We start from the raw sequence: 51,045 nt of genomic DNA, 5'->3' as shown, positions 1-51,045 counted from the left end.
AGGCCCGCAGCCGTCCCCACCAGAGAGTAGCCCACCACTTTGGGCAGGCCGGTGTGGCGTTGGGTGAGGTAGCCCGCCATGGCCGCCACGGCCAGCAAAAGCGACCATTGCACCGTGGGCAGCCCGGCCGAGGGGCGCAACCATTGCGCCCAGAAGCTCAGGATTTCATTCATTTTTTGGGGACCTCTGCGTCAGACGGGACTTGCCCGGTGTGTGGAGAGTCTGGTCCGCATGGCCTCCAGAGAGAGGGTGCGGGCCCGACGGAGCCTGAATTTACATGCAGACACAAGGGCGCCCTGTAGGACAGGGGCGGCGCTTGTTTCTGCCGACCGCGACCGCTTACGCGGCCTTGCGGCGTTCAGGCATGAAGAAGCTCAAGGGCGCTGTGCGCAAGCGCGCACGGATGGCTGCGTAGATGTGCGAGCGGTCAACACCACTCACGTTTTGCGCCCGCAACGCCAAGCTGAACGCCAGATAAAAACTGACCGTGACATTCAGCGCGCCCAACAACGGCAGTGAAGCCACTGCCCACCAAAAAGCAGGCAGGTGCAACACGCCCAGGCCCAGTGCAGCGCTTGCAGCGCCCACTTGGCCCGTGGACAGTGTGACATGGCGCACATCCAGGGCCAACCCGAAAAACCCTGCAAACGCGGGGACCAGCCCCAGCATGAAACCCAAGGAGATATTGGCAGCAAGGCCCGAGAGATTGGCGCGCAGGAAGCCCGCCCAGCGCGCCGCCCGGTCTGCGCCCAACACGCGGGTGATGCGTGGGTTGTAATGCATGGCCGAATCCAGCCGGTTCAGCACAAACCAGTTTTCCGTCCAGCCCGCAATGATGCTCGACGCAAACAGCAGCACCCCCGTGAAGGCCGCGAAGAACAGCGAAGGCCCCAAAAGGTGCAGGGACTCGAACACATGCTCGGCCTGTTGTTCGCTGAGTGCGTGACTGCCCTTGGCCAGGGCAATCAGTGCGGCCAGGCCCAGCACCGCGGGGAACACCACCAGCACATTGCCCAACACGGCAGCCACTTGCGACCGCACCAGGTGCGTGATTTCATCCACAAACGACGCAATGGCGTTGCTGGCACCCAGCTCCTTGAGCTTGGCCGCCATGGCAGGCGCCGTCATGGCAGGCTGTTTGGTCGCCACCGTCAGGTGCAGCAGCTGGATCAGCACAAAGGTGACGGCATAGTTCACGCCCGCCCAGAACCCGCCCCAAAACGCGGACAGCGCCAGCGCATAGAGCCCAAACTTGGCGAGGGTGGTAAAGGCCATCACGGCCCCGCCCCCCGCCGCCTTTTGGAACATGGACCGGTATTCGGCGCCCGTGCGGGTGATGTAGTGCTCGCCAGTCTCCGCACTGCGTTCGGCAACCTTGGCAGCCAGCAGCGAGGAGTTGGACGCGAGCAGCGACCGCAGGCTGCGCCGGTCTTGCCCCACCATCACCAGATGGGCCATCAGGCGTGCGGCCGTTACTGCGGGCTTGGGCGACAGCAGGCAATCGAGCAGCTCGCGCACCCGCAGAATGCGTTCCCGCAATTGCCGCAGGCGAAACACCAAGCCTACCGAGATACCGTTGGACTCGAAATGGGTATACACGGTGGCCGCTGCCGCGCGGCAGGCCTCCAGCCGCTCGCGCAGGCGCTGGGCGGCGTCGTTGAGCCGGTCTGGCGTGCGCAGCGCGTGCACCACTTCCACGCGCAAGCCTTCCACATCGCGGATAAGGGCATGAAACGGCTGGGCGTCGCGCGCGGATTCGCTCATGCGCAGCCGAAGCTCGGGTGCAAAACCGGTAGAGAGAACCTGCCCTGCGCAGTAGGTGATGGCGTCGAGCAGCGCCTTGTGCCAGCGCGATGCGCCGAGGCCGTTCTCCGCCTCGTTGGGCGGTGGCGCCAGCAGGGCCACCAGCCGGTTGAGCTGGGTTTCATCCAGCGCTGTCAGCCACTGCGCATCGAACTCGCTGGGCAGGGCCAGCATGAAAAGTTCGGAAGCATCAATGGTTTCGGGGCTGCCGGGCAGCAACTTGGTGCGCAGGCGCTCGGCAAACTCGCTCACCAAAGCGGTGCGCGGCGCAAACCCGAAATCTGCCAGCAAGGTGGTGATATCCACGTGGTCCACCAACAGGGCCCACCACGCCTTCAGCCGAAGCTGGATGTCAGGACGGGCCTCGACCGCGTCCAGAAAAAGCTGAACCCGACCCACTGCGGCAGGCACAGAGTCGCGCTGGCCGCGCACCCAGTCCAGCAAGTGGATCAGCCACAGATGCCGGTGCGCCAACTCTGCCTGCGGGTCCAGCGCAGTCAGCAGGCTGGGCAGGTTGGTTGTCGTGCGTTTTTTCATCGCCGGGCCGCCCCAAGATGAAAAGTGACTCCATTGGGGAGGCGTAAGCAGCTATTCCTCAATGCAGCACCCGACCGCTCAATGGTTCGCGAGAAGGCCCATGGCTGACGGCTTCGAGCACAAACAGTGGCACGGACGTGCTGAAAATTTCGCCATCTTCCGCCACACAATGGAACGAGCCATGCATGGTGCCGCTGGAGGTGCGTAAGCGGCAGCCGCTGGTGTACTGAAAGGATTCACCGGGTTTGAGCAGGGGCTGCTGGCCCACCACCCCCAGGCCTTTGACCTCCTCGGTATGACCCCGAGAGTCGCTGATGATCCAGTGCCGGGAGATCAGCTGTGCGGGTGTGTCTCCGGCATTGGAAATGGTGATGGTGTAGGCGAAGCTGAACACCCCGGTGTCCGGCGCAGACTGCTCGGGCAGGTATTCGGGCAGCACTTCCACGTCAAACTGATACTTTGGCATGGGGCGAATGGTAACCGTGGAGATTCGCCAAAAGTGCGTGTTTTGGCGCTAAAACCCCAGACCTCTTGCGCTTTGCGACAATTGGAGGATGAGCAGCACATTCCAAATCGCCCCCTCCATCCTCTCCGCCGATTTTGCCCGCCTGGGCGAAGAAGTGCGCAATGTCGTTGCCGCTGGCGCAGACTGGATTCATTTTGACGTGATGGACAACCATTACGTACCCAACCTCACCTTCGGCCCAATGGTCTGCCAGGCCCTCAAGCCACATGCCAAAACAGCGGCAGGCGCGGCAGTGCCGATTGATGTGCACCTGATGATCGAACCGGTGGACGCGCTGGCCGCCGCTTTTGCCGAAGCAGGAGCCGACTACATCAGCTTTCACCCCGATGCTTCGGGCCACGTGCACCGCAGCGTTCAGGCGATTCGGTCCAAAGGCGTCAAGGCCGGTCTGGTGTTCAATCCCGCTGCACCGCTTGATGTGCTGGACTGGGTGATCGACGATCTGGACCTGATCCTCATCATGAGCGTGAACCCTGGGTTTGGTGGCCAGAGCTTCATCGATTCCGCTCTGCGCAAGATCGAGGCCGTGCGCAAACGCATCGAAGCCAGTGGCAAGGACATCCGGCTGGAGGTGGACGGCGGCATCAAAACCGACAACATCCGCCGCGTTGCGGATGCCGGTGCCGATACCTTTGTGGCGGGCAGCGCCATTTTTGGCAAGCCTGACTACAAAAGCGTCATTGACGCTATGCGCGTACAACTCGGCTGAGAAAGATCAAGCTCTCGGGACTGCGCTCCCGAAGAGCCTTCCCTCCATATTTAAGGACGTTGGGTTGGTGCTGGTGCGGGCACGATCGTGGTGGTGGTCGATTCGCGCAAAACGCCACCGCCCGACACCGAACCGCTGACGGGGGTTTCTACGCGGCGCATGCATTCCGTTTGTTCAGCCGCGGTCGCGAAGGCCGCGCAGCGCTGTGTGGCATTGCCGCTGGCGGCTGTGCCCGGGTTGCTTAAGTCGCCCTTGCGCGAGGCATCCAGCGCGTTGTTGGCCTCACGCAGGCAGGTTGCCACGCTGTCCTGGGTGTTGTTGGTCATGCATTTTTCGCGTTCCTGCTCATAGCGCGCACGCGCGTCAGGCGGCGTGGTCTGCGCAGTGGCGGCGGCGGAAGCCACCAGCAGGGCGGCGGTGAGGGCGGGGGCGAGAAAAGAAGGGCGTGTCATCGTAAAAGTTCCTTGCGGCAATCGCTTGTGGGATGACCGGAGCGTAGACCCGCACGCGGCATTGCGCTGTGGGACAGGGCCGACCGTGCCCGTGCGCGGGGAGGCTGTCAGCCCAGGCGCTGGAAGGTCAGCGCGAACGCGACGCCATCGGCGGTATTGCGTGCATTGATGGTGCCGCCCATCTTGGCCATATAGGTCTTGGCCACAAACAGGCCCTGGCCGCGGTGTTGGCTGTCGCCTTGGGGCGCAGGCAGATTGGGGTCCGAGACCCCCAGCTCAAAAATGCGACCCAGCAGATCCTCGGCAATGGTGGAACCCTGGTTGCGCAGCGTGGCGCTGGCGGTGGATTCAGACGCCGCTAACGTCAACACAATGGGCGACCCCGTGGGGCGGTATCGGTCGGCGTTGCGCAAGATGTGGGTGACCACATCTTCGAGCGCAAATTCGTCCGCGCGCACGATGACCGGGCCCGCGCCGCCTTCATAAACCACGTTGTCGATGCCCGCAAAGTGGGCGTTGCCCGCCACGTGCCGCAAGAAGGCGTCCAGGTCCAGACGCCCTTGTGCTACATCGGCCGCCTGCAGCGCTTCCGCTGGGGAGGCCGTGCCATACAGCACATGCACGGCTTGCTGCATGCGCTGCACATAGCGATGCCCGGGGTCGTCCGCGCCACCATGCAACACCATGAGCGATTGCAGGGGCGACATGATCTCGTGCCCCACCGCGTGCCACATGTCGCGCTCCTGCTGGGCGCGCAATTGCTCGCGCTGCAGATCGTCCTTCACACGTTGCAGCAGGTCGGCCAGGCCCCCGGCCAAAATGCCCAGTTCGTCCGACCCCCGCAAATCAGACACCTCCAAGTCGCCCAGCCGCGGGCCGATGTGGCCCTCCTGCACGTTGTACGACACCGCAGCCGCTCGTCGGGTCAGCGCCGTGACGCGGCGTATCAGCCCGATCTCCACCACCAGCCAAGCCAGGGCAATAGCGGCCAGCATGGCGCCCAGGTACCACGACATGCGGGTCGCCACTGCGGCCAGCCCCTCTTCCACGCCGCGCAGGTTTCCAGTGAAGGTGATGGCGTAGTTGCCCGTGGACGTGTCCAGAATGTCGAGGCCCGCAGGCACTTCCTTGGCCTGGGCATCGGCTGCAGCGCCTGGCGTGTCCAATGGCAACCAACTGATCAGGCGAATCAGCCAGGGTGCGGACGGCCCCGCCTGCACGTCTGCGCCCTTGAGGGTGATGGCTTCACTGTCGCTGGCCCCCAGCTTGCGGATCTGCACACGCTCGCCCGGCAGCAGCGTGCGCGCCACGTCTGCCAAAGACGCTGCGGGCTGCGCGCCGGGGGTGTTGCTGTCAAACAAGGGGGACGTGGCGCCGGGCGCCAGCATCTCCACCCGCAAGCGCATGGCGCCCAGGTCTTCGGGGGGCCACACCAGGGGCTGTTTTTGAAACAGTGCTTCGCGGAACAACTCCACTGGCAGCCGTATGGAATAGAACGTGCGGCGCTGGCAGTCGGGGGGTGACCCGGCCAGATCGCGGCACTGGCCGTTTTGCCACAACCAGCCCCGAAAATCGCGCACAGGCCGCGCGCGAGCATCCAGGGTGTCGGTACCGTTGTCCACAAACCCAGTCAATCGGCCCCGGGTGCTGACGGTGCCCTGCGGTGCCAAGGCTTCAAAGGGGGCCACCCAACGGCTGGTGCTGCCGCGCATGTCGAGCGAAATGCGGGCTCGGTGCACGCTGTCCAGTGCCAGCACGCCACGCTCGCGGGCGATCAGCTCGCCCGCGTAGAAGCTGCCCACCAGGTAGATGAACCCCCCGGCATAGGGGTTGTTGCCAATCGCTGCGCAAACCGATGCACCATTGGGATACTGCACCGAGCACCCAGCCATCTCTACCGCTTGTTGCGCCTTGTTCTGGTCGTCAAAGTCAATGGCGGAGTAGGGCAGCAGCAAGGGTGCCAGCGGTGTGGCGCCTTGGCTGCGATAGGCCGCATTGAGCAGCGCGAGCTGGCCGGACGGGTGCCGCAGCCGTGCCATGACCTCGGACTGGCTGCGCTCAAAGCCACGCTGATAGCTTTGCCAGGCACGTTCTTTTTCTTCCTTGAGCAGCACCACGCTGAGTGCCAGCGTGGCGAGTGCCAGCAGCACAAACACGCTGCGCACCAGAATGCGCAGCCGAAACGCGGGCAGCCCCAGGCGAGGCATGTCCAGTGCCGGACGGAGCAAGCGCTTCATGGGCGTTTGTTTCCGACAGCGCCGCCCACCCAGCGAAAACCGCGCATCGGCACGTTTTCGATGCCCTCAAACTGCGGATCCACCTCCCGCAGCGCTTCGCGGATGGTGCTGACGTGCTTGCGCACGTTGTCGCGGTTGCGGCCGCTTTTGACCACCTCGAACAGTTCCTCGTACGACACCACTTCACCGCTGCGCTGGTGCAATGTGGCCAAAATGCGCTGGGCTGTAAGTGGCAAATTGATGCGCTCGCCGCGCCAGGTGGGGGTGCGCTGCCACAGCGGGTCGAGCACCAGCGCGTCGCCCGCTGGGGCCAGGGCGGGTGTGGCGGGCGCCTGGGCTTGTGTGGTGCGCAAGATGTCCAGAAACGTCTCGATGAAGTCAGCCTCTTCAAACGTCGTTTTCTGCAGGTAGTCCCAGGCGTCCAGCGCTTTCATGATGCTGCGGTAAATCGCCGCTGGCATGGCTGAAACGACCAGCACCGGCGTACCCTGGCGCAGCTTGTTGATGGCGTTGATGAGCGCCACCCCCGCATGGCGTTCGCGGCCCAGTTCAATGTCGAGCACCACGGCGTCGTAGTGCTCGCGCGCCAGGGCGGCCTCGGCCTCGTCGCGGGTGAACCATTGGTCAATCACGATGCCGCTGCGCGCACTGCGTATCCATCCGGCCAGCTGGTTGCTGGTGGGCAGGTCGTCTTCGATCACGGCAATGCGGGTCATGGGGCTCTTCCAAGGATGTGGTGCGGATTATCCCGGGCACCCGTTGCAGACGGTGTGAGTTTTTCTTCCGGGGCCGGAGTGTTTGCCGGGGTGGTGTGAGGGCTTTGGACTGCGTGCTGCGTTGTTGCTTCCGGGGGGAATCCGAACAATCGGTCCTCAATGAGACACCCGTCTGAGGTAGCTCAGATACCGACAACAAGACCACCGACACCCGAAGAGAGAGAACACCATGAAAGCCACCTGGAACCGCATCGTGCAGACCCTGAAGGGCCGCCCATCAACCCCTCTGTCTGCCGAGGGCAACCCCGAGTCTGCTCAAGCCGCTGCCGCGCTGCCCAGCGAGGCTTATCGAGAAGCAGATGGACCAAGCGACACCCGCGGCCAGCCCCTTGACTGGGCCTATCTGCTGCCCACGGCCCGCACGGTGCGCATTCTGGCGATGGGCGCTGTGTTGGTGGCGGCCGGATCCATGGTTTACCGCAATCCTCCGGTGCAGCATCTGGCACAAGGCGATTTGGGCGTGCGCCTGAATCAGTTCACGGGCGCAGTGAGCCTGTGGCGCGATGGCAGTGTGTGGGTCGTGCCTGGCCTGCACACCGTGCGTGTCTTTTCACTGCGCGACCAGAGCTACCGCCCCGAAGCCATGCGCCAAGCCACCGGCAGCGCCCCGTTGCAGTCGGTAGAAGGCTTGTCGCTGGGGCTCGATTTGAGCGTGCGGTATGCCCTCGACCCTGCATCGCCTGCCGTGCGCGCAGGCAACCTGCCTGACAACGTGGACGCCGACATCGTGGAGCCCGCGGTGCAAGGGCTGGTCTACAAGGTATTTGCCCGCTACACGGTGCGTGAAATCTTCTCGTCCAAACGCGCCGAGATTGCCCAGATCATTGAGACCGAGCTGCGCGCACGCCTGGCGGCCGATGGTGTGACGCTGCGCAGCCTCCAGATTGGCAAGGTGGACCTGCCCGCCGAGTACCGCCGGGGCATGGACGGCCTGTTGGCCGAAGAGCTGGCATCCGAAAAGATGCGCTACACGCTAGAGCTGAAAGACAAGCGTGTGAAAGAAACCGAACTGGACGCCAATGCCGACAAGGTACGCCGCGAAGTGGCCGCCGAAGCCGCTGCCCGCGAGCAGGTGATTGCAGCCCGCGCGCAAGAAGAAGCCATGAAGCATGTGCTGCCCTTCAAACAGCGGCAGATCGAGCAGCGCCAACTGGAGGCTGAGGCTGAGAAGGTGTCGCGCATCAAGGCCGCCGAAGGCAGCGCCCAAGCCCGCCGCATCGAGGCCAGCGGCGAGGCCGACGCCCGCCAGAAGCTGGCCGAAGCCGAGGCCTACCGCATGGACCGCATTGGCAAGGTGAACGCCGAGCAAATGGCCCGCGAAGGTGCACTGGTCACGAAACACCCGTTGCTGATCCAGAAAACGCTGGCCGACAAGCTCTCCGACAAGATCCAGGTCATCATCGCGCCGCCGCCCACGAACGGTGACTTCATTGGTGCGGCGTTGCTGGGCGGCAGCCGCCATGCCCAGGCCGGTGAGGCGCAGGCTTCAGCAGGTGCAGACGACGCTTCCATCACCAACGCCGCGGAGCAATGAGCATGAAGCGCACCACCTGCCTCACCCTTGTTGCTGCGATTGCCAGTGCTGCGGTCACGGTGGCTTCTGCCGCCGTACCGCCCGACCCAGTCAACGTCCTGAACCGCTCCCTGGGGAGCGCCGTCGTGGTGCAAGACCAGGCCAGCCTGCGCTCCGCCCCGCGCGACTCCGCCCAACAGCAATCGAGCCTGTGGCAAGGCGAGGTGCTGGAGGTGCGGGGGGAACGTCTGGACTACCTTCAGGTGTGGGACCACAAACGTGAGCGCGGCGGTTTCATCCGTGCCACAGATGTGCGCCGTGTGGCACTGACCGAGACCGAGGCCCCCGCATTGCTGTCGGTGCTGCGCTTTGTGCGTGACACGCCAGGTGCCGAGGCACTGGGCATTGGCCTCACGGCGGCGTACCTGCAGGCGGCGCCCGCCAAAGCCCTGGCAGGCGATGAAGGCGCTCAGGCTTTTGACGTGCTGGGCACTGCGGCCGACCGGTTGGCGCGGCGAGCGTCCGCCGCAGCGCCGGGCAAGACCTCGGGGGTTGCGCTGTCTGCGCATCTGGACGTCGCCAATGGCTATGGGGTGCGGTTCACCACCTACGAGGTTGAGGGTCGCATGCAGGTCTGCTACGACGGTGAAGCGTTTCGCCGGGTGCTGGCCATGCCGGTTGCCGATGCCGAACAGCGCGCACGTGCAGCCCTGGCGCTGACGCGCCCCGAATGCATCAACCCCGACCTGCCTGCCCACGAACGCGCCAAAGTGCAAGAGTGGCAAGCCCAGGTGCTGGATCGCGTGGAGGTGTCCGGCCTGCCGTCGTACCTGCGCAACCGTGTGCAGATGCGCCGGGCCAGCGTGTGGAGCGGCATGGCGTTTCAGCAGGCCCGAAAAAGTGCGGGTGATCCGGCGGTGGCGGCCACGGCTGCCCGGGCGCTGACGGAGTTTGCGGGTGTCAGCAAAGCCGATCTTCCCGACGAGGACCAACCCGCCTACAACGACGCCGCCATGCGCGTCAGCGCGGTGCGCTGGGCGTTGGTTCCGGCCGCACAAGCTAACGCAGCCAGCGGAGCCCGCCCCGCGCTGATCACGGAGCCGGGCGCCCCAGGCGAGACCTGTGTGCTGCTGGTGGATGCTCGGAACGGCGCCAACGCGCCCCTGCTGCGCCGCTGCACCTATGGCGTGGTGTGGACTGCGTCCGCCAGTGTCAACCGAGAAGGCACGGCCGTGGCGCTGGCGGTGCAGCCGCTGGAAGGCTGGCGCGAGCTGTGGGTGTTGCGCAAGACCGCCGGGGGGTGGTTGGCAGACGTATTGCCCCCCGCTGCCACGACCCCAGAAACCGGCGTGGCCGAATGGGCGGGCTGGGTGCCGGGCGGCCAGCAGATGCTGGTGACGCGCGAGGCGCGGGGCCAGGGGCGTTATCGCAGGAGCTTTGAGATCGTGCGCCTTGAAGGCTTGACCACTGAGCGTGTGACGGGCGATGTGGCTGCGTTGCCACTGTTCCAGCGGTGGCAGGACCCTGCGTGGAAGCGGCAGACTTTGAGCTTGCGCTGATCGCACACAACGAACTGATGACAGCGAAGTTGCTGTCGGTTGCTGGCGAGTCGATGGAGCGCTCCCGCAGCTGCGGAAAGCCCGCGATCAGTGCAGCACCGTCAGTCAGCACCATGGTGGCGCTCGATTCTGCGTTGTCGGGTCTCAACGACCACAGTGGCGTGGGGCAGGCGTTGCAAGGGTCGATGCGCGCATTGAACTTGAGCACACCATCCTGACGACCGCGCAGAAATTTGCGCTTGACCGTGCATGTTGAATGGCCGCACTGGCTGCGCCATCTTGAAGACGATTCGGGCCTTCAAGAACACTGGCAAACCTCCACATCTTCTGCGCACTGACCATCGCTAACGCATGGCTTCTCGCATCAGCTTGCGAATCACCGGCAGAAACAACGGTTCTGACTTATTTGCGATGGTGATCAGACCAAACCGGGCCTTCGTTTTCAGCGGTGGGTACACGGGCAACTCCACCAGGTGTGGCGCGCTGGCACGGATGGCGAGCAGCACGGTATCTGTGTTCTCCGTCACTTGAACGATGTGGGAAATTTCGTCGCTGGTGAGCTTAACCATGACGCTGGGGTGCGCCTTTTCTCCATACCGCTCAACGAGGATTCGAGCTGTTTCTTCGCTCAGCGGTGTTGAACAAACGGGATAGGCCATAAGTTGGGCAAAGCCCACCCGTGTCTGGGCAGCCAGCGGGTGGTCCGGTCGGCACATGAACACCCCGTCCATCTCCGCTATCTGCGTGACCTTGAGATCGGGCGCTGGTCGAAGGAAACGGATATCGACCACCAGAGCGTCGAGCTGCCTGTCACGCAGCATTTGCGCCAGGCTGGCGGTGTTGGCGCGCACGATGTCGACATGAAACTTGGGATAGTGCTGTGTGAAATGGGACAGCACCGCGGCACTGAGCAAAGCGCCAGGCCCTGAGCTCAAGCCAAGGCGAATGCGTCCACTGTCGTCAGCGCTGAGTTGTCTTCCGCAGTTCTTGAGTTGCTCTGCTTCTTCGACCAGGGCCTGGCTCCGTGGAAGTACCTCGCTACCGAACGCGGTCAACTCGATGCGTTTGCCGATGCGGTCAAACAGCAGGCGGTCCAGTTCCTCTTCCAAGGCTTTGATGCTGCGGCTCAACGCTGGTTGCGTCATGCACAAGACGTCCGCTGCTTTCACAAACGAACCGGATCTCGCCAACTCTATGAAATGACGAAGCTGTACGAGGGTCATGATTTATCCATGATTTTTGCATCATTATTATCAAACTAATAATGCATTGGACGTCATGATTTTCGCACCATACGATGGACCTCACCCCTTCCATCTTGTCCAGGAGTAATTCATGAAACCCTCGTTCAAAGCTTTGTCCGGCGTCCTTTTCGGCCTGGTGATGAGCTGCTCGGCATGGGCTCAGACCTTCCCGTCCAAGCCCGTCACGCTGATGGTGCCGTACCCCGCTGGGGGTGTGTCCGACGTCATCGCCCGCAGTCTCAACAACGTGCTGGCCAAGCATCTTGGACAGACCGTGATCGTCGAGAACCTGGGGGGAGCCAGTGGCGGGATTGCGGCTCAAAAGGTGCTGAACAGCGCGCCTGACGGGCACATGATTTTCCAAGGCTCCCCCAACGAGCTGATTCTTGCGCCGCTGTCCAATGCGGCGGTCAAATACAAGCCTGAGGATTTCCGTCTGGTGCAAATGATCACCGTGAATCCCTTGGTCATGCTGGCCCGCAAGGACCTGCCAGCGTCCAATGGCGATGAACTCGTCGCGCATGCGCGCAAGTCGGCCGCAGAAGGCAAGCCGCTGACCTTTGCCAGCGTCGGGCCTGGCTCGCTCTATCACCTGCTGGGCGAGCACATGTCGAAAGTGACCGGCGTGCCCATGACCCATGTTCCCTACAAGGGTGGGGCGCCTGCTGTGCAGGATTTGATGGGTGGACAGGTCGACATCTTCATGACCCCCTACGGCAAGGGACAGGTTCAGCTGGTGGCGGATGGAAAGCTGAAGGCGCCCGCCGTGTTGTCCGCCGAAAGGCAAGACCTGTTCAAGCAGGTGCCGGCTCTTAACGAAAGCACCGCGCTCAAGGGGTTCGTGTTCGAAACCTGGGCTGGCTTTTTTGTCCACAAGGACACACCCGAGCCAGTGGTGCAGGCTTTGCATAAGGCCTTGAGCGAAGTTGCCAACGACGTGACAGTGCGCACTGCCCTGGAAGCTCAGGCCATGATTGTTCCGCGTCCACAGCCACTGGCGGCGCTGGGCAAGCTGTACGCGGAAAACACCGCGAAGTACCAGGCCATTGCGAAATCCATGCGGCTGCAGCCGCAGTGACCGGTGCTCAGACATGCAGAACAGCACCTACCTGGGTCATGCACTGGCCGACCGTGTTGGCGAATTCATCTTGATTCGAAGGGAAATTCACGCCCAACCAGAACTCGCCTTTGAAGAGCATCAGACCGCTGCGCTGGTTGCGCGGAAGTTGCGCGATTGGGGCTACGAAGTCACGACTGGCATGGGGCGAACTGGCGTGGTGGGCACCTTGCGAAGGGGGGCTGGCAACCGCTCCCTGGGCATACGTGCCGACATGGACGCCTTGCCGATTCTGGAGTCCAGCGGGCACGACTGGGCCAGCAAGCGGGCTGGGTTGATGCATGCCTGCGGGCATGACGGCCATACGGCGACCTTGCTGGCCGCCGCCAAGTTTGTGGCGGAAGACCTGAACTTTCATGGTGTTCTGCACCTGATCTTTCAGCCTGCTGAGGAGGGCGCTGGTGGTGCGGTCGAGATGATGGCGGATGGCCTGTTCGACCGGTTCCCCTGTGACGCGGTCTATGCCTTGCACAACATGCCAGGCATCGAGGCGGGGCGCTTTGTCTTCAGGTCTGGCCCGACGATGGCGTCGAGCGACAACGTCACCATCACCTTGAAAGGTCGTGGCGGTCATGGCGCTTTCCCGCATGAAACGCGCGACACCGTGGTAGCTGCTTCGTCCATCGTCATGGCTTTGCAGACGGTCGTGTCCAGGAATGTGGACCCCCTGAAGACCGCCGTGGTGACCGTGGGCGCGGTCAATGCTGGTCAGGCCAACAACGTCATCCCGGAAGACGCAAAACTTGAGCTGAGCATTCGAGCACTGGACAACGATGTCCGAACGCTGATCAAGGCACGGATCCTGGACCTGGTGAAGATGCAGGCTCAAAGCTACGAAGTCGAAGCAACCATCGACTGGCGCGAAGGCTATGCGGTTCTGGTGAACACGGATAAAGAGACGGCATTCGCGGTGGATGTGGCAACCCGGTTGTTGGGTCCACAGCAGGTGGATGCCAATGGTCCGATGTTCACGGCCAGCGAAGACTTCGCCTTCATGCTGCAAAAGGTCCCTGGCTGCTATTTCTTTGTGGGCAACGGCGGTGCGGGGACACCCGGCGCATGCAGCGTTCACAACCCGGGCTACGACTTCAATGACGACATCATTGCGCCGGGTGCAGCATTCTGGTGCCGCTTGATCGAGACCTACCTCCAGGAAGAAATTAAATGAAGGTGCCCGGTATCACGACCAACGGGAAGCCTTGCAGATTTTTATGTCCCAAGACTGCTATAACGCTACCAGCGGTCACTCGGCAGGCAGGCTTGAGGGCCTGCAACCACCGCCAAGCCGCCGCCTGGGCTCGCACTGGATTGAGGTGCTTCGGGATATGGCGTGCTGCAGGCGACCTGCGGATATCCTTTGCAAACTATCGTCTGAGGCTCGTGGCCTTACCATCCCAAAAGTTGCAAACTCTATTCTTCATTTGTGAACTTTATTCCGATAGACCTGTCCCGCGTGGACGCCGTCATCGTCGACCTGGATGGCACCATGGTCGACACGATGGGGGATTTCAACGAGGCGCTCAACCGCATGCTGCGCGAGCTGGCCCTGCCGCCCATCGGGGCCGAACACATCGAGCACATGGTGGGCAAAGGCTCTGAACATCTGCTGGTTTCAGTGCTAAAACACGTGCTAGCGCTTGATGATAAAGCGCTTTTAGCTATCAAAGTAGAAGCAATCTACCCCGCAGCCTGGTCCAGCTACCAGCGCCACTACCTGGACATCAATGGCCAATATGCGCGCGTGTACGCCGGGGTGGCTGATGGCCTCGCGGCGCTGCGCGCGGCCGGGCTGCGCATGGCCTGCCTGACCAATAAGCCCACCAATTTTGCGCTGCCTTTGCTCAAGGCCAAGGGGCTCGACGGATACTTTGAAAAAGTGTTTGGTGGCGACGCGTTTGAGCGCAAGAAGCCGGACCCTTTGCCACTCATCAAAACTTGTGAGGCGCTGGGGACGACTCCCCTGCGAACGCTGATGGTGGGCGATTCGAGCAACGACGCACAGGCCGCGCGGGCGGCGGGTTGCCCGGTGGTGCTGGTCACCTACGGCTACAACCACGGCCAGCCGGTGCGGGCCGTGGACGCCGACGGGTTTGTGGACTCGCTCACGCAGCTGCTGTGACAGCCGCTTGAGGCGCCATGGCAGTTACGCCGGTAGCTGCCGCGGCGCTGCACTGCGGTAGTTCAACCGGGTTGCCTGCAATGCACCTGCCTGCACGGAGGGCGCAGCGCTGTAGTTGCCGCTGTTCGCCCCCGCAGACAGGCGAAACACGGCCACCGCATCCACCAGTTGCCCCGCCTGGGTTTTCAAGCTGTCGGCCGCAGCGGCGCTTTGCTCTACCAGGGCCGCGTTCTGCTGTGTCGCCTGGTCCATCTGCGTGATGGCTTCGCCCACCTGCGATACGCCCGAGCTTTGTTCGCTGCTGGCGGCACTGATCTCACCCATGATGTCGGTCACGCGGCGGATGGCGCTGACCACTTCGGTCATGGTCGCGCCGGCCTTGTCGACCAGTGCGGTGCCGCGCTCTACGCGCTCCACGCTGGTTCCGATCAGTCCCTTGATCTCCTTGGCTGCTTCGGCGCTGCGCTGGGCCAGGCTGCGCACTTCACCCGCCACCACGGCAAATCCGCGCCCTTGCTCGCCCGCGCGAGCTGCCTCTACAGCCGCGTTCAGCGCCAGGATGTTGGTCTGAAACGCAATGCCGTCGATCACGCTGATGATGTCGGCGATTTTTTTGCTGCTGTCGTTGATGCCCTTCATGGTGTCCACCACCTCGGCCACCACGTCACCGCCTTGTTTGGCCACGGTGGATGCGCTCATGGCCAGCTGATTGGCTTGGCGGGCGTTGTCCGCGTTCTGCCGCACGGTGGATCCCAACTCTTCCATGGAGGCGGCGGTTTCCTCCAGCGCCGAGGCCTGCTGTTCGGTGCGGGCCGACAGGTCGTTGTTGCCAGACGCGATCTCCGCGCTGGCAGTGGCCACGCCTTCTGCGCTGTGTCGCACATTGCCCACGATGCTTGCCAGGCGCGACTGCATGGTGGCCAACGCCTGCAACAACTGGCCGGTCTCGTCGTTGCCCGCTGCCACGATGGGGTGGGTCAGGTCGCCATCGGCAATGTTTTCGGCCGCCTGCTTGCCCTGTTGTACCGGGCGCACGATGGAGCGCGTCACCGTGAAGGCCAGCAGCGCGCCCAGGGCCACTGCCACCAGCGTGCCCACGCCCAGCAGCACCTGGCTGGCCTTGGCAAGGGTGCTGGTGTCGGCCTGGCTCTCTGACAGCTGGGTGGCCATGGTGCTGCGCAGGTCGTCGAGCGATTTCAGGTACTTGTCGGCCAGGGGGCGCAGATCCTTGTCCACCATGGTGGGCACGTTGGGCTCGCCACCCCGGTGCAGTTCGCGGATCTCGGTGAGTTTGTCGTTGTAGGCCGTGCGGGCGGTGGCAATGGTGGCCAGCAGGCTGCGTGCGGTGTCGCCCTGCACCAGTGCCTCGATGCGCTTCACTTTCGCGTCCATGCCCGTGGCGGTGGCCTGCGTGTCCGCAGTGAGCTTGTCCATGTAGTCGCGGTCGATGGCTTTCAGGAAGGCCTCGGTCCGCACCCAGTTCAGGCGGATGTCGGACGCCCAGTCTTCCACCAGGGTCTGTTGTTCGATTTCTTGCGTGGCGACCCGCTCGCTGGCCCCTTGCAGGCTGGCAATGCGCCACATGCCGGTGGCAGCAATGAGGGCCGTGATGAGCAGGATGGCGCCAAAAGACAAGCCCAAGCGCAGGCCGACGGAAAGATTACTGAATTTCATGGTGGTGTCTGGCGCAGAAAGGTGTCGGGAGGCAAAAAAGAGAAGGCGTTGCAGACGGCGTGTTGCGGCGCGCGGGTAGCGCTCAAAGCGGGGGGCAGGCCGTGACACCTAAAGCTGCGGGTTGTGCGCAGCGGGATGCCATGGATTGCAGAGGCGATGGGTGCAATCGTTGAATCAAAGGGTACGCCCCACAAGAGGCCGCGTCAGTCGGGCGGGCGACAGCCAAGGGGGTGATGGGGTGAGGGTTTGCCCAGGGCCGTGGGCCAAGGGCTGTGTGGGTGGATGCCTACGCAGGCTTGCCCAGCAAGGCGTCCTTGAGTTTCCAGTCCGCAGGCACGTTGCCCAACCAGATGCCCATCAGTGCGTTGAAAAATTCAGGCTCCTTGAACGGCTCGCCCTGGGGCTTTCCCTTCACGGTGATCACCGTGCCGGTGCCCGGAATCCAGTCAATCATGAACTGGTCGCCCGCTTGCAGCTTCTTGTGGTCCGAGAAGATCTGGCTCATGCGCAGCACGCCGGGAATCAGCTTGGAGAACGCGGCCCGGTCCATGTTGTCTTCCATGCCGCGCGAGAACAGTTTGCCCAGCTCGGTGGAGTCGATTTCGCGCAGCATGGTGATGCTCATGCGCTTGGGGCCCTTCAGGGCTGCGACCTCTTGTGTCGAGCCCGCTTTCTTGTCGAGGTACAACCCCGCGGTGTACACCTTGAAAACAGCCTTGTAGCGCACGCCCGCACCATTGAGCTGCAGCGTGCTGCCGCCCAGACTGGCGGTTTCTTCGTACTTCACGTCGGCCACGGTCGTGGGCTGGGCAAAGGCGCTGGTTGCTATCAGGCAGGCGCTGGCCACCACAACGCATTGCTTCAGGAATTTCATGCGCAGATCCTTAAAAAAGAACGGTCGTTCGTTTCAAATTGTTGCAGCGCTCTGAGTGATCCGCAACAGGGTTTTCGATGGGTTGTGTGATCTCAGGTGGAGGGCCGTCAAATCCGGCCACGAAAAAACCTTTGCTACACTTTGCCCCCATGTTCATTCACCACGTGTTCATCACAGGTTGCAGCGACCGGGGAGCCTGGCCCTGGCGTCAGCCTGTCTCTTTGAACGCCTGATGGCACCTGGGCCGAAGACGCCCCAGCGTGCACCCGTGGCCTCCCTTTGATGCGGGGGCCGATTGAATGGACCGCAGCGCCCCTTACTCATTGCACAGGGATACGCGCTGCGACAGCTGGGAGCTCTCCCCGTGATCACAGAACTTGAATTCAAAAGCCTGGCCAGCGAAGGCTACAACCGCATCCCGCTCATGGTCGAGGCCTTTGCGGACCTGGAAACCCCGCTTTCGCTCTACCTGAAGCTGGCGCACACCAAGGACGGCGGCAAGCACAGCTTTCTGCTCGAATCCGTGGTGGGCGGTGAGCGCTTTGGTCGCTACAGCTTCATCGGCCTGCCCGCGCGCACCTTGCTGCGCGCGAGCGGCTTCGGTGCTGCAGCCCGCACCGAGGTCGTCACCGACGGCCAGGTGGTCGAGACTGCCGAAGGCAACCCGCTCGATTTCATCGAGGCCTACCAAAAGCGCTTCAAGGTGGCCCTCCGGCCGGGACTGCCGCGTTTTTGTGGCGGCCTGGCCGGTTACTTTGGCTACGACGCGGTGCGCTACATCGAGAAGAAGCTCGAAACCACCTGCCCGCCCGACACCCTGGGCTGCCCCGACATCCTGCTGCTGCAGTGCGAGGAACTGGCCGTCATCGACAACCTCTCGGGCAAGCTTTACCTCATCGTCTATGCCGACCCGGCCCAGCCCGAGGCGTACGCCAAGGCCAAAAAGCGCCTGCGCGACCTCAAGGAGCAGCTCAAGTATTCGGTGAGCGCCCCCGTGGTCAAGGCCACCGAAAGCCACCCCGCCCAGCGCGACTTTGCCAAGGCCGACTACCTGGCCGCCGTAGACCGCGCCAAGGAGCTGATCGCCGCGGGCGACTTCATGCAGGTGCAGGTGGGCCAGCGTATCCACAAGCGCTACACCGAAAGTCCCCTGAGCCTGTACCGCGCGCTGCGCTCGCTGAACCCGTCGCCGTACATGTACTTCTACGATTTTGGCGACTTCCACGTGGTGGGCGCCAGCCCCGAGATCCTGGTGCGCCAGGAGAAAACAGAAGAAGGCACGAAGGTCACCATCCGCCCCCTGGCCGGCACCCGCCCACGTGGCGCCACACCCGAGAAGGACAAAGCCACCGAGGTTGAACTCATCAACGACCCCAAGGAACGCGCCGAACACGTGATGCTGATTGACCTGGCGCGCAACGACATCGGCCGCATTGCCAAGACCGGCACCGTGAAGGTGACCGAGGCCTTTGCCGTGGAGCGCTACAGCCACGTGATGCACATCGTGAGCAACGTGGAAGGCATCCTGAACGACGGCATGACCAGCATGGATGTGCTCAAGGCCACCTTCCCTGCTGGCACGCTCACCGGCGCGCCTAAGGTGCACGCCATGGAGCTGATCGACCAGCTGGAACCCACCAAGCGCGGCCTGTACGGCGGCGCCTGTGGCTACCTGAGCTACGCGGGCGATATGGACGTGGCCATTGCCATTCGCACCGGCATCATCAAGAACGGCACGCTCTATGTGCAGGCCGCTGCGGGCGTGGTGGCCGATTCGGTGCCTGAGCTGGAATGGAAAGAAACCGAGCACAAGGCCCGCGCGCTGCTGCGCGCTGCAGAGCTGGTTGAGGAGGGCCTGGAATGACCCGCGCCATCGACAAAGTGAAACCCTGCAACACCATGCAGGACGTGCGCCGCGAAGTGAATGCGCTGGACGACGTGCTGGTGCCGCTGCTGGTGGAGCGCGTGGGCTACATGACCCAGGCGGCGCGCATCAAGCAGGGCGTGGAACAGGTGCGCGACGAAGCGCGCATCAAAGCCATAGTTGACCGCGTGCGTGAGCGCGCTCAGGCTGAAGGCGGTGACGCCGACGTGATCGAAGCCATCTACCGCAGCCTCATGGAAGCCTGCATTGCCTATGAACACCGCGAGTTCGCCCGTCTGCGCGAGCCCGCCCTTGCCGGGAGCGCCGCATGAAACTCTTGATGGTCGATAACTACGACAGCTTCACCTACAACATCGTCCAGTATTTCGGTGAACTGGGCGCCGAGGTGGAGGTGTTTCGCAACGACGAAATCAGCGTGGCTGACATCGAAGCGCGCCTGAACGCCGGGCAGCTGGATCGCCTGGTCATCTCGCCCGGCCCCTGCTCGCCCGCCGAGGCGGGTATTTCGGTGGCCGCGATCAAGCACTTTGCGGGCAAGCTGCCCATCCTCGGCGTGTGCCTGGGCCACCAGGCCATTGGTGCGGCGTTTGGCGGCAACATCATCCGCGCGCAGCAACTGATGCACGGCAAGACCAGCGTCATCACCACCACGCAGAAGGGTGTCTTTGCCGGGTTGCCCGAGAAGTTCACCGTCAACCGCTACCACTCCCTGTCCATCGAGCGCGCCACCTGCCCCGAGGTGCTGGAGGTGACGGCCTGGACGGATGACGGCGAGATCATGGGCGTGCGTCACAAGACGTTGGCGATTGAAGGCGTACAGTTCCACCCCGAAAGTATCCTCACCGAACACGGCCACGCCATGCTGAAGAACTTTCTGGAGCAGTGCGCGTGACGGGGTTCATCGACACGCACCAGCTGGTGATGTTCATCGCCGCAGGCTGGCTGCTCAACCTGACGCCCGGGCCGGATGTGCTGTACATCGTCACCAACGCACTCAAGTCCGGCACACGCGCGGGCATCGTGGCGGGGCTGGGCATCACGGCGGGTTGCTTCGTGCACATCTTTGCGGCGGCCGTGGGTGTGGGCGCGTTGCTGGCCACCTCGGCCACAGCGTTCACCGTGCTCAAGTGGGTGGGCGCCGCCTACCTGCTGTGGATGGGTGCGCGCATGCTGTTTGCCAAAGCCTCGGGAGACAGCGCCAGCGGTGCTGCCATCGCGGCGGCGCGGGTTCATTCCACTGCGGTGGTCTCGTTGCGCAGTGTGTTCATGGGTGGGTTCTGGACCAATGTGCTCAACCCCAAAGTCGCCATCTTCTTCCTGGCCTTTGTGCCGCAGTTCATTGCGCCGGGCACCGAGAACAAGGCGCTGGCCTTTGTGCTGCTGGGCGTGCTGTTCAACGTGAACGCCATTCCCGTCAACGCGGGCTGGGCGCTGGCCGCGTCATGGATGGCGCGGCGTGTGGGGGCCGTGCAGCGCGGCATGCATTGGCTCGACCGCGTTGCCGGGGCGATGTTCATCGGCTTCGGCCTGAAGCTGGCATTTTCAGATCGACCTGCTGCATAAAAAGCGCAGAGAACAAACCGGAGACAACACATGTCCATCACCCCCCAGGAAGCGCTGCTGCGCACCATTGAACACCGCGAGATCTTTCACGACGAGATGCTGCACCTGATGCGCATGATCATGAAGGGCGAGATCTCGCCCCTCATGGTGGCGGCCATCACCACCGGTCTGCGCGTCAAGAAGGAAACCATTGGTGAGATCACCGCCGCCGCACAGGTGATGCGCGAGTTGTCCACCAAGGTGCCGGTGGCCGACCGCACCCACCTTGTGGACATCGTTGGCACCGGTGGCGACGGGTCGCACACCTTCAACATCAGCACCTGCTCCATGTTCGTGGCGGCCGCTGCGGGCGCCAAGGTGGCCAAACACGGCGGGCGGAGCGTGTCGTCCAAGTCGGGCAGCGCGGACGTGATGGAGGCGCTGGGCGTCAACATCAACCTCACGCCCGAGCAGATCGGGCGCAGCGTGGCCGAAACGGGCGTGGGCTTCATGTTCGCGCCCAACCACCATCCGGCCATGAAGAACGTGGCGCCCGTGCGCAAGGAGATGGGCGTCAAGACATTCTTCAATCTGCTGGGCCCGCTGACCAACCCGGCCAGTGCGCCCAACATCCTCATGGGCGTGTTTCACTCCGACCTCGTGGGTATCCAGGTGCGAGCACTGCAGCGCCTTGGGGCCGAACACGCCGTGGTGGTGTATGGCCGCGACGGCATGGACGAGGTGAGCCTGGGCGCGGCCACCATGGTGGGCGAGTTGAAGAACGGCGAGATCCGCGAATACGAAATCCACCCCGAGGACTTCGGTTTGTCGATGCAGAGCAACCGCAGCATCAAGGTAGAGACGCCCCAGGAGTCGGTGGCCATGCTGCGCGGCGTGCTGGCGGGCGACAGCGGTGCAGCGCGCGATATCGTGCTGCTCAACAGCGGCGTGGCGCTGTACGCTGCCGGCCTGGTGCCCACCATGAAGGAGGGCGTCGACCGCGCGGCAGCCGCCGTCGACGCGGGCCTGGCCAAGGCCAAGCTGGAGCAGGTGGTCGCGTTCAGCCGGGCGCAGGTGCCAGCCTGACGCGCGGGCATGTGCCCCTGCCCATCGGATATTCATTGACAAACACTGCGCTCACCCACCCCGCCAGTTCGGTGGGTCGGCCGCAAGGAGCACCCCAGACATGAGCGACATCCTCAACAAGATCGTGGCCGTCAAGCACGAAGAAGTGGCCGCCGCCAAAAAACGCCTCTCGCTGGACGCCATGCGCGCCGATGCCGAGAGCCGCGTGCTCACGCGCGACTTTGAAGGCGCGCTGCGCGCCAAGATCGCCAAGGGCCAGGCGGCGGTGATTGCCGAGGTCAAGAAAGCCAGCCCCAGCAAAGGCGTGTTGCGTGCCGACTTCGAGCCCGCCGACATTGCCCAAAGCTACATGGAAGGTGATGGCAAGGTCAGCGCTGCTTGCCTGTCGGTACTGACCGACCGGCAGTTCTTTCAGGGCCAGCCTGACTATCTGAAGCAAGCCCGTGCCAGCACCTTGCTGCCCGTGCTGCGCAAGGATTTCATGGTCGATGCGTACCAGATCTACGAATCGCGGGCCATGGGCGCCGACGCCATCTTGCTGATTGCGGCCTGCCTGGACGACGCGCAGATGGCCGACTTCGAGGCCATCGCCCGCAGCCTGGACATGGCCGTGCTGGTGGAGGTGCACGACCGGCCCGAACTGGAGCGCGCCCTCAAGCTCAAGACGCCGCTGGTCGGCATCAACAACCGCAACCTGCGCACGTTCGAGGTCACGCTGGACACCACCTTGGGCATGCTCAAGGACGTGCCCGCTGACCGCCTGCTGGTCACCGAGTCGGGCATTCTCAAACCGCAGGATGTGAAGACGATGCGCGACGCAGGTGTGCACGCCTTCCTGGTGGGCGAAGCCTTCATGCGCGCGGACGACCCGGGCCTAGCCTTGGCGCAGCTGTTTGGGTGAAGTGAACACCCCCCTGAGGCGCTTCGCGCCTTCCCCCCGCTCTCGCACCGCTTCGCGATGCGGGCAGGGGGACGCCACCGGCGCGGCGGGGCGGCCCTTGCACGGTGGCCGCTGGCTAGGGCTGCGCCGGTCTCATGCATCGCTGACGACAGAGTCGATGGGTTCAAAAACTATAAATTTCATAGCTATCAGCGCTTGATGGTAAAGCGCTAGAGGCCATTTTGACCATGAATCTGCCTGCCCAAGCCCCCACGCAACTGCAGAGCGCCGACCCTGCCGACTGGGCGGTGGCACCCGGCTGGCAGCCGCTGGTGGACGCCTTCTTTGCCGATGCCCGCGGGCAGGCGCTGCGGGCCTTCCTGCAATCGCGCCTGCAGGCCGGGGCGACGATTTTTCCGCCCCAGCCGTTGCGCGCGCTCGACCTCACACCGCCCGACGCCGTGCGGGTCGTCATCCTGGGGCAGGATCCGTACCACGGCCGCGGCCAGGCTGAGGGGCTGGCGTTTTCGGTCGCGCCGGGCGTGCCGTTGCCGCCCTCGCTGCGCAACATCTTCAAGGAGATGCAGCGCGACCTGGGCACACCGTTTCCGCCGTCCCCAGATCCGGGCGGCAGTCTGGTGAAGTGGGCCAAGAATGGCGTGCTGCTGCTCAACACCGGCCTCACGGTGGAAGAGGGCCAACCCGCCAGCCACGCCGGCAAGGGCTGGGAGGCGCTGACCGACGCCGTGATCCGCCACGTGGCGGAAGGCCCGCGCCCGGTCGTGTTCATGCTGTGGGGCGCGCACGCGCAGTCCAAACGCGCGTTCATTCCGCAAGACCGGGGTCATCTGGTGCTGACGTCCAACCACCCCTCGCCGCTGTCGGCGCTGCGCCCACCCGTGCCTTTTATCGGCAACGGGCACTTTGGCAAGGCGCGCGATTTTCGGACGTTGCACGGGTATTGAGCGTCCCGCGTGCGTGGGTAACGCGACACAACGGGTGTTTTTGAATACGGCAGGCCGCCATGACGGACGCAGACATTGAAGAGCGGATTTTTGCCCTGCTGTCAGTGCGGCAGCCCGGCGCCACCATCTGCCCGTCGGAGGTCGCCCGGTCCCTGCTGCCGGAAGGTGGCGCATGGCGTGAATGGATGCCGCAGGTACGCCAGGTTGCGCAAGCCCTTGCGCAGCAACACCGCCTCAGAGTGACACGCGGTGGCGCACCGGTCGACGCGATCGCGCCGGGCGGACCCATCCGCCTGGGACTGCCTGACTAATAAAAATCACCACCGCCCCGGCAGCCGTTCCTTGAGCAAATCCATGAACGCCTGCACGGCCACCGGCAGGCTGCGGCCTGCGAGGGTCTGCACCTCCAGGTCGCGCAGGTCCATGCCAGGGTCGCTGATGGGCAGGGCCACAACGGCGCCCGCTTCCACCAGGTGGCGCGCCGCGATCTCGCTGGCTACTGACAATCCACCCCCATGCGCCACAAAGTTGAGCACCGTCTTGACATGGTTGCTGATGAGCACCGCCTCCAGCTGCAGGCCCTGGCGGCTGCAGACGATGTCGATCATCTGGCGCACCGTGGTCTCGGCCGGGGGCAGGGCCAGCGGGTATTCGGCCATCTGCGCCAGCGTGACGCTCTCGGCACTGGCCAGCGGGTGGCCGGGCGGGACCAGCGCCAGCACCGGGGCGGTCTGGCGGTAGGCCACCTCGATGTCCTTGTGCGGCGCGCGGCTGAAGCACAGGCCGATGTCGGCGGCGCCACTGCGCACGGCATCCGGCACCTGCGCGGTGGGTATGGACAACACACTGAACTGGATGCCCGTGTGCGTGCGCTGAAACTCCACACACAGCCGTGGCACCAGCTCGTTCGCAAACGCATCCGACGTGGCCAGCCGCACCTGCCCCGCGCGCAGGCCCTGCAGTGCGCCGATCTCGCCCAGCGCGCGTTCGGCGTCCAGCACCGTGCGGCGCGCGTGCACCGCCAAAATTTCGCCCGCCGCGGTCAGCACCATGCCACGCGGGTGGCGGTCGAACAGGGGCGTGCCCAGCTGGGCCTCCAGGCCCGCGATCTGTCGGCTCAGGGCCGATGCCGCCACGTGCAGGCGCGCGGACGCTTCGGTGAGCGAGCCGCTCTGGGCCACTTCCAGAAAGTAGCGCAGGGTGGTGTCTTGCAGCAGGTGGGCGCGCTGGGGCGTCAGGGTGGTCAATGTCATGGCGGTCATTCGCCCGCCAGTATCGGCCGCTTTGCCGCTGCGGCAAAGCTGTTTGCTGATTTGCTGGTGGTAATGCAAGGCAGAGCTTCCTAAGATGGGTCCGTTCCGCGCCGCGCGGGCGGTGTCCGCAGCTCCTTGCTCCGGGCCTGCCGCCCTCATTTTTTCGAACGGTCTTCTTCGTCCTGTTTTTGGAGTGCTCTGTATGCGTCTTATCTCTTGGGGTCGTGGCGTGCTGGGCCTGGCCGGCCTGCTGGCCTGCGTTTCTGCCGTCCACGCGCAAGCGGCCTGGCCCGACCGCCCTGTGCGCGTGATCGTGCCGTTCCCGGCCAGCGGCGCCACCGACCTGGTCGCGCGCGTGGTCACACAACGTGTGGCCGCTGACCTGGGCCAGCAGATGGTGGTCGACAACAAGCCCGGTGCGGGCGGCACGCTGGGCACGGCCGAGGCCGCCAAGGCCCCTGCCGACGGCTACACGCTGCTGCTCACGACCAGCAGTACCCACGCCATCTCGCCCCACCTGATGCCCAAGCTGGCTTACGACCCCCGCAAGGACTTCGTGCCCGTGGCCCATGTGGCCGACGCACCCAGCGTGCTGCTGGTCACCAACTCGCTGCCAGTCAAGACTGTGGGCGAGCTGATTACCTATGCCAAAGCCAACCCCGGCAAGCTCAACTACGCCACCAGTGGCAACGGCACCATCGTGCACCTGAACACCGCCGCCTTCAGCGCCCAGGCGGGCGTGGAGATGACGCACATTCCCTACAAAGGCACGGCGCTGGCCATTCCGGATCTGATCGCCGGGCAGACGCATGTGCTGTTTGACTCCCTGCCCACGGGCATGCCACACGCCAAGGCAGGCCGCCTGCGCGCCCTGGCCGTGACCAGCGAAAAGCGCAGCAGCCTGGCGCCCGAGCTGCCCACCATGGCCGAGTCCGGTCTGCCCGGCTATTCGTCGGTCACCTGGTTTGGGGTTTATCTGCCTGCCAATGCGCCGCCCGCACTGGTGCAACGCATCCACGCCGCCTTTGCCAAGGCCGTGCAGTCCCCCGAAGTGGCGGCCAGCCTGGCCAAGCTGGGCGTAGAGCCCGCAGCCCCCAGCACTGCAGCGCAGTTTGGTGCCATGGTGCAGACCGACAGCAACCGCTGGGCCACCGTCATTCGGCAGCACAAGATAACGGTGGAGTAATCCCCTGAGTCGCCTTCGGCGCCTTCCCCCTTGAAGGGGGACGACGCCCTCGGTGCGGGGCGGCCCTTCCTCGGCGTCTCTCGCATGGGCCGCGCCGGTTGCAACCTGTGCTGGCTTACCTCCGTCAGCCTTTGAGTCACAAAGACATGAACACCTCCTCCCTTGACTGGTCCCTTCCCTACAGCTCCCACCGCAGTGCGGTGATGGGCCGCAATGTGGTCTCCACATCGCAACCGCTGGCCGCACAGGCGGGGCTGCGCATGCTGCTGGCTGGGGGCAATGCGGTGGACGCCGCCATTGCCGCCGCCATGGCGCTCACCGTGGTCGAGCCAACCGGCTGCGGCCTGGGCAGCGATGGTTTTGCCATTGTGTGGGACGGCAAGGAGTTGCACGGCCTGAACGCCTCGGGCCGCTCGCCTGCGGCGTGGACGCCGGAATACTTTGCCAAGCTGGGCGGCATTCCCGAAACCGGCTGGAACGCCGTCACCGTGCCCGGCGCGGTGTCGGCCTGGGTGGCGTTGTCCAAGCGCCTGGGCAAGCTGCCTTTTGCGCAATTGGCGCAGCCCGCCATTGACTACGCGCGCAACGGTTTCCCGGTGTCTCCCACCATTGCCAAACTGTGGGCGCTGGGGGCCGCCAAGCTGGGCGCGCAGCCCGGTTTTGCCGAGTGCTTCATGCCCGACTACCTGGGTGGCCGCGTGCCCCATGCGGGCGAGATCTTCCGCAGCGAAGCCCATGCGCGCACGCTGGAGCTGATTGCCGAGACCGAAGGCGAAGCCTTCTACCGCGGCGTGATCGCCGAGCGCATCGCCGCGCATTCGCAGGCCAACGGCGGCGCCATGACTCTCGCCGATCTGGCCGCGCACCAGGCCGACTGGGTGGGCACCATCAGCCAGCGGTTTGGGGATTCGGTGGTGCACGAGATTCCGCCCAACGGCCAGGGCATTGCGGCGCTGATGGCGCTGGGCATGCTGGACGCAGTGGGTGTGGGCGAGCAACCGCTTGATGGCGTGGACAGCGTGCACCTGCAGATCGAGGCCATGAAACTCGCGTTTGCCGACCTGCACCAGTACAACGCCGACATCGACGCCATGCACGTCACACCCGACGAGTTGCTGCACGCCGACTACCTGGCGAGCCGCGCGGCACTCATCGACCCGGAGCGTGCGGGTGACCCCGGCCATGGGGCACCACGCCCCGGCGGCACGGTGTACCTGGCGGCGGCAGATGCGTCGGGCATGATGATTTCGTTCATCCAGTCCAACTACATGGGTTTTGGCTCGGGCGTGGTGGTGCCGGGCACCGGCATCAGCCTGCAGAACCGCGGCCACAACTTCAACCTGGTTCCCGGCCACGCCAACGAAGTGGGCCCGCGCAAGCGCCCCTCGCACACCATCATCCCGGCCTTTGCCATGCATGCCGATGGCACACCCCAGATGGCGTTTGGCGTGATGGGCGGCCCCATGCAAAGCCAGGGCCATCTGCAGATGGCGCTGCGGGTGTTGCGCTACGGCCAGAACCCGCAGGCCGCTGCCGACGCGCCGCGCTGGCGCGTGACCGGCGGCAAGGGCGTGGTGGTGGAGCTGGGGTTTGACCCCGCCGTGATCGCAGCCCTGCGCGCGCGCGGCCACGAGGTGACGGTAGAAGAGGGCAACGGCGTGTTCGCCTTTGGCGGCGCCCAGCTGGTGCTGAAGAATGGCAGCACCTACATCGCAGGCTCGGACCCCCGCAAGGACGGGCATGCCGTGGCGTACTGATACGGTCCATCATTCACTATCAAATGGATAGCTACTGGCGCTTATTGGATAAGCGCTAGAGCCCTATTTGGCTTAAATTTTTGCCTTAACGTGTCTCGCGCACGGTCAGCCAGGCGCTGGCCGCGCCGCTGAGCACAATGGCCGCAATGCCTGCCATCGACCAGCCATCGGGCACATGGTCGTACACCATCCACCCCGCCAGCATGGCAAACCCAATCTGCGAATACAGAAACGGCGCAATGGTCACTGGCGTGGTGCGCGCGTAGGCGTTGAGCAGCATCATGTGCCCCACCGCGCTGGACAACCCCATGGCAAACAAGCCCGCCCACATCCACGGGTCGGTGATCTGTGTCCACACAAAAGGCACGGCCAGCGACACGAGCGCCGTGGCGATCCAGCCGGTGTACAGCTGGGTGGTGGCGGGGCTTTCGTGCCCGGCCATCTTGCTGCTGAGCACCTGGTAGCCCGTGCCCGACACGAGCAGGCACAGCGGCCACAGCATGGCCCAGGTGAAAGCGTCACTGCCCGGGCGAATGATGGCCAGGGTGCCGGTCAGGCCGATGGCCACCAGCAGCCAGCGCCACACGCTCACCCGCTGGTGCAGCCACAGTGCGGCCACCACGGTCACGCACAGCGGCGTGGTGGCCACCACGGCCGTGAACTCCGCCAATGGCATGTGCATGATGCTGATGAAGCCAAACAGGCTGGTCGCCGCAAACAGCGCGCCGCGCAGGGCCTGAAAACGCGGCTGGGTGGTGCGCAGCGCGCGCAGCCCCTCGCGCTGCAATACGAAAGCCGTGGTCAGCAGCGACTGGAACAGGTAGCGCATCCACAGCGCCATCAGCATCGGCACCCCCACGCTCACCAGTTTGCTGGCGGTGTCCAGCAGCGCAAAACACGCGCAGGCCAACACCGTCAGCGTGATGCCGACCAGCGCCGCGCGCTGCCGTGCGCGCCGCGCAGCGTTGGCGTCGGAGGTCGGGTGGGCAGATGTCACGTGCGCGCGCGCTCCAGCAGCATCGCATCGCCATAGCTGAAGAAGCGGTATTGCTGCGCCATCGCGTGCCGGTACAAGCCCATGATGTGCGCGTAGCCTGCAAACGCGCTCACCAGCATCATCAGCGTGCTTTTGGGCAGGTGGAAGTTGGTGACAAGCACATCCACCACCTGAAACGCAAACCCCGGGGTGATGAAGATATTGGTGTCGCCCGTGGCCTGGCCGGTTTTGGCCCAGGATTCGAGCGTGCGCACCGTGGTCGTTCCCACGGCCACCACGCGACCGCCGCGCTGGCGGCAGCGCTCCAGCGCGGCCAGCGTGGCCAGGGGCACCTCGTACCACTCGCTGTGCATCTGGTGCTCGGCCAGGTTTTCGGTCTTGCAGGGTTGAAAGGTGCCCGCGCCCACATGCAGCGTGACACTCGCGCGTTCGATGCCGCGGGCGGCCAGGTCGGCCAGCACGCCGTCGTCAAAGTGCAGCGCGGCGGTGGGCGCGGCCACGGCGCCGGGGGCGCGCGCAAACACGGTCTGGTAGCGCTGGGTGTCCTCGGCCTCGTCCGGGTCGTGGTCGGTGTTCTGCTGGCGCTCGATGTAGGGCGGCAGCGGCAGGTGGCCGTGGCGGTCCATCAGCTCCCAGGGCGATTCACCCGCGGGGCCATGCAACGCAAAGCGGAACAGCGGGCCGTCCTCGGTGGGCCAGCGGCCCAGCAGTTGCGCATCAAAACCACCCGCTCGGCGCCCACCGGCCATGTGCACCACGCTGCCGGGCAGGGGCTTCTTGCTGACCTTCATGTGGGCCACGACTTCGTTGCCCGGGTTGCCAGCCTCGGCGGGCAGCACGCGTTCGATCAGCAGCTCTAGCTTGCCGCCGCTGGCCTTCTCGCCAAAGATGCGCGCCTTGACCACGCGGGTGTCGTTGAAGACGAGCAGGTCGCCTTCGCGCAGCAGGCCGGGCAGCTCGCGGAAGATCCGATCCACCGGTTGCATCGCCCTGCCATCGAGCAGGCGCGAGGCGCTGCGTTCGGCCGCGGGGTGCTGGGCAATGAGTTCGGGGGGCAGCGAAAAATCGAAATCGCTGAGGGTGAAAACGCGGGGCGCGCCGAGCGCGCTGGGAGAGGTGTCGGTCATCGTGCTTGAGGGCCGAACGGGCCCGTGCCAAGAGCTGAAAAAGGAGCGCGATTGTCCCACGGGTCGCCACAAGGCGTGGCGGCAGTCAGTCCGGCCCTCTGTCTCGTTGGGCAGCGTCCTCTGTGTGCTGCTCGTCGGTTTGCAGCTGGCCCCCGCAAATTCGCTGCGTTCCCCGCCGTGGGTGTCGCCCTACCAGGCCTTCTCGGCAAACCCAGACCACAGCTCGTTCAGGTCGGGAAAGCGCCACTTCTCCGGGTCTTCGCGTGCCACGATTTTTTCGGTGCACCCGGGTGCGGCCAAGTTCACCAGCTCGGGCGGAATCCGCAGGTCGGATTTGGTCGAGTAAAACACTTTGACGGTGGGCATGGTCAGGGCGGTCGGTGCCTGCTCCATCACCACCCCGATGCGGCCCGAGGTCAACCGCACCAGCGAACCCACGGGGTAGATGCCGATGCTCTTGACGAAGGCCTGAAACATGCGCGCATCGAAGTGGTCGTTGGTCCATTCGGCCATGCGGCGCAGGGATTCGGACGGGTCCCAGCCGCTTTTGTAAGGGCGGTCGGAGGTGACGGCGTCGTACACATCGCAGATCGCGGTCATGCGCGCGATCACGCTGATGTTGTCGCCCTTGAGCTGGTCGGGGTAGCCGGATCCGTCCACCTTTTCGTGGTGGTGCAAGCAGGCGTCCAGCACGGCGTCGGGTACGTTGCTGCCCTCTTTGAGCATGTGGTAGCCCTCCACCGGGTGGCTGCGCACCACGGTGAACTCCTTGTCGGTCAGCTTGCCGGGCTTGTTGAGCACCGACAGCGGAATGGCCGCTTTGCCCAGGTCGTGCAGCAAGCCCGCCATGCCTGCGAGCCGCGTTTGGTCGTCATTGAGCTTGAGTTGCTTGGCCAGTGCCACCATGAGCGCGCACACCGCCACCGAGTGCATGTAGGTGTAGTCGTCGGCGGTCTTCAGGCGTGCCAGGCTGATCAAGGCGCCGGGGTTGCGGGTCACGGAGTCGGAGATTTCCTCCACCAGGTTCTTGGTGCTGGCGGAGTCCACCGCGCGGCCCATGCGGGCCTCGTTGAACATCGAGATCACCGCCTTCTTGGAGCGCACGCAGACGGCTGCAGCCATTTTGAGTTCGCTGCCCATGTCCGTGGGCGAGCGATCCCGCACGGGCGGGGGCGGTGGGGGCGGCAGGCTGACCTGCAGGGGCGGCAAGTCTTGCAGCAGGCTGAAACCGGTCTCGATCTGCGCATCCGCCTCTTCGCGCGAGACAGACACAGTGCCCGGGGCGACATCCAGGCCCTTGGATGTGTCGATCCAGCACTCGGTGATCGCAGTAGAGCGGATGCGGACCAGGTCCTTCGGATCCTTGAGCACAAATTTGGCGCGCCAGAAGGGGTGGTCCATCCACGAGCCACAGAACTCATGCAGGTACATGCCCAAGGTGAGGTGCTGGATGTGAATGCGCTTGAGCATGGTGAAAGCCTTGGACTCGGAAAAACGCCTTCCGATAGAGCCGTTCAGGCCCCTCGCCACCATGGACTGAACCTGAATGGAAGTGAGACGTTAGCAATGGTAACCATGGTAGCCTTTTTGGTCCGCGATCACTTCGCGTTTTTCCCACGATTTTCCCTCCCCCCATGCCCCGCGCTGCCCCGCCTGTTGCCCCCTCTCCCGCCAAGACGGCTCCGCCGACGGCGGCCAAAGGCGCAGCATCGGTGGCGCAGAAAGCGCTGCAAAAACTCGGACTTCGGCGCGACATTGACCTGGCCCTGCACCTGCCCCTGCGCTACGAGGACGAAACCCGCATCACCCCGCTGGCCAATGCCCGCGACGGGCAGATGGTGCAGATCGAAGCCACGGTGACCGCCAGCGAGATCCAGTTGCGCCCACGGCGCCAGCTGCTGGTGCAGGTGGAGGACGACACCGGATCGTGCGAGTTGCGCTTTTTCAGCTTCTACCCGTCGCACCAAAAGACGCTGGCCGTGGGCGCGCGCCTGCGCATCCGGGGCGAAATCAAGGGCGGCTTCTGGGGGCGGCAGATGATGCACCCCGCGTTTCGCGTGGCGGGCGGCGAGCTGCCCGCGGCGCTGACGCCCGTCTACCCCACCACCGCCGGTTTGCCCCAGCCGTATCTGCGCCGCGCCGTGGTCGGCGCGCTGACGCGGGTGGATTTGTCGGACACCCTGCCATCTGGTGCCGAACCACCGGTGACGCAGATTTATAGCCAAAATGGCCTCCAGCGCTTATTCAGCCTGCGCGAGGCGCTCACTTTTTTGCATCACCCCACGCCGGATGTAGCGCTGTCCACCTTTGAAGACCATAGCCACCCTGCCTGGCAGCGCCTCAAGGCTGAGGAGCTGCTGGCCCAGCAGCTGTCGCAGCAGCAGTCGCGCCGCGCGCGCGACATGCTGCGTGCGCCGGTGTTGCGTGCACAAAGAGCCGCCGACGGTACCTTGCCGCTGCACGAGCAATTGCTGGCCGTGCTGCCATTCAGCCTCACGGCCGCCCAGCGCCGCGTGGGCGAAGAAATTGCCGCGGACTTGGCCCGCAAGGTGCCTATGCACCGGTTGCTGCAGGGCGATGTCGGGTCGGGCAAAACGGTGGTGTCGGCCCTGGCCGCCTGCCTGGCCATGGACGCGGGCTGGCAGTGCGCGCTGATGGCGCCCACCGAAATCCTGGCCGAGCAGCACTTTGCCAAGATGATCGGCTGGCTCGAACCCCTGCTGGCCGTGCGCGGCCGCAAGGTGGCCTGGCTGGTGGGTGGGCAGAAAAAGAAGGACCGCACCGCGATGCTGGCGCTGGTCGCCAGCGGCGAGGCCGCACTGGTGGTGGGCACGCACGCCGTGATCCAGGAACAGGTGCAGTTCCAGAACCTGGCATTGGCCATCATCGACGAGCAGCACCGTTTTGGCGTGGCGCAGCGGCTGGCGCTGCGGCAAAAGTTGGCGGCCCACGGCATGGAGCCGCACATGCTGATGATGAGCGCCACGCCCATTCCGCGCACGCTGGCCATGAGCTACTACGCCGACCTGGATGTCTCGGTCATCGACGAGCTGCCCCCGGGCCGCACGCCCATCGTCACCAAGCTGATTGCTGACAGCCGCAAGGACGAGGTGATTGCCCGCATCGGCGCGCAGGTGGAGTCCGGGCGGCAGGTGTACTGGGTGTGTCCGCTGATCGAAGAAAGCGAGGCGCTGGATCTGAGCAACGCCACCGCCACCCACGCCGATCTGAGCGAGGCCTTGCCGGGTTGCATGGTCGGTCTGTTGCACTCGCGCATGCCCACCGCCGAGAAGAAGGCGGTGATGGCGCTGTTCACCAGCGGCCAGATGGGCGTGCTGGTCAGCACCACGGTGATCGAGGTGGGAGTGGACGTGCCCAATGCTTCGCTCATGGTCATCGAGCATGCCGAGCGGTTTGGCCTGAGCCAGCTGCACCAGTTGCGCGGCCGGGTGGGGCGGGGCGCCGCGGCATCCGCCTGCGTGCTGCTGTACGCCACCAACGACAGCGGCCGCGTGGGAGAAACCGCCAAGGAGCGCCTGCGCGCCATGGCCGAGACCAACGACGGCTTTGAAATTGCCCGGCGCGACCTCGAAATCCGCGGGCCCGGCGAGTTCCTGGGTGCCCGCCAGTCGGGCGATGCGCTGCTGCGTTTTGCCGACCTGGCCACCGACACGCATTTGCTGGAATGGGCGCGCGAGCTGGCGCCGGTGATGCTGGATCGCCACCCGGATTTGGCCGCAAAGCACATTGCGCGCTGGTTGGGTGGAAAATCCGATTACCTGAAAGCCTGAAATGGAACATCCCCTGAGCCGCTTCGCGCCTTCCCCCTCAAGGGGGACGACGGCCTTTGCTGCGGGGCGGCCCTTGCTGGCCATCCCCGGCACTGCCGGTGTGCCCGTTGCGAGGGCAGGGGGCAGGCGCGCAGCGCAATGGATCGCGGAACCGACCTTGGAGTTAACCACTGACGTGGCTTGCTGGAACACACCATGACCCTTACCGAACTCAAGTACATCGTCGCCGTGGCAAGGGAGAAGCACTTCGGTCATGCGGCCGATGCGTGTTATGTCTCGCAGCCCACGCTCTCGGTGGCCATCAAGAAGCTCGAAGAAGAGCTGGACGTGAAGCTTTTTGAGCGCAGCGCGGGCGAGGTGACGGTGACGCCGCTGGGCGAAGACATCGTGCGCCAGGCGCAGAGCGTGCTGGAGCAGGCGGCCGCCATCAAGGAAATCGCCAAGCGTGGCAAAGACCCGCTGGCTGGGCCGCTCACGCTGGGGGTCATCTACACCATCGGGCCCTATCTGCTGCCCGAGCTGGTGCGCCAGGCCATCGGCCGCACGCCGCAGATGCCGCTCATGCTGCAGGAGAACTTCACGGTCAAGCTGCTGGAGATGCTGCGCACGGGCGAAATCGATTGCGCCATCCTGGCCGAACCCTTCCCGGACACGGGCCTGGCGATGGCGCCGCTGTATGACGAGCCTTTCATGGCGGCGGTGCCCAGCACCCACCCGCTGGCGAGCCACAAATCGGTGACGGCGGCGGAGCTGAAAAGCGAAACCATGTTGCTGTTGGGCGCTGGCCACTGTTTTCGGGACCATGTGCTGGAGGTGTGCCCGGAATTTGCGCGTTTTTCCAGCAACGCAGAAGGCATTCGCAAGTCGTTTGAAGGATCGTCGCTGGAGACCATCAAACACATGGTGGCCGCTGGAATGGGCGTGACGCTGGTGCCGCGCCTGTCGGTGCCGCGCGAGGCGCTGTTGACCGTGTCACGCCGCCGCAAAAGCGACGAAACTTACATCCGCTACCTGCCCATCCGCGAAGAAGACGGCGGGGCGCCGCCCACGCGCCGGGTGGTGCTGGCCTGGCGCCGCAGCTTTACCCGGTACGAAGCCATTGCGGCGCTGCGCAATGCGGTGTATGCCTGCGAGTTGCCGGGCGTCACCCGGTTGTCTTGACCACCCACCCTGTGTTCCCATGCCCTGCCGCTGCGGTGCGGCTCTGATGCAGGTCACGCGCGGCGTCATAGCCTTGCGCTAAAGTGGTTTCATGCGCTGCCGCAAAGTCTGGCTTTCGGCAGCGGCTTTCTGAACCCCTCTTTTGTCCTCTCACTTCAGGAGCACTGACATGGCCAAGGCCTCCAAGACCACCGCCCCCACCATCAACATCGGTATCAGCGAAAAGGACCGTGCAGCCATTGCCCAGGGCCTGTCGCGCCTGCTGGCCGACACCTACACGCTGTACCTCACCACCCACAACTTCCACTGGAACGTGACGGGCCCCATGTTCAACACGCTGCACGCCATGTTCATGGTGCAGTACACCGAACTGTGGAACGCGGTGGACCCGATTGCTGAACGCATCCGTTCGCTGGGCCACGTGGCGCCGGGCTCGTACGCCGAGTTTGGCAAGCTGGCCACGGTGCCCGATGCGCCTGCCAAGCCACCCAAGGCGCTGGACATGGTGCGTGTGCTGGTCGAAGGCCACGAAGCCGTGGCCCGCACCGCCCGCAGCCTGTTCCCCCTGGCGGACAAGGCCAGCGACGAACCCACGGCCGACCTCCTGACCCAGCGCCTGACGGTGCACGAACAAACGGCGTGGATGCTGCGCTCGCTGCTGGAAGAGTGATCTGACCAGTGCACTCGCGCACAACAATGCGCGTTGTCCTACACGGGTTTGTAACACTTGTCAGGATGATTCGGGCTTGGGCGTGCTGCCTCTGCCATCAGGCGATGTGGAGCTTTTTGAAAGCTCTTGGCAGCACGGAGAGCAAGATTAATCGGTGATGTATGCGAATCCTGTACGTTGAAGACAACCCGGAACTGCGCGAAACCATTGGCATGCTCATGGAGGGCGACGGCCAGACGGTGACGTCGTGCGCTACGGCCGAGGAAGCCCTGGAACTGGATGCCCAGCAGACCTTTGACCTGCTGGTGTCCGACGTCAGCCTGCCGGGACTCTCCGGCACGGATTTGGCCCGCAAGTTGTTGGCGGAAGACCCGAAGCGCTGGGTGGTGCTGTGTTCGGGGTATGAGTTGGGCAGCTACCCCACCTCCTGGGGCCCCAATGTGCGCACGCTGCTCAAACCGTTTGAGCTGGACGAACTAGACCAACTGCTCGGCTCCATCCGCGAAGCGGTCGCTCGGCCAGCGGCCTGAGCCTCTCTCGCCCAGATATTCCCCTCGCCCGGCTACGCAGCCGGTTTGGCCGACTCAGCCGGTCATCCGCTTATCGCTAGCGGGTGACACCCGCGGCAACTTGACACTGAATTGGGTGGTTCCATCGCGCGAAAACACCTCGATGCGTCCACGGTGGCCGTGCACGATCTGGTGCGCAATAAACAGCCCCAATCCCAGGCCTTGATGGCGTCCGGGTTCGCGTTCGCGGCCGTGAAACGGATCAAACAGGTGCGCAATCAGCTCGGGTGCTATCGTGCCGCCGTTGGACACGGTGACTGTGACCGTGTCTGCCTGCGTTCCATCCACTTCAATGTGCACGGGTTGATCGGGGCTGCCGTGGTGGATTGCGTTGCCGACGAGGTTGGTCACCACCTGGCAAAGTCGCTCGGCGTCCCACACACCGCTCAGGTCGCCTTGTCGCGTTGACTCGATCACGCGGTCGGGAAAACTGGTCTGCACTTCGTCCAGCGTGCGTTGCACCACGGCCTGCATGTCGGCGGGACCCAACTGCAGCGCGAGGCCGCCCGCATGGCGGATGCGGGTGACGTCCAGTAGGTCTTCGATCATTCGGCCCATGCGCTGGCTGCTGCTGAGCATGCGCTCTGCCATGGCGCCGACCTTGTCGGCGTCAGGCTGGCGCTGGAGCACGGTAGCCGCCGCGGTGATTGACATGAGCGGCGTGCGCAGGTCATGGCTTAGCACGGCCATGAACATTTCGTTGACGCGCAACGCAGCCGTGCGCTCGTGCAGCTCGTGGGCCAGCGCTTGTTTGCGGCGCTGCAGCTCGAAAAACACGTTGGCCTTGTTGGTCAGCATGTGCGGATCGATGGGCTTGTACAGAAAGTCCACCGCACCACTTTCGTAGCCCCGGAACTGCCAGTTCTGTTCGCGCGAACCCGCCGTGATGAAAATCAGCGGGATGTGCCGCGTACGTTCGCTGCCCCGGATCAACTCTGCCAGCTCGAAGCCGTTCATTTCCGGCATCTGCACGTCCAGCAAAGCCAGCGCCACATCGGTGTGGGTCAGCAGCAGCTCCAGGGCCTCGGGGCCCGACTGCGCCTTCAAGATGTCGATGCCGTCGCGTTGCAGCAGCGCCTCCAGCGCGATGAGGTTTTCCGGAACGTCATCGACAAGCAGGCATTTGATGCGGTCGGTGTGGGGCATGGGCATCCGAGGCGAGAGAGGTTGTGCTGTGGGGTGAGAGTGGGCAAGCATTACAGCAGACCTTTGTGGTGAAGGTCGGTCAGCAGGTCGGCAATGCCAGGCGGCGCTAGAACATGGTGGGCGGCGCCGCGTGACAGCGCAGCCTGCGGCATGGCGGGCATGGGGGCAGTGGTTGGGTCTTGCACCACCACCAGTCCGCCTGCTGCACCAATGGCCTCCAAGCCACGCGCCCCGTCTTCATTGGCGCCAGAAAGCAAAATACCCACCAGGCGATCGCCATATTCGTCGGCGGCTGACTCAAACAACACGTCGATCGAAGGGCGCGAGTAGTGCACGGGCGCATCCACCGACAACGCAATGCGGGGCCCGGCGTCCACCAGCAGGTGATAGTCGGGTGGCGCAAAGTACACCGTGCCGGGCGTTATGGCGTCTTTGTCCTGGGCTTCCTGCAGGGGCAGTGCGCAGCGTTGGCGAAAGATGTCCGCCAACAGGCTGCGCCGGTCGCGGGGCAGGTGCATGACGATCAGCATGGCGGCACGCAGGGTGGTGGGCAGCGCGGGCAGCAGGCGCACCAGGGCGTCGATGGCGCCGGACGACCCGCCCACCACAATGGCGTCATAGCCCGCGCGCCGCTGAAGCGGTGCGGATGGAAGGTTCGGCGAGGTCACAGGCCCGCCTTCTTGCGGTAGATGCGGTCTTCCAGCACAAAGTCGTCAAACGCCTCGGCATGGGCAGAAAAGCGCAGCGACTCTTTGGAGCCCAAGCCCAAGAACCCCCGGTGGCACAGCGCATCGCGAAACAGCCCTAGGGCGCGGCTTTGCAAGTCACGCTCGAAATAGATCAGCACATTGCGGCACGACACAAAATGCATCTCGGCAAACACACTGTCGGTGGCGAGGCTGTGGTCCGAAAACACCATGTGCTCGCGCAGAGATTTGTCAAACACCACCCGCCCGTACCGGGCGGTGTAGTAGTTGGACAGCGAGCTGCGCGCACCGGACCGTGCATGGTTTTCGGTGAAGGCGGCCACTCGCGCCATGTCGAACACGCCCGTTTCGGCCGCGCGCAAGGCGTGCGGGTTGATGTCGGTGGCGTAGATCAGGGCACGGTCCAGCAAACCTTCTTCCTGCAGCAAGATGGCGAGCGAATACACCTCTTCCCCGGCGCTGCAGCCCGCCACCCAGATCTTCAGCGATGGGTAGGTGCGCAGCAGTGGCACCACTTCGTTGCGCAGTGACTGGAAGTAGCTCGGGTCGCGAAACATATCGCTGACCTGCACCGTGAGGTACTCCAGCAACGCCGGAAACACGGCAGGGTCGTGCAGCACGCGGTCTTGCAGTTGCGAAATGGTGTTGCAGCCAAAGTGCAGCAGCGCTGTGCCCAGCCGCCGCTTGAGCGACGCCTGCGCATAGCCCCGAAAGTCGTAGTGATAGCGGTGAAAAATCGCATCGATCAGCAGGCGCTGTTCAATGTCCGCGGTTCGCGCTTTCTTCTGGTGCGGCATGGGTGCGGTCTGAGATTGCTAGGCAGGTAGGAGTGGCCTGGTTATTTGGGCATCCACACCCGCACCAGCGACAGGAGTTTTTCCACATCCAGCGGCTTGGCGATGTAGTCGTTCGCCCCGGCGGCCAGGCATTTTTCCTGGTCGTCCTTCATGGCCTTGGCGGTCAGCGCGATGATGGGCAGGCGGCGCCATTCCGGGCGGTTGCGGATCTCGCGCATCGCGGTGTAGCCGTCCATCTCCGGCATCATGATGTCCATCAGCACCAGGTCAATGACCGGGCTGTTGGCGTTGCCTGCCCGCGCCAGCATGTCCAGGGCCTCGCGCCCGTTGCGCGCGATTTCGATGCGGATGCCCGTCGGCTCCAGGATGCTGGAGAGCGCGAACACATTGCGCACGTCGTCCTCCACCACCAGCACCGTGCGGCCTTCCAGGGCCGATTCGCGGTTGCGGGCCACCTGCAGCATCTGGCGGTGCTCGGCGGACAGTTCGGACTCCACTTGGTGCAAAAACAGCGTGACTTCGTCCAGCAAACGCTCGGGCGAACGGGCGTCCTTGATGATGATGGACTTGGAAAACCGCCGCAGTTGCTGCTCTTCGTCGCGGGACAGCGCGCGGCCGGTGTACACGATGACCGGGGGGAACGAAACGCCATCCTGCTCCGTCATCTGCTGCAGCAGTTCGTAGCCGCTCAGATCGGGCAGGTTCAGGTCCATCACCATGCAGTCGAACGTGGAGCTGCGCAGGTGTTCCAGCGCCTCGGTGGCCGTGCCGGCGCCCACAATTTCCACCTCTTCGCTGCTGAGCAGGTGGCGCACGCTTTCGCGCTGGCGCTCATCGTCTTCCACCACCAGCACGCGGTGCAGGCGTTGGGTGAACTTGGCTTCCAGCAACTGAAGCGCCTGCACCAGCTCATCGCGCTTGACGGGCTTCAAGGCATAACCGATGGCACCGCGACCCATGGCCTCTTGCGAGTAATCGGCCACCGACACGACGTGCACGGGAATGTGGCGCGTAGCGGGATTGCGCTTGAGCTGATCGAGCACGCCCAGCCCCGAAAAGTCCGGCAAATTCACGTCCAGCACGATGGCACTGGGCAGGCTGTGCGCCGCAAACGCCAGCCCATCGGCGGCGTTGTGCGCCAGGTGGCACTCAAAGTCCATCTCGCGGGCCAGGTCGCACAGGATGTGGGCAAACCGCGTGTCGTCCTCAATCACCAGAATGCTGCGCGGGCCTGCGCGGCGCGGCGCAGACTGTATGGACTGCGCCGCAGCGTGGATGGCCGAGGCTGCCGCGTCGGCACCGCCAAACATGGGCTGGGCGCTGGGCGCCCACGCCGCATTGGGCGGCGCCGTGGGTTGCGCTGGTGCCATGGCGGGCGGCGCTGCGTCGTGCGACGACGGGGTGGGTGGCACGACAGGTTGTGCGGCGACCAGTCGCAGGGGCAACACCAGCGTGAAAACGCTGCCTTCGCCCGGCGTGCTCTGCACTGCAATGGTTCCACCCAGCAACTGCGCCAGGTCGCGCGATATCGACAGGCCCAGGCCCGTGCCGCCGTATTTGCGGTGGGTGCTTCCATCGGCCTGGCGGAAGGCTTCAAAAATCAGCTCCTGCTGGTGCGCAGGGATGCCGATGCCCGTGTCCTTGACGGCAAACGACAGGGTGTCGCCGGGGTTGCGCGACACGTGCAGCTCCACCGAACCTTTTTCGGTGAACTTGAGCGCGTTGGACAGCAGGTTTTTCAGCACCTGGCCCAGGCGCAAGGCGTCGGTTTCCATAGCCGCTGCCACGTCCGGCGCCACGGTCGCGGTGAGCGTCAGGCCCTTTTCCTGCGCCAGCGGGCGCAGGGGGTCGATCAGCCCCTGCAGCGCACGCGCAATGTTCACGGTCTCCACCTCCACGGTGGCCTGACCGGATTCGATCTTGGACAAGTCCAGGATGTCGTTGATGAGCGCCAGCAGGTCGTTGCCCGCTGCGTAAATGGTCTGCGCGTACTTGACCTGGTCGGTGCTCAGGTTGCCGGGTTTGTTGTCGGCCAGCAGCTTGGCCAGGATGAGCGTGGAGTTCAGCGGCGTGCGCAGCTCGTGGCTCATGTTGGCCAGAAACTCGCTTTTGTACTGGCTGGCCTGTTCCAGCTCGCGGGCCTTGTCGGTCATGGCGCTCTGGGCGCGCAGCAGTTGTTCGCGCTGGTACTCCAGTTGCTGGGTCTGTTCTTCGAGGTGGGCATTGGTTTGCTCCAGCTCGGTTTGCTGCACTTCCATTTGCGCCTGCGACTCTTGCAGGATGCGGCTTTGTTGCTCCAGCTCTTCGTTATTGACACGCAGCTCTTCTTGCTGTGTCTGCAGCTCTTCGGACTGGCGCTGGGTCTCTTCCAGCAGGTCCTGCAGGCGGCTGCGGTCGATGCCCGAGCGGATGGCCACGGCCAGCATTTCCGATGCCCGCTCCAGCAGGGTGCGCTCGGCCTCGCTCACCGGCCGGTAAAAACCCAGTTCGATGACGGCGAACACGTTGCCGTGTTCCACCGCGGGTGCGACCAGCAGCTCGACGGGGCTGGCTTGGCCGGTGCTGGACGACACGGGCAAATAAGCGGGCGGCACGTCGCGCACATGCAGTAGCTGGCGCGAGCGCGCGGCCTGTCCCACCAAGCCTTCGTTGCTGAGCAGCTTTTCTGCCAGGCGTTCGCGCGGCAGTGCATAGCCGCCAAACAGCGAAAACCCCCCGTTGCAGTCGACGACATACCCCGCGCCGACCTGGGCTTTGAGGTAAGTGGCCAGGTATTCGAGAGCCAGCTTGCCAATGTCTTCGAGACGGTGGTCGCCCTGGATGCGCTGGCCCAGGCCCATCAGCCCCGCAGACACCCAGGACTGGAGTGCTTTGACCCGGTATTCGCGCGCCGTCATGGCGGCCGAGATACAGATCAACACCAGCAAGACCAGCGAACCCAGCCCCGAGTAGAGGTTGGAATTGGCGGCGGCATCTGCCCACTGCCTGCGTCGGTCGTCGAGTTGCTGGTTTTGCTGGTTGCGCAGGCCCTCGGTCAGATCGCGGATGCGGTCCATCAGGTCTTTGCCCGCATTGGTTCGCACCAGCGTCATGGCCCCCACGCCATCGCCCGACTTGTAGAGCGCAATGGTTTCATTGAGTTCGCGCTGCTTTTGCTGCGACAACTCGTCCAGTTGCATCACCACCTTGTGTTGAGCGGACTCCTCGGTCGTGCTGTCCTTGAGCGCTTTCATGTGGTCCTGCAGCGCAGCGGTAGCCATCTGGTACGGCCGCAAGTAGGTGGTGTCACCGGTCAGCAGGTAGCCACGCTGGCCGGTCTCCGCATCCTTGATCGCTGAGTAAAACTGGTTCAGCTGGCGCATCGACAGGGTCGTGCGGTCCATTGCTTCCACTGCCGCGGTGCGCAGCTCGGCAGAGCGGAAGTTGACCAAGGCAATGACCAGGGTGGCAAGGGCCGCCACCACAAAGCCTGCCAGAAGCGTGCGGGGAATGGCAAAGCGCGTTGTGGAGGCCTGTGGGCTCGAAGATCGGGGCATGCGGGGCAGGTCCGTAGGTGGGAGAACGGGAGACTTTACCGGGTTTGGTGGTGCCGTGGCAGTAGGCAAGAGCCGCATCTCATCGCCTTGCTGCAGGCGGCGCAGCGCCTGCGGCTGCTACATTCGGTGCGCCCGCGTTTTGGCGGGGTGTCCGTCCCGTTGTTTGCCTTCTGCTTCTCTATGTCGCACGTTCCCCCGCGCAGTCGTTTTGCCCTGTACCTTGACCTCATCCGCTGGGACCGCCCTGCGGGCTGGCTGGTGTGCCTGTGGCCCACGCTCTCGGCGCTGTGGATCGCGGCAGACGGGTTTCCGGGCTGGCACCTGCTGGGGGTGTTTGTACTGGGCACGTTTTTGATGCGCAGCGCGGGCTGCTGCGTGAACGACGTGGCCGACCGGGACTTTGACAAACACGTCAAACGCACTGCGCAGCGCCCGGTCACCACCGGGGCGGTGTCGGTCAAAGAAGCCTTGGGCCTGGGGGCTGTGCTGGCACTGCTGTCTTTCGGGCTGGTGCTCACCACCCACACGGCGGCCATTGCCTGGTCGGTGCCTGCGGTGCTGGTGGCCATTGCCTACCCGTTCACCAAACGCATTATTTCGATGCCGCAGGCCGTGCTGGGCATCGCGTTCAACTTTGGCATCGTGATTGCCTTTGCTGCGGTGCAGGGCAGTGTTCCTGCGGTGGCATGGTGGATGTGGTTGGGCAACCTGTGCTGGGTGCTGGCCTACGACACCGAATACGCCATGGTGGACCGGGACGACGACCTCAGGATCGGCATCAAGACCTCGGCCATCACGCTCGGCCGTTTTGACGTGGCCGGCATTGTGGCGTTTTACCTGCTGTTTTTGGGTATTTGGGCGCTGGTGCTTTCACCATATGCCTTGGGTGCTATTTTTTATATAGCGATTGCGGTGGCGTTGGCACAGGCGGTGTGGCACTTCACGCTCATCCGCACCCGTACGCGCGAGGGCTGCTTCAAGGCCTTCCGCGTCAACCACTGGCTGGGCGCCACCGTGTTTGCGGGCATTGCGGGCAGCTACCTGCTGCGTCAGATACTCACTAATTGATAGCTGCTAGCGCTTATTGGATAAGAGCTAGAGGCCAAAAACACTTAAAAAATTCGAATCAAGCGCCAAACTCATCGCCCAGCTCGTGGGCGCGGTGCTCGGCGGCGCGCATGGCGGCCTCGAAGCTGGCGGCCACACCTGCTGCCTCCATCGACTGCAGCGCCGCATAGGTGGTGCCGCCCTTGGATGTGACACGCTGGCGCAGCACCGCGGGGGCTTCATCCGACCGGCGGGCCAGTTCCGACGCACCCACAAACGTGCCCACGGCCAGCTGGTGCGCCTGCTGCTCGGTCAGGCCCATGCGGGTGCCCGCACGCGTCATGGCCTCCAGAAAGTAAAAGACGTAGGCGGGGCCCGAGCCCGACAAGGCCGTCACGGCGTCCAGCTGCTTTTCAGTCTCGACCCACAGGAACTCGCCGGTCGACGCCATGATGGCCTCGACCTGGGTGCGCTCGGCGGCGTCCACCGCCGGGCGTGCAAACAGCGCGCTCATGCCCTTGCCCACCAGCGCAGGCGTGTTGGGCATGGTGCGCACGATGCGTTCGGTGCCCAGCCATTGGGCGATGCTGTCAGAGCGAATGCCCGCGGCCACGCTCAGGTGCAGGGCCTCGGCGGTGTGGGGCTTGGCCTGGGTCGCCGCATCCTTGAAGGTCTGGGGCTTGACGGCCCAGACGACGATGCAGGCGCGCTGCAGTGCAGGGCCAGCTTTGGCCTGGGCGTCGATCCCGTAGTTTTTGCGCAGCGCCTCCCGCGCGTCGGCCCAGGGCTCGACCACCTCGATCTGGCTGGCCGGGTGGCCCTGGTGGATGAGCCCGCCAATGATGGCGCTGGCCATGTTGCCGCCGCCGATGAAGGCGATGGTGGGGAGGGAGGGGACGGCGGCGGATGTGGCGGTTGGGCTCATGGGAGGTGCAAGGTGGCAACAACAGGGGCCACGATGGTAGCGCCGCCGCGCCCTGGATTCACTCTGCGGTGGTCTGGCGCACCGCGTGTTCCCAGTTCGCCATCAGCTCCTGCGCACGCGCGTTGCTGAGTGTGGGCACAAAACGGCGATCGGCGCGCCACAGTTTCGAGAGTTCGTCGGTGCTGCGGTACACGCCGCTCGACAGCCCGGCCAGGTACGCAGCCCCGAGCGCCGTGGTCTCAATGACAGCGGGCCGCACCACCGGGATGCCCAGCAGGTCGGCCTGGAACTGCATCAGCAAATCGTTGATGCAGGCGCCGCCGTCCACGCGCAGCTCGCTCACCGGCGCGCCACCGGCGGCCACGGCGTCGCGGCTCATGGCCAGGAGCAGGGCGGCGCTTTGGTAGGCGATGCTTTCCAGCGCCGCGCGCGCAATGTGGCCCAGCGTGGTGCCGCGTGTGAGGCCGGTGATGGTGCCGCGCGAGTCGGGTTTCCAGTACGGCGCGCCCAGGCCGGTGAAGGCGGGCACCATCATCACGCCGCCCGAGTCGGGCACGCTTTGCGCCAGCGACTCGACCTCGTTGCTGGTCGAGATGGCGCGCAGGCCGTCGCGCAGCCACTGCACCACGGCGCCGCCGACGAAGACGCTGCCTTCCATGGCGAACTCAGGGTGTTGTCCGGTCTGCGCTGCGCTGGTGGTCAGCAGGCCATTCTGGCTGGTCTGGAACTTGCCGCCCGTGTGCATCAGCATGAAGCAGCCCGTGCCATAGGTGTTCTTGGCCATGCCCGCCGTAAAACAGGCCTGGCCGAACAGCGCGCTTTGCTGGTCGCCCGCGACACCGCCGATGCGGATGCTGTGGCCCAGCAGGTCGGCGGCGATGTCACCAAAGTGGGCGCTCGACGGCAGCACTTCGGGCATCAGCGCCTTGGGGATGCGCAGCAGCGCCAGCAAATCGTCGTCCCACTGGTTGGTGTGCACGTTGAACAGCATGGTGCGCGAGGCGTTGCTCACGTCCGTCACATGCACCTGGCCGTGGGTGAGCTGCCATATCAACCAGCTGTCCACCGTGCCAAAGGCCAGCTCGCCGCGCTCGGCCGCGTCGCGCGCGCCGGGCACGTGGTCCAGCAGCCACTGCAGCTTGGTGCCCGAGAAGTAGGCGTCCACCAGCAGCCCGGTCTTGGACTGGATGGTGGCCGCGTGGCCTTGTTCGCGCAGCTGGGCGCAGGCAGGCTCGGCGCGCCGGTCCTGCCACACGATGGCGTGGTGCACGGGCTGGCCGGTTTTGCGGTTCCACAGCACGGTGGTTTCGCGCTGGTTGGTGATGCCCACGGCGCGCACGGCGCTCGCGCCAATGCCCGCCTTGGCCAGCGCATCGCGCGCCGTAGCGAGCTGGGTGCGCCAGATTTCCAGCGGGTCATGCTCCACCCAGCCGGGCTGGGGGTAGATCTGCGGCAGCTCCAGCTGCGCCTGCGCCACGATGTGGCCTTGTTCGTCAAAGACGATGCTGCGGGAGCTGGAGGTGCCTTGGTCGAGGGCGAGCAGGTAGGTCATGAGGGCAAAGGATAGGGGAAGCTACGCAGCGACCGTGCAGATGACTTCGGCATCTTGCAAAAGAGCAGGGAAGGGCTCGGGCGGCGGGGCATCGGTGAACAGGCGATCAATCTGCGCCAGTGTGGCCAGCTGCACCATTGCCGGGCGGTTGAACTTGCTCTGGTCGGCGGCCAGCCACACCTCGCGCGCTTGCGCAATGATGGTCTGGGCGACCTTCACTTCGCGGTAGTCAAAGTCGCGCAACGAGCCGTCAAGCTCGATGCCCGAGATGCCGATGAGCGCAATGTCCACCTTGAACTGGCGGATGAAATCCACCGCCGCCTCGCCCACAATGCCCCGGTCGCGCGCACGCACCACGCCGCCCGCCACGATGACTTCGCATTCGGGGTTGCCGCTCAGGATGGCCGCTACGTTCAGGTTGTTGGTGATGACGCGCAGGCCCCGGTGGTGCAGCAGGGCTTTGGCAATGGCCTCGGTGGTGGTTCCGATGTTCAGGATCAGCGAGCAGTCGTTGGGCACCTGTTCGGCCACGGCGCGGGCAATGCGTGCCTTGCCTTCGGCGTGCAGCGTCTCGCGCTGGGTGTGGGCAAGGTTTTCCACTGTCGAGCTGGGCACCCGCACGCCACCGTGAAACCGCGTGAGCAGTCCGGACTCGGCCAGACGTTGCACATCGCGGCGCACGGTCTGGAGCGTCACGCCCAGTGTGTCGGCCAGTTGTTCCACCGTGGCGGATTTGCGCGCGCGGACTTCTTCCAGCAGCAGCAGTTGTCGGGGATTCGTATTCACGCGTATTAATTGGCTGAGATTGGCTAAAGGGTGCTGATACTTTAAATCGAACAAAAAAGAACCTGTTAAGGGTAAACGTTGATTCAATACGATCACAAAAGAACAAAAATGAACGCAATCGAAAAACGAGAGGGCTGACTGTGAGCACCGTGGAAAACACCTCGGGACACAGCGGCAAAAGGTTTTCACAAAGCCCCGGGAGGGCGACCAAGAAAGGCAAGCGTGATGCAGCTGGCACTGGACAGCATCAGCAAGAAGGTGGGGCCTGAGACCTGGCTCCACACCATGAGCCTGGCGCTGCAGAGCGGGGCCGTCACGGTGCTGCTGGGCGCGACCCAGGCGGGCAAGACCAGCTTGATGCGCATCATGGCCGGGCTGGATGCGCCCACAGCGGGCACGGTCAAGGTGGACGGCGTGGACGTGACCGGCATGCCGGTGCGCGAACGCAACGTGGCCATGGTCTACCAGCAATTCATCAATTACCCCTCCATGAAGGTGGCGGCCAACATTGCATCGCCGCTCAAGCTGCGCGGCGAAAAGAACATCGACGCCCGGGTGCGCGAGATTGCCAGCCGCCTGCACATCGACATGTTTCTGGACCGCTACCCGGCTGAGCTGTCGGGCGGCCAGCAGCAGCGCGTGGCCCTGGCGCGCGCCCTGGCCAAGGGCGCGCCGCTGATGCTGCTGGACGAACCCCTGGTGAACCTGGACTACAAGCTGCGCGAAGAACTGCGCGAAGAGTTGACCCAGCTGTTTGCCGCAGGTCAGTCCACCGTGGTGTATGCCACCACAGAACCGGGCGAGGCCCTGCTGCTGGGCGGCTACACCGCCGTGCTTGACGAAGGGCAGTTGCTGCAGTACGGCCCCACGGCCGAGGTGTTCCATGCGCCCAACTCGCTGCGCGTGGCGCGTGCCTTCAGCGACCCGCCGATGAACCTGATCCCCGCCGCAGCGGCAGCACAAGGTGTGCAATTGCAGGGTGGGGTGCCACTGGCGATTCCGCTGCCGCAGGGTGCGTCCGTAGCTGGCACGCTGACCGTGGGCGTGCGCGCCAGTGCGCTTCGGGTGCATGCGCGCCCCGGCGATGTGAGCGTCGGTGGCACGGTGGAGCTGGCCGAAATCTCGGGCTCCGACACCTTTGTGCATGCTTCCACCCCTTGGGGAGACCTGGTGGCGCAGCTCACCGGTGTGCATTACTTTGAACTGGGCACGCCCATCACGTTGCATCTGGACCCGGCGCACGCCTATGTGTTTGGTGCCGATGGCCAATTGGTGTGGGCGCCCGCGCGGCACCACGCTGCACAAGGAGGGCGCTGAGATGGCCCGCATCAGTCTGGATCTCGCCCATTCGTACAAGCCGAACCCGCAGCAGGACAGCGACTACGCGCTGTTGCCCTTGAAGATGGAGTTCGAGGACGGCGGCGCCTACGCGCTGCTCGGCCCCTCGGGTTGCGGCAAAACGACCATGCTCAACATCATGTCGGGCCTGCTCGTGCCATCCCACGGCAAAGTGCTGTTTGATGGCCGCGACGTGACACGTGCCAGCCCGCAAGAGCGCAACATCGCGCAGGTGTTTCAGTTCCCCGTCATCTACGACACCATGACGGTGGCAGAGAACCTGGCGTTCCCGCTGCGCAATCGCAAGGTGCCCGAAGACCAGATCAAGCAGCGTGTGGGCGTGATCGCCGAGATGCTGGAGATGAGCCACCAGCTGAACCTGCGCGCCGCAGGGCTGTCGGCCGATCAGAAACAGAAGATCTCGCTGGGGCGCGGCCTGGTGCGCTCGGACGTAGCGGCTGTGCTGTTCGACGAGCCGCTCACGGTGATCGACCCGCACCTCAAGTGGCAGCTGCGCCGCAAGCTCAAGCAGATCCACCACGAACTCAAGCTCACGCTGATCTACGTGACGCACGACCAGGTGGAGGCGCTGACTTTTGCCGACCAGGTGGTGGTGATGACGCGCGGCCGTGCGGTGCAAGTGGGCTCTGCCGACGCGCTGTTCGAGCGCCCCGCGCACGTGTTTGTGGGCCATTTCATTGGCTCGCCGGGTATGAACTTCTTGCCCGCGCAAAGCGATGGCGCAAGCCTCTCGGTGGCTGGGCACCGCCTGGCGCTCCCGGTCGACCGTGTTTTGCCGGAAGGTGCATTGCAAGTGGGCATACGGCCTGAATACCTGACCCTCGCCCAGCCCGACCAGGCAGGCGCGTTGCCCTGCACGGTGTCGCAGGTGCAGGACATCGGCACCTACCTGATGCTGACCGCCAAGGTGGGCGAACACATGCTCAAGGCGCGCTTCAGCCCCGAAACGCGGCTGCCGTCGGCGGGTGATTCCGTATGGCTGCAGGTGCTGGGTGAGCACACCTGCTTCTATCAAAACGAGGAGCTCTTGGCATGAGCACGACAACCAAACCGGTGAACCAGAAAGCGTGGTTCCTGATCCTGCCGGTCATCATCTGTGTCGCCTTTTCGGCCATTCTGCCGCTGATGACGGTGGTCAATTATTCGGTGCAAGACATCATTTCGCCCGAGCGGCGTGTGTTTGTGGGCACCGAATGGTTCGCCGCCATGATGCGCGACGAAGAGCTGCACGCCGCGCTGTGGCGCCAGATCACGTTCTCGCTGGCCGTGCTGGCGGTGGAGATTCCGTTGGGAATCCTGCTCGCGCTGTCCATGCCCGCGCAGGGTTGGAAGTCGTCCGCCGTGCTGGTGGTGGTGGCGCTGTCGCTGCTGATCCCGTGGAACGTGGTGGGCACCATCTGGCAGATCTATGGCCGGGCCGACATTGGTTTGATGGGCCGCCTGCTGCAGGAGGCAGGCATTGAATACAGCTACACCGGCAACGCCACGCAGGCGTGGTTGACCGTGCTGCTGATGGACGTGTGGCACTGGACGCCGCTGGTCGCGCTGCTGGCGTTTGCCGGGCTGCGCTCCATCCCCGATGCGTACTACCAGGCGGCCCGCATCGACGGCGCGAGCAAGTTTGCGGTGTTCCGCTACATCCAGCTGCCCAAGATGCGCGGCGTGCTGATGATTGCGGTGCTGCTGCGCTTCATGGACAGTTTCATGATCTACACCGAGCCCTTTGTGCTGACGGGCGGCGGGCCTGGCAATGCCACCACGTTCCTGAGCCAATACCTCACGACCAAAGCCGTGGGCCAGTTCGACTTGGGGCCTGCAGCAGCGTTCTCGCTGATCTATTTCTTCATCATCCTGCTGCTGTGTTTCATCCTCTACAACTGGATGCAGCGTGTGGGCACTGCCAGCAACGAAGGGGCCGGCCATGAATGAAAAACGCTTCCACAAGCGGTCGATCTTCCTCGTCGCTTACCTGGTCTTTGCCGTGTTGCCCATCTACTGGATGATCAACATGAGCTTCAAGACCAATGCGGAGATTCTGTCCACGTTCTCGTTCTTCCCGCAGAACTTCACGTGGGACAACTACAAGACGATCTTCACCGATGAGTCCTGGTATTCGGGCTACATCAACAGCCTGATCTACGTCAGCATCAACATGGTGATCACGCTCACCGTGGCGCTGCCAGCGGCCTATGCGTTTTCGCGCTACAGCTTCTTGGGCGACAAGCATGTGTTCTTCTGGCTGTTGACCAACCGCATGACACCGCCGGCCGTGTTCCTGCTGCCGTTCTTCCAGCTCTACACCACGGTGGGTCTGATGGACACGCACATTGCCGTGGCCTTGGCGCATCTGCTGTTCAGTGTGCCGCTGGCGGTGTGGATTCTGGAAGGCTTCATGAGCGGCATCCCGCGCGAAATTGATGAGACCGCCTACATCGATGGGTACAGCTTTCCACGGTTTTTTATCAAGATATTTCTCCCGCTCATCAAAGCGGGCGTGGGCGTGGCAGCGTTCTTCTGCTTCATGTTCAGCTGGGTCGAGCTGCTGCTGGCCCGCACGTTGACCAGCGTGAACGCCAAGCCCATCGTCGCGACGATGACGCGCACCGTAAGCGCATCCGGCATGGACTGGGCGACGCTGGCCGCTGCAGGTGTGCTGACCATCGTGCCCGGGGCCATCGTGATCTGGTTTGTTCGTCACTACATCGCAAAAGGCTTTGCGATGGGTCGGGTTTGAGGAGGCTGCGAAATGTTTGACTGGATGGCCTGGACGCTGCCCGTGGCGGTGTTTTTTATCTGCATCGTGCTGATGCTGGTGGGCATGACCGTGTGGGAGATCAAGTCGCCCACCGTGATGCGCAAGGGTTTCCTGCCGCTTGCGACCACGCGCGGCGACCGCCTCTTCATCGGGTTGCTGTCGGCGGCCTATGTGAACCTGATTTTTGTGGGCATCAGCGGCAAGCTGGCCCAGTGGTTCAGCCTGGAAGGCGACCCGACGATCTGGATCAGCTTTGTGCTGTCGATGGCGCTGCTGGCGCTGATCCTGCGCAAAGGTTGAGGTGCATTGCAGTATCAAAAAGATAGCTGATAGCGCTTGATAAATAAGGGTTTCAATATAAAAAATATCTTGAACATAGCAACAGCAAGCGCTAACAGCTATTGTTTTTGATGATGACAAGCGCCG

General features: G+C 64.2%; 46 protein-coding genes and 1 pseudogene. 27 read left to right on the top strand and 20 right to left on the bottom strand.

Going from position 1 to position 51,045, the window contains the following annotated elements:
• From ACK41V_RS14580 to apaG, 3 genes and pseudogenes are all read right to left on the bottom strand, one after another.
• A pseudogene (locus ACK41V_RS14580) lies at positions 1 to 173 on the bottom strand (sodium:proton exchanger); the annotation flags it as partial.
• Positions 174 to 339: 166 nt separating this feature from the next.
• Positions 340 to 2,340 (bottom strand): site-specific recombinase, encoded by a 2,001-nt coding sequence (locus ACK41V_RS14575; protein ID WP_409783318.1) that lies wholly within the window; start codon positions 2,338 to 2,340, stop codon positions 340 to 342.
• Between the two features lie 58 nt (positions 2,341 to 2,398).
• Entirely contained in the window at positions 2,399 to 2,806 is a 408-nt protein-coding gene (apaG, locus tag ACK41V_RS14570) for a Co2+/Mg2+ efflux protein ApaG (RefSeq protein ID WP_409783317.1), read from the bottom strand.
• A gap of 88 nt (positions 2,807 to 2,894) precedes the next feature.
• On the opposite strand from apaG, the gene rpe reads away from it, so the two are divergent.
• Entirely contained in the window at positions 2,895 to 3,575 is a 681-nt protein-coding gene (gene rpe, locus ACK41V_RS14565) for a ribulose-phosphate 3-epimerase (protein ID WP_409783316.1), read from the top strand.
• A 50-nt stretch (positions 3,576 to 3,625) separates the two neighbouring features.
• Here rpe and ACK41V_RS14560 read toward each other — a convergent pair whose 3' ends face one another.
• The 3 genes from ACK41V_RS14560 to ACK41V_RS14550 all read right to left on the bottom strand — a co-directional run bounded on the left by ACK41V_RS14560 (position 3,626) and on the right by ACK41V_RS14550 (position 6,980).
• A complete protein-coding gene (locus tag ACK41V_RS14560) occupies positions 3,626 to 4,027 on the bottom strand; it encodes a hypothetical protein (RefSeq protein WP_409783315.1) in 402 nt (133 codons plus the stop codon).
• A gap of 107 nt (positions 4,028 to 4,134) precedes the next feature.
• Positions 4,135 to 6,264 (bottom strand): sensor histidine kinase, encoded by a 2,130-nt coding sequence (locus ACK41V_RS14555; protein WP_409783314.1) that lies wholly within the window; start codon positions 6,262 to 6,264, stop codon positions 4,135 to 4,137.
• Positions 6,261 to 6,980: a response regulator transcription factor gene (locus ACK41V_RS14550; RefSeq protein ID WP_409783313.1), complete on the bottom strand. Its 720-nt coding sequence runs from the start codon at positions 6,978 to 6,980 to the stop codon at positions 6,261 to 6,263. The genes ACK41V_RS14555 and ACK41V_RS14550 overlap by 4 nt, the downstream gene beginning before the upstream one ends.
• 229 nt (positions 6,981 to 7,209) lie before the next feature.
• Between ACK41V_RS14550 and ACK41V_RS14545 the strand changes: the two genes are divergently transcribed.
• The 3 genes from ACK41V_RS14545 to ACK41V_RS14535 are packed head-to-tail and all read left to right on the top strand — an operon-like array spanning position 7,210 to position 10,330.
• Positions 7,210 to 8,574 carry an SPFH domain-containing protein gene (locus tag ACK41V_RS14545; protein WP_409783312.1) on the top strand — a complete coding sequence of 455 codons (1,365 nt, stop codon included), beginning with the start codon at positions 7,210 to 7,212 and terminating at the stop codon, positions 8,572 to 8,574.
• A 2-nt stretch (positions 8,575 to 8,576) separates the two neighbouring features.
• Entirely contained in the window at positions 8,577 to 10,112 is a 1,536-nt protein-coding gene (locus tag ACK41V_RS14540; protein WP_409783311.1) for a hypothetical protein, read from the top strand.
• Between the two features lie 17 nt (positions 10,113 to 10,129).
• Positions 10,130 to 10,330: a hypothetical protein gene (locus ACK41V_RS14535; protein WP_409783310.1), complete on the top strand. Its 201-nt coding sequence runs from the start codon at positions 10,130 to 10,132 to the stop codon at positions 10,328 to 10,330.
• A gap of 126 nt (positions 10,331 to 10,456) precedes the next feature.
• Here ACK41V_RS14535 and ACK41V_RS14530 read toward each other — a convergent pair whose 3' ends face one another.
• A complete protein-coding gene (locus ACK41V_RS14530; RefSeq protein ID WP_409783309.1) occupies positions 10,457 to 11,335 on the bottom strand; it encodes a LysR family transcriptional regulator in 879 nt (292 codons plus the stop codon).
• A 112-nt stretch (positions 11,336 to 11,447) separates the two neighbouring features.
• Here ACK41V_RS14530 and ACK41V_RS14525 point away from each other — a divergent pair, with 112 nt between their 5' ends.
• From ACK41V_RS14525 to gph, 3 genes are all read left to right on the top strand, one after another.
• Positions 11,448 to 12,434, top strand: a complete 987-nt coding sequence (locus tag ACK41V_RS14525) for a tripartite tricarboxylate transporter substrate binding protein (RefSeq protein WP_409783308.1) — start codon at positions 11,448 to 11,450, stop codon at positions 12,432 to 12,434.
• Between the two features lie 13 nt (positions 12,435 to 12,447).
• Positions 12,448 to 13,641, top strand: coding sequence for a M20 aminoacylase family protein (locus ACK41V_RS14520; RefSeq protein ID WP_409783307.1), 1,194 nt, complete (start codon positions 12,448 to 12,450; stop codon positions 13,639 to 13,641).
• A gap of 255 nt (positions 13,642 to 13,896) precedes the next feature.
• Complete coding sequence (gene gph / locus ACK41V_RS14515) at positions 13,897 to 14,592, top strand: phosphoglycolate phosphatase (protein WP_409783306.1); 696 nt, start codon at positions 13,897 to 13,899, stop codon at positions 14,590 to 14,592.
• 24 nt (positions 14,593 to 14,616) lie between these two features.
• On the opposite strand, the gene ACK41V_RS14510 is transcribed toward gph, so the two are convergent.
• Entirely contained in the window at positions 14,617 to 16,266 is a 1,650-nt protein-coding gene (locus ACK41V_RS14510) for a methyl-accepting chemotaxis protein (protein WP_409783305.1), read from the bottom strand.
• Between the two features lie 286 nt (positions 16,267 to 16,552).
• Positions 16,553 to 17,140, bottom strand: coding sequence for a chalcone isomerase family protein (locus ACK41V_RS14505; RefSeq protein ID WP_409783304.1), 588 nt, complete (start codon positions 17,138 to 17,140; stop codon positions 16,553 to 16,555).
• A 364-nt stretch (positions 17,141 to 17,504) separates the two neighbouring features.
• Between ACK41V_RS14505 and trpE the strand changes: the two genes are divergently transcribed.
• The 8 genes from trpE (at position 17,505) to ACK41V_RS14465 (ending at position 23,809) form a co-directional block, all read left to right on the top strand.
• Positions 17,505 to 19,004: an anthranilate synthase component I gene (trpE, locus tag ACK41V_RS14500; protein WP_409783303.1), complete on the top strand. Its 1,500-nt coding sequence runs from the start codon at positions 17,505 to 17,507 to the stop codon at positions 19,002 to 19,004.
• Positions 19,001 to 19,336, top strand: coding sequence for a chorismate mutase (locus ACK41V_RS14495; RefSeq protein ID WP_409783302.1), 336 nt, complete (start codon positions 19,001 to 19,003; stop codon positions 19,334 to 19,336). Before trpE ends, ACK41V_RS14495 begins: the two co-directional genes overlap by 4 nt.
• Positions 19,333 to 19,917: an aminodeoxychorismate/anthranilate synthase component II gene (locus ACK41V_RS14490; protein WP_409783301.1), complete on the top strand. Its 585-nt coding sequence runs from the start codon at positions 19,333 to 19,335 to the stop codon at positions 19,915 to 19,917. Before ACK41V_RS14495 ends, ACK41V_RS14490 begins: the two co-directional genes overlap by 4 nt.
• A gap of 29 nt (positions 19,918 to 19,946) precedes the next feature.
• The gene (locus tag ACK41V_RS14485; protein WP_409783319.1) at positions 19,947 to 20,588 is read left to right on the top strand and encodes a LysE family translocator; all 642 of its coding nucleotides are present in this window, start codon (positions 19,947 to 19,949) and stop codon (positions 20,586 to 20,588) included.
• Between the two features lie 30 nt (positions 20,589 to 20,618).
• On the top strand, positions 20,619 to 21,653 hold the full coding sequence (gene trpD / locus ACK41V_RS14480) for an anthranilate phosphoribosyltransferase (protein ID WP_409783300.1): 1,035 nt from the start codon (positions 20,619 to 20,621) through the stop codon (positions 21,651 to 21,653).
• Positions 21,654 to 21,753: 100 nt separating this feature from the next.
• Positions 21,754 to 22,554, top strand: a complete 801-nt coding sequence (gene trpC / locus ACK41V_RS14475; RefSeq protein ID WP_409783299.1) for an indole-3-glycerol phosphate synthase TrpC — start codon at positions 21,754 to 21,756, stop codon at positions 22,552 to 22,554.
• Positions 22,555 to 22,781: 227 nt separating this feature from the next.
• Complete coding sequence (locus ACK41V_RS14470) at positions 22,782 to 23,498, top strand: uracil-DNA glycosylase (RefSeq protein WP_409783298.1); 717 nt, start codon at positions 22,782 to 22,784, stop codon at positions 23,496 to 23,498.
• A gap of 59 nt (positions 23,499 to 23,557) precedes the next feature.
• Positions 23,558 to 23,809, top strand: a complete 252-nt coding sequence (locus ACK41V_RS14465; protein WP_409783297.1) for a DUF3253 domain-containing protein — start codon at positions 23,558 to 23,560, stop codon at positions 23,807 to 23,809.
• Between the two features lie 6 nt (positions 23,810 to 23,815).
• Here ACK41V_RS14465 and ACK41V_RS14460 read toward each other — a convergent pair whose 3' ends face one another.
• Positions 23,816 to 24,751, bottom strand: a complete 936-nt coding sequence (locus tag ACK41V_RS14460) for a LysR substrate-binding domain-containing protein (protein ID WP_409783296.1) — start codon at positions 24,749 to 24,751, stop codon at positions 23,816 to 23,818.
• A gap of 202 nt (positions 24,752 to 24,953) precedes the next feature.
• On the opposite strand from ACK41V_RS14460, the gene ACK41V_RS14455 reads away from it, so the two are divergent.
• Complete coding sequence (locus ACK41V_RS14455) at positions 24,954 to 25,937, top strand: Bug family tripartite tricarboxylate transporter substrate binding protein (protein WP_409783295.1); 984 nt, start codon at positions 24,954 to 24,956, stop codon at positions 25,935 to 25,937.
• 146 nt (positions 25,938 to 26,083) lie between these two features.
• Positions 26,084 to 27,694, top strand: a complete 1,611-nt coding sequence (locus tag ACK41V_RS14450) for a gamma-glutamyltransferase family protein (protein WP_409783294.1) — start codon at positions 26,084 to 26,086, stop codon at positions 27,692 to 27,694.
• Positions 27,695 to 27,779: 85 nt separating this feature from the next.
• Here ACK41V_RS14450 and ACK41V_RS14445 read toward each other — a convergent pair whose 3' ends face one another.
• The 3 genes from ACK41V_RS14445 to ACK41V_RS14435 form a co-directional block, all read right to left on the bottom strand.
• A complete protein-coding gene (locus ACK41V_RS14445; RefSeq protein WP_409783293.1) occupies positions 27,780 to 28,691 on the bottom strand; it encodes a DMT family transporter in 912 nt (303 codons plus the stop codon).
• A complete protein-coding gene (gene queA / locus ACK41V_RS14440; RefSeq protein ID WP_409783292.1) occupies positions 28,688 to 29,818 on the bottom strand; it encodes a tRNA preQ1(34) S-adenosylmethionine ribosyltransferase-isomerase QueA in 1,131 nt (376 codons plus the stop codon). Before queA ends, ACK41V_RS14445 begins: the two co-directional genes overlap by 4 nt.
• A gap of 189 nt (positions 29,819 to 30,007) precedes the next feature.
• Positions 30,008 to 31,288, bottom strand: a complete 1,281-nt coding sequence (locus ACK41V_RS14435; RefSeq protein WP_409783291.1) for an HD-GYP domain-containing protein — start codon at positions 31,286 to 31,288, stop codon at positions 30,008 to 30,010.
• A 164-nt stretch (positions 31,289 to 31,452) separates the two neighbouring features.
• On the opposite strand from ACK41V_RS14435, the gene recG reads away from it, so the two are divergent.
• From recG to ACK41V_RS14415, 4 genes are all read left to right on the top strand, one after another.
• Positions 31,453 to 33,609, top strand: a complete 2,157-nt coding sequence (recG, locus tag ACK41V_RS14430; protein ID WP_409783290.1) for an ATP-dependent DNA helicase RecG — start codon at positions 31,453 to 31,455, stop codon at positions 33,607 to 33,609.
• Positions 33,610 to 33,804: 195 nt separating this feature from the next.
• Positions 33,805 to 34,770, top strand: coding sequence for a LysR substrate-binding domain-containing protein (locus ACK41V_RS14425; RefSeq protein WP_409783289.1), 966 nt, complete (start codon positions 33,805 to 33,807; stop codon positions 34,768 to 34,770).
• A gap of 169 nt (positions 34,771 to 34,939) precedes the next feature.
• Positions 34,940 to 35,440 carry a Dps family protein gene (locus tag ACK41V_RS14420; protein ID WP_409783288.1) on the top strand — a complete coding sequence of 167 codons (501 nt, stop codon included), beginning with the start codon at positions 34,940 to 34,942 and terminating at the stop codon, positions 35,438 to 35,440.
• Positions 35,441 to 35,601: 161 nt separating this feature from the next.
• Positions 35,602 to 35,970 carry a response regulator gene (locus ACK41V_RS14415; protein WP_409783287.1) on the top strand — a complete coding sequence of 123 codons (369 nt, stop codon included), beginning with the start codon at positions 35,602 to 35,604 and terminating at the stop codon, positions 35,968 to 35,970.
• Between the two features lie 54 nt (positions 35,971 to 36,024).
• Here the strand turns inward: ACK41V_RS14415 and ACK41V_RS14410 are convergent, their stop codons facing one another.
• Genes ACK41V_RS14410 through ACK41V_RS14395 form a run of 4 tightly spaced genes read right to left on the bottom strand, consistent with a single transcriptional unit; the run spans position 36,025 to position 42,195 of the window.
• On the bottom strand, positions 36,025 to 37,155 hold the full coding sequence (locus ACK41V_RS14410; RefSeq protein WP_409783286.1) for a response regulator: 1,131 nt from the start codon (positions 37,153 to 37,155) through the stop codon (positions 36,025 to 36,027).
• Between the two features lie 50 nt (positions 37,156 to 37,205).
• Complete coding sequence (locus ACK41V_RS14405; protein WP_409783285.1) at positions 37,206 to 37,823, bottom strand: chemotaxis protein CheB; 618 nt, start codon at positions 37,821 to 37,823, stop codon at positions 37,206 to 37,208.
• Positions 37,820 to 38,659 (bottom strand): CheR family methyltransferase, encoded by an 840-nt coding sequence (locus tag ACK41V_RS14400; protein WP_409783284.1) that lies wholly within the window; start codon positions 38,657 to 38,659, stop codon positions 37,820 to 37,822. Before ACK41V_RS14400 ends, ACK41V_RS14405 begins: the two co-directional genes overlap by 4 nt.
• Before the next feature lie 41 nt (positions 38,660 to 38,700).
• Positions 38,701 to 42,195, bottom strand: a complete 3,495-nt coding sequence (locus ACK41V_RS14395; RefSeq protein ID WP_409783283.1) for a response regulator — start codon at positions 42,193 to 42,195, stop codon at positions 38,701 to 38,703.
• Between the two features lie 180 nt (positions 42,196 to 42,375).
• Between ACK41V_RS14395 and ubiA the strand changes: the two genes are divergently transcribed.
• Positions 42,376 to 43,263, top strand: coding sequence for a 4-hydroxybenzoate octaprenyltransferase (gene ubiA, locus ACK41V_RS14390; RefSeq protein ID WP_409783282.1), 888 nt, complete (start codon positions 42,376 to 42,378; stop codon positions 43,261 to 43,263).
• A gap of 58 nt (positions 43,264 to 43,321) precedes the next feature.
• On the opposite strand, the gene proC is transcribed toward ubiA, so the two are convergent.
• Genes proC through ACK41V_RS14375 form a run of 3 tightly spaced genes read right to left on the bottom strand, consistent with a single transcriptional unit; the run spans position 43,322 to position 46,505 of the window.
• Positions 43,322 to 44,167 carry a pyrroline-5-carboxylate reductase gene (proC, locus tag ACK41V_RS14385; protein WP_409783281.1) on the bottom strand — a complete coding sequence of 282 codons (846 nt, stop codon included), beginning with the start codon at positions 44,165 to 44,167 and terminating at the stop codon, positions 43,322 to 43,324.
• 58 nt (positions 44,168 to 44,225) lie between these two features.
• The gene (gene glpK, locus ACK41V_RS14380) at positions 44,226 to 45,719 is read right to left on the bottom strand and encodes a glycerol kinase GlpK (RefSeq protein ID WP_409783280.1); all 1,494 of its coding nucleotides are present in this window, start codon (positions 45,717 to 45,719) and stop codon (positions 44,226 to 44,228) included.
• A 21-nt stretch (positions 45,720 to 45,740) separates the two neighbouring features.
• A complete protein-coding gene (locus tag ACK41V_RS14375; RefSeq protein ID WP_409783279.1) occupies positions 45,741 to 46,505 on the bottom strand; it encodes a DeoR/GlpR family DNA-binding transcription regulator in 765 nt (254 codons plus the stop codon).
• Positions 46,506 to 46,730: 225 nt separating this feature from the next.
• On the opposite strand from ACK41V_RS14375, the gene ACK41V_RS14370 reads away from it, so the two are divergent.
• Genes ACK41V_RS14370 through ACK41V_RS14350 form a run of 5 tightly spaced genes read left to right on the top strand, consistent with a single transcriptional unit; the run spans position 46,731 to position 50,919 of the window.
• Positions 46,731 to 47,822: an ABC transporter ATP-binding protein gene (locus ACK41V_RS14370; RefSeq protein WP_409783278.1), complete on the top strand. Its 1,092-nt coding sequence runs from the start codon at positions 46,731 to 46,733 to the stop codon at positions 47,820 to 47,822.
• 1 nt (position 47,823) lies between these two features.
• Positions 47,824 to 48,900 (top strand): ABC transporter ATP-binding protein, encoded by a 1,077-nt coding sequence (locus ACK41V_RS14365; RefSeq protein ID WP_409783277.1) that lies wholly within the window; start codon positions 47,824 to 47,826, stop codon positions 48,898 to 48,900.
• Positions 48,897 to 49,793, top strand: coding sequence for a carbohydrate ABC transporter permease (locus tag ACK41V_RS14360; protein ID WP_409783276.1), 897 nt, complete (start codon positions 48,897 to 48,899; stop codon positions 49,791 to 49,793). Before ACK41V_RS14365 ends, ACK41V_RS14360 begins: the two co-directional genes overlap by 4 nt.
• Positions 49,786 to 50,598, top strand: a complete 813-nt coding sequence (locus ACK41V_RS14355) for a carbohydrate ABC transporter permease (protein WP_409783275.1) — start codon at positions 49,786 to 49,788, stop codon at positions 50,596 to 50,598. The genes ACK41V_RS14360 and ACK41V_RS14355 overlap by 8 nt, the downstream gene beginning before the upstream one ends.
• A gap of 12 nt (positions 50,599 to 50,610) precedes the next feature.
• A complete protein-coding gene (locus tag ACK41V_RS14350) occupies positions 50,611 to 50,919 on the top strand; it encodes a DUF2160 domain-containing protein (protein ID WP_409783274.1) in 309 nt (102 codons plus the stop codon).
• Positions 50,920 to 51,045: the final 126 nt, after the last annotated feature.

Origin of the sequence: Acidovorax sp. (assembly GCF_046291265.1) — a bacterium.
GTDB lineage: Bacteria > Pseudomonadota > Gammaproteobacteria > Burkholderiales > Burkholderiaceae_C > Acidovorax.
Note: the sequence above shows the minus strand (reverse complement) of the source record. Positions and strands in the feature narration are given on the sequence as shown.

Excerpts from the sequence above, each read along its gene's own strand:
- ACK41V_RS14575 (WP_409783318.1), bottom strand. The coding sequence starts at position 2,340 with ATGAAAAAACGCACGACAACCAACCTGCCCAGCCTGCTGACTGCGCTG.
- apaG (WP_409783317.1), bottom strand. The coding sequence starts at position 2,806 with ATGCCAAAGTATCAGTTTGACGTGGAAGTGCTGCCCGAATACCTGCCC.
- rpe (WP_409783316.1), top strand. The coding sequence starts at position 2,895 with ATGAGCAGCACATTCCAAATCGCCCCCTCCATCCTCTCCGCCGATTTT.
- ACK41V_RS14560 (WP_409783315.1), bottom strand. The coding sequence starts at position 4,027 with ATGACACGCCCTTCTTTTCTCGCCCCCGCCCTCACCGCCGCCCTGCTG.
- ACK41V_RS14555 (WP_409783314.1), bottom strand. The coding sequence starts at position 6,264 with ATGAAGCGCTTGCTCCGTCCGGCACTGGACATGCCTCGCCTGGGGCTG.
- ACK41V_RS14550 (WP_409783313.1), bottom strand. The coding sequence starts at position 6,980 with ATGACCCGCATTGCCGTGATCGAAGACGACCTGCCCACCAGCAACCAG.
- ACK41V_RS14545 (WP_409783312.1), top strand. The coding sequence starts at position 7,210 with ATGAAAGCCACCTGGAACCGCATCGTGCAGACCCTGAAGGGCCGCCCA.
- ACK41V_RS14540 (WP_409783311.1), top strand. The coding sequence starts at position 8,577 with ATGAAGCGCACCACCTGCCTCACCCTTGTTGCTGCGATTGCCAGTGCT.
- ACK41V_RS14535 (WP_409783310.1), top strand. The coding sequence starts at position 10,130 with ATGACAGCGAAGTTGCTGTCGGTTGCTGGCGAGTCGATGGAGCGCTCC.
- ACK41V_RS14530 (WP_409783309.1), bottom strand. The coding sequence starts at position 11,335 with ATGACCCTCGTACAGCTTCGTCATTTCATAGAGTTGGCGAGATCCGGT.
- ACK41V_RS14525 (WP_409783308.1), top strand. The coding sequence starts at position 11,448 with ATGAAACCCTCGTTCAAAGCTTTGTCCGGCGTCCTTTTCGGCCTGGTG.
- ACK41V_RS14520 (WP_409783307.1), top strand. The coding sequence starts at position 12,448 with ATGCAGAACAGCACCTACCTGGGTCATGCACTGGCCGACCGTGTTGGC.
- ACK41V_RS14510 (WP_409783305.1), bottom strand. The coding sequence starts at position 16,266 with ATGAAATTCAGTAATCTTTCCGTCGGCCTGCGCTTGGGCTTGTCTTTT.
- ACK41V_RS14505 (WP_409783304.1), bottom strand. The coding sequence starts at position 17,140 with ATGAAATTCCTGAAGCAATGCGTTGTGGTGGCCAGCGCCTGCCTGATA.
- ACK41V_RS14495 (WP_409783302.1), top strand. The coding sequence starts at position 19,001 with ATGACCCGCGCCATCGACAAAGTGAAACCCTGCAACACCATGCAGGAC.
- ACK41V_RS14490 (WP_409783301.1), top strand. The coding sequence starts at position 19,333 with ATGAAACTCTTGATGGTCGATAACTACGACAGCTTCACCTACAACATC.
- ACK41V_RS14485 (WP_409783319.1), top strand. The coding sequence starts at position 19,947 with ATGTTCATCGCCGCAGGCTGGCTGCTCAACCTGACGCCCGGGCCGGAT.
- trpD (WP_409783300.1), top strand. The coding sequence starts at position 20,619 with ATGTCCATCACCCCCCAGGAAGCGCTGCTGCGCACCATTGAACACCGC.
- trpC (WP_409783299.1), top strand. The coding sequence starts at position 21,754 with ATGAGCGACATCCTCAACAAGATCGTGGCCGTCAAGCACGAAGAAGTG.
- ACK41V_RS14470 (WP_409783298.1), top strand. The coding sequence starts at position 22,782 with ATGAATCTGCCTGCCCAAGCCCCCACGCAACTGCAGAGCGCCGACCCT.
- ACK41V_RS14465 (WP_409783297.1), top strand. The coding sequence starts at position 23,558 with ATGACGGACGCAGACATTGAAGAGCGGATTTTTGCCCTGCTGTCAGTG.
- ACK41V_RS14460 (WP_409783296.1), bottom strand. The coding sequence starts at position 24,751 with ATGACATTGACCACCCTGACGCCCCAGCGCGCCCACCTGCTGCAAGAC.
- ACK41V_RS14455 (WP_409783295.1), top strand. The coding sequence starts at position 24,954 with ATGCGTCTTATCTCTTGGGGTCGTGGCGTGCTGGGCCTGGCCGGCCTG.
- ACK41V_RS14450 (WP_409783294.1), top strand. The coding sequence starts at position 26,084 with ATGAACACCTCCTCCCTTGACTGGTCCCTTCCCTACAGCTCCCACCGC.
- queA (WP_409783292.1), bottom strand. The coding sequence starts at position 29,818 with ATGACCGACACCTCTCCCAGCGCGCTCGGCGCGCCCCGCGTTTTCACC.
- ACK41V_RS14435 (WP_409783291.1), bottom strand. The coding sequence starts at position 31,288 with ATGCTCAAGCGCATTCACATCCAGCACCTCACCTTGGGCATGTACCTG.
- recG (WP_409783290.1), top strand. The coding sequence starts at position 31,453 with ATGCCCCGCGCTGCCCCGCCTGTTGCCCCCTCTCCCGCCAAGACGGCT.
- ACK41V_RS14425 (WP_409783289.1), top strand. The coding sequence starts at position 33,805 with ATGACCCTTACCGAACTCAAGTACATCGTCGCCGTGGCAAGGGAGAAG.
- ACK41V_RS14420 (WP_409783288.1), top strand. The coding sequence starts at position 34,940 with ATGGCCAAGGCCTCCAAGACCACCGCCCCCACCATCAACATCGGTATC.
- ACK41V_RS14415 (WP_409783287.1), top strand. The coding sequence starts at position 35,602 with ATGCGAATCCTGTACGTTGAAGACAACCCGGAACTGCGCGAAACCATT.
- ACK41V_RS14410 (WP_409783286.1), bottom strand. The coding sequence starts at position 37,155 with ATGCCCCACACCGACCGCATCAAATGCCTGCTTGTCGATGACGTTCCG.
- ACK41V_RS14400 (WP_409783284.1), bottom strand. The coding sequence starts at position 38,659 with ATGCCGCACCAGAAGAAAGCGCGAACCGCGGACATTGAACAGCGCCTG.
- ACK41V_RS14395 (WP_409783283.1), bottom strand. The coding sequence starts at position 42,195 with ATGCCCCGATCTTCGAGCCCACAGGCCTCCACAACGCGCTTTGCCATT.
- ubiA (WP_409783282.1), top strand. The coding sequence starts at position 42,376 with ATGTCGCACGTTCCCCCGCGCAGTCGTTTTGCCCTGTACCTTGACCTC.
- proC (WP_409783281.1), bottom strand. The coding sequence starts at position 44,167 with ATGAGCCCAACCGCCACATCCGCCGCCGTCCCCTCCCTCCCCACCATC.
- glpK (WP_409783280.1), bottom strand. The coding sequence starts at position 45,719 with ATGACCTACCTGCTCGCCCTCGACCAAGGCACCTCCAGCTCCCGCAGC.
- ACK41V_RS14370 (WP_409783278.1), top strand. The coding sequence starts at position 46,731 with ATGCAGCTGGCACTGGACAGCATCAGCAAGAAGGTGGGGCCTGAGACC.
- ACK41V_RS14365 (WP_409783277.1), top strand. The coding sequence starts at position 47,824 with ATGGCCCGCATCAGTCTGGATCTCGCCCATTCGTACAAGCCGAACCCG.
- ACK41V_RS14360 (WP_409783276.1), top strand. The coding sequence starts at position 48,897 with ATGAGCACGACAACCAAACCGGTGAACCAGAAAGCGTGGTTCCTGATC.
- ACK41V_RS14355 (WP_409783275.1), top strand. The coding sequence starts at position 49,786 with ATGAATGAAAAACGCTTCCACAAGCGGTCGATCTTCCTCGTCGCTTAC.
- ACK41V_RS14350 (WP_409783274.1), top strand. The coding sequence starts at position 50,611 with ATGTTTGACTGGATGGCCTGGACGCTGCCCGTGGCGGTGTTTTTTATC.